We start from the raw sequence: 57671 nt of genomic DNA on the forward strand, positions 1-57671 counted from the left end.
AGAATACACCATAAATCCCTTGTTAGTCAAGCCAAATATGAAAACCGGGAGCAGCTAAATCCGCTCCCGGTTAAGTTTACGATCTGTATTCAGTTGGAATGATCGATTATGCCTGCGGGCCAGCAGCAACGAGTGCTTTACCAGCAGCATTTCCTTCATATTTAACAAAGTTCTTAACAAATCTTGCAGCAAGATCTTTAGCCTTTGTCTCCCACTCTGCAGCGTCTGCATATGTGTCACGTGGGTCAAGGATTGCAGGATCTACGCCTGGAAGCTCTGTCGGAACCTCGAAGTTGAAGAATGGGATCTTCTTTGTCGGAGCTTTAAGAATAGATCCGTCAAGGATAGCATCGATGATACCACGAGTATCTTTGATGGAGATACGTTTTCCAGTTCCGTTCCATCCTGTGTTAACGAGGTATGCTTTCGCACCGCTCTTCTCCATTTTCTTAACGAGCTCCTTAGCATATTTTGTCGGGTGAAGCTCAAGAAATGCCTGTCCGAAGCAAGCGGAGAATGTAGGAGTAGGCTCTGTGATTCCACGCTCTGTACCAGCAAGTTTAGCTGTGAATCCGGAAAGGAAGTAGTACTGTGTCTGCTCCGGTGTCAGGATAGATACTGGAGGAAGTACGCCGAATGCATCTGCGGACAGGAAGATAACTTCTTTAGCTGCCGGTGCAGAAGATACCGGGCGAACGATGTTCTCGATGTGGTTGATCGGGTAGGAAACACGTGTGTTCTCTGTTACGCTCTTGTCAGCAAAGTCGATCTTTCCATCTTTATCAAGTGTTACGTTCTCAAGAAGAGCGTTTCTCTTGATCGCATTGTAGATGTCCGGCTCAGACTCTTTGTCAAGGTTGATAACCTTAGCGTAGCATCCACCCTCGAAGTTGAATACTCCGTTGTCATCCCAGCCGTGCTCGTCATCACCGATCAGGAGACGCTTAGGATCTGTGGAAAGTGTTGTTTTACCTGTTCCGGAAAGACCGAAGAAGATTGCTGTGTTCTCTCCGTTAAGGTCTGTATTTGCAGAGCAGTGCATGGAAGCGATGCCCTTAAGCGGCAGATAGTAGTTCATCATAGAGAACATACCTTTCTTCATCTCTCCGCCGTACCATGTATTTACGATAACCTGCTCACGGCTTGTAATGTTGAACATTACAGCTGTCTCAGAGTTAAGACCCAGCTCTTTGTAGTTCTCAACTTTAGCCTTGGATGCGTTGTAAACAACGAAATCTGGCTCAAAGTTCTCAAGCTCCTCAGCTGTTGGCTGAATGAACATGTTTGTTACGAAGTGTGCCTGCCAAGCAACCTCAACGATGAAACGGATAGCCATACGTGTATCTTTGTTAGCTCCGCAGAATGCATCTACTACGAAAAGTCTCTTGTTGGAAAGCTCTTTCTTAGCAAGATCTTTAACTGCAGCCCATGCTTCCTGAGTTGCCGGATGGTTATCGTTTTTGTACTCATCGGATGTCCACCAAACTGTGCCTTTGGAGTTCTCATCCATAACGATATATTTGTCTTTAGGGGAACGTCCTGTGTAGATACCTGTCATTACGTTGACAGCACCAAGCTCGCTGACCTGACCTTTCTCAAATCCCTCAAGCTCCGGTTTGGTCTCTTCCTCGAATAATGTCTCGTAAGAAGGATTGTACACGATCTCAGTTGTTCCGGTAATACCATACTTTGTTAAATCGATTTTTGCCATCTTAACATTTACCTCTCTTCTTTAATAGTAATTATGATAGCCACCTACTTTTGCAGGTTTTTGTCATCCTGCCATAGGAATTGGTCATTCCAACATCCCTATCCACAATTATACATAAATTGTACGTAAAAGCAACCAAAAAAATTCATTTTCCGCAAAAAAATGATAAATCTTTAACAGTATATGCCTCATATCCGACGTATCTTCTCTGTTATCCCTGTTTTTCAATAAACATCAGAACAAAACTGATCAGAAGAAGCACACTGGAGACCCAGATTGCCTGAAACCCCAGATGCAGGGAAAGATTTCCTCCACACCCTGCTCCAAGGGCAAAAAACAGAATGATCCCAAAGTAATAAAGAGCCTGTTTCAGCTGCTCCGGTTTCCGGTCGCGAAGATAAACAGACAATGCCGCCGTACCGCTTCGTAAATTTCCGATACACATGGTGCTTGCGTAGGAATAGCCTCCTACCTTCCGGAAGGTCTGTACCTGCATGGCGCAGGAAAAAGATACCAGTGCGGTTGCCAGCATATCCAGTTTTCCCGGCATAAATCCCACCCCAAAAAGGATCAGGATCTCGATCAGCAGGATCATCTGCCTCCAGTGAAGTTTTTTTGCATATTTAAAAGTACTCTGGATCCGCTCCGCAGCTACCACGCCGATGGCAAAAGCAAGGATCGGAAACAGATATCTTAATCCTTCTCCCCACTGTCCTGTCATAAAATTCTGGCTCATCAGCACCACGTTACCGGTCTGGGCGTTGGAAAACACCTCATCTCTTGTAAAATATGTGTAGGCATCCTGAAATCCGCCGGACATTGCCAGAAATACACTTGTAATGAAAGCTTCTGACATCTGTCGGTCTGCGTTCTGCAGCTTTCTGCCTCCTGAAACCACTCCAAATCACTCCCGTCATTGATTTTTTTCCTCGGGTGTATTATAGTTTGCTCAGAAGCAAATGTAAAAAGTATTATTAATATCGTAAACATATTAAAATCATATCACAGGATGGAGACTATACATGATCACTTACGACTACTACCGGATCTTTTATTATGTAGCCCAGTATAAGAGTTTTACCAAGGCAGCACGGGCTCTTCATAACAACCAGCCAAATATCACCCGCTGTATGAACAACCTGGAACAGGAGCTGAAATGCACTCTTTTTCTCCGCTCCAACAAGGGAATTGCCCTTACACCGGAAGGCCGCCAGCTCTACGAACACGTTGCCCTGGCTTTTGAACAGCTGAGTATTGGGGAAGAGGAGATACGACAGAACGGGGAGCTGGAGCATGGCCTGGTTTCCATCGGTGCCAGTGAAAATGCCCTGCGTCTGATCCTTCTGGAAAAACTGGAGCTGTTCCGCGAACAATATCCTCATGTGCGCCTGCGCCTTTTCAACCATTCTACTCCCCAGGCTGTACAGGCACTGAAAAATTATGCGGTGGATTTCGCCATTGTCACTACTCCGATCTCCATCCGCAAGCCTTTACAGAAAAAAAGCCTCCTGCGTTACCGGGAGATTCTTGTGTGCGGAAGCAAATATAAGGATCTGACCACTGCTCCTATCAGCATCCATGAACTTCAGGATCTGCCTTTTGTAGGTCTTGCGGAAGGGACCAGCACCAGAGAAATGTATATGAATTACTTTATGGAAAACCGTGTCTCTTTTCATCCGGATATTGAGGCTGCAACTACAGACCAGGTCCTTCCCATGATCGTCCACAATCTGGGAATCGGTTTTTATCCGGAACCTCTTGCCCAGGAAGTGATCGATGACGGGAAGGTTTTTGCCCTTCAGCTTAAGGAGCCCCTTCCACAAAGAGAAGTCTGCTTAGTCACAAACAGCAGTACTACCATGAGTACTGCTGTCAAAAAAGCTATTGAATTTATTGCGTAAATAGTTTACTGCTCCACGGTTCGCTCGATATGCATGGCAAGATATCCGATCTCGATGGGATCCAGCTTTTTGCCAAGACTTTTCCCCAAGCTCTCGCAGACATCTTCTGCGATCCTGTAGGATTCCGGATATTTTTCTTCTATATAATCATTCATATCCAGTTTCAGTGTCTCCCCTGTGGAGACACGGGCTACCATATATTTGATGTGATTCATCATACGGTTGTAGGACAGGGAGATGACGTCAATCTTTTTTCCTGTGGCCATCTCGATCATGGCGATACATTCCCGGACAGTTCTTGCTGTCTGCATGGCAACGGACACCTTCTCATCTCCAAGTGCGGAGTGAATGTGAAGGGCAACATATCCCACCTCGTGATCATCGATCTCAATATCCATCCGCTCTTTCAGGATTTTCTTCAGAACTTCCGCCACCTTGAATTCGCTGTAAAAAAGCACCTTGATGTCGTCCGTCAGGGGATTGCTGATCTGCTCATGGTTCCGGATACGCCCCACTGCAAAAGAAATATGGTCTGCAAGTGGAAACAGGATTCCCTTATCTATGGTGTCCCCGAAAGTTTTTTCCGCTTCTCTTAAGATCTCATCTGCGATCTCAAGGAACTCCGGCGCCACACTTTTTGCCAGCTCTTTTGCCGAACCGCGTTCTGTCTCCTGAGCCAGTCTGTAAAGGGTGCAGCCGGAAGGCATCTCAAAACGCTGGCTGACCTTTTTTCCGAATCCCACACCTTTTCCCAGAAGCACATATTCCTGGTTTTCTTCCATATTTATGGCAATGACGCCGTTATTGTTCAATACCTTGCTCACTCTGTACATCTTTTTTCCCCACCATCTTTATATATCCTGCTGCTTTTCCACATTCTACCTTATTTTTTTCACCATCTGCCCCGGATATTCTGTCAGCATTTCTGTCTGCAGCTGTCGATTTTCTTTATCGTAACAGAATCTGTCTTTCGTGTAAAGCTCTTCTGACGGACAGTTGTTTTCTTTGCCACAGAAAAAGCGCGCCCGGGCATTAGGCGCGCTTTTCACAAAACCAATCCTCTATATTATTGCTGAAAAATTTCCTATTCTTCCACAGTCTCCACTGCGAACAGCGGCTCTCCCGCCTTGATCTCTCCGTTTGCCAGAAGGCGTACTCTCTGGTTGTCTTCGATCTCTGTGCAGAGGATCGGGGAACATAAGGACGGAGCATTTTCTGTGAGATACGGGATATCGATCTTCATCAGTGGTTCGCCTTTTTTCACATGCTGTCCCTGCTCTACCAGGATCTCGAAACCTTTTCCTTCCAGTTTCACGGTGTCGATTCCGATATGGAGAAGCATCGGAAGATCTGTATCTGTCTGGAATCCGATAGCATGTTTTGTGTCAAAAATAAACTCTACCTCGCCGTCTTCCGGAGCACAGATCACCGGATCCTTCGGTGTGACTACGGCACCTTCTCCCATCATTCCTTCCGCAAAGCCTTCATCCGGCGCTGTGGAAAGATCTGCAGCGATACCGGTTACCGGGCTGTAGATGATGGCAGTTTTGAGGACTTTTTTCTCTGGCTGAGTGCTGGATGCGGATGGCTGAACATCTGCTGTAGACTCTGCATCAGACTGACTCTGGTTTCCCGCATTGTCTGTCTCTGCATTCTTAGCACCTTCAAAATACTCATTGGGCGCAGTCTCCAGATAATCCTCCAGTTTGGATTTGATCACAGTTACCTGCGGACCATAGATGATCTGGACACCCTGGCCTTTTTTCACGATTCCTCTGGAACCTGTTGTTTTCAGAATGTCGTCGTTGACTCTTGAAGAATCATGGACAGTGATACGAAGTCGTGTTGCACAGCAATCCACATCACTGATATTTTTCTTTCCGCCAAGACCATCTGTGATGGCTTCACTTACCAGATCTGCGGATGCGCTTCCTGCTGCTCCACTGTCTTTTCCAGCTTCTTTTCTTGCGTTTACATCTGCTTTTGTGTAGAGCTTTGTTTCCACATCGTCATCTTCACGTCCCGGAGTCTTGAAGTCGAACTTTTTGATCAGGAAAGTGAAGATCACATAGTAAAGAATGAAGTAAATAATACCAACCGGGATGATTCTCAGCCAGCTTGTCTTTGCATTTCCCTGAAGGATTCCGAACAGGAACAGATCCAGGAAACCGCCGGAGAAAGTAAGTCCTACTGCAATGTTCAGCATATGCGCGATCATATAAGCCGCGCCTGCAAGAACAACCTGTACTGCGAACAGTGCCGGGGCTACGAACAGGAAGGAGAACTCCAGCGGCTCTGTAATTCCTGTGAGCATACATGCCAGTGCTGCGGAAAGAAGAAGTCCACCTGCTGCTTTTTTCTTCTCAGGCTTCGCACAGCGGTACATGGCAAGGGCTGCTCCCGGAAGACCGAAGATCATGAAAATGAACTCTCCGGAAAAATATCTTGTTGCATCTGCGCTGAAATGCGCTACATTTGCAGAATCTGCAAGCTGGGCGAAGAAGATGTTCTGTCCGCCCTGTACCATCTGGCCTGCAACTTCCATAGTTCCGCCTACAGCTGTCTGCCAGAATGGCATATAAAATACGTGGTGAAGTCCGAATGGGATCAGCGCACGCTTGATAATACCAAAGATCAAAGTTCCGATATAACCGCTGCCTGTTACAAGGCCGCCCAGAGCATAAATACCATTCTGAACTACCGGCCATACAAAATACATCAGGATTCCCACAAACATATATACAATGGTGGAAATGATCGGCACGAATCTGGAACCGCCGAAGAAAGAAAGTGCGTTTGGAAGCACGATCTTATGAAAACGGTTGTGCAGTGCCGCGACACCAAGACCAACGATAATACCGCCGAACACACCCATCTGTAAGGACTGGATGCCGCAGACAGAAGTTACGGTACCTTCCAGAACGCTTTTTGCGATCTGTCCGTCTGCTGTGATCTTGTCATTTACTACCAGCATACCATTGATGGCTACGTTCATAACGAAGTAAGCGATCAGTGCGGAAAGAGCTGCTACCTCTTTCTCTTTTTTTGCCATACCGATGGCAACTCCTACTGCAAAGATCAGGGGCAGGTTATCAAATACCGCACTTCCGACTTTGTTCATGATGATCAGGAGTGCATTTAAGATGGTTCCGTCTCCCAGGATCTTCTGAAGTCCATAGGTTGCAATGGTCGTCTCATTTGTGAAGGAACTGCCGAATCCAAGAAGCAGGCCTGCCACAGGAAGGATTGCGATGGGGAGCATAAAGGAACGTCCCACACGCTGCAAAACTCCGAAAATCTTGTCTTTCATGTTTTCTCTCTCCTTTTCTTTCGACGTTCTGGAGAGGAATCTTTTAAGTGGGCAACAAAAAAAGACACCAACCCCCATAAACGTCAAATAAAAAATAATAACATTTATGACTGGTTAATGCCTGCTTATCAGTTACACACCAAATCTGAAATACACTATACGGGTTTTACTCTTCTGTGTCAAGGAGTAAATTGCATTTTCCTGAAATTTCCTTATCTTGACTTTATTCTTTCTTATGTTAAGATAAACATAGACTGTCTGACAGCAATGTTTTCGACGCAGTCAGACCACACATTTCATAAAAAACGGAGGTACTTTTTCGATGAATACCATCAAGAAATTCATCCACTACTATGGCCCGTACAAAGCGGTCTTTTTTATTGACCTGATCTGTGCGGCCGTTATCAGTCTGGTGGATCTTGCCTATCCCCAGATCCTTCGTACGATGACAAAAACACTCTTTACACAGGATAAGGTTATGATTCTTCATGCCCTCCCTGTGATCGCAGTTTCTCTTTTTGTTATGTACATTGTGCAGAGTCTCTGCAAATATTATGTCACCTATCAGGGACATATGATGGGCGCAAACATGGAGCGTGATATGCGCCGGGAGCTTTTTGACCATTATCAGGAGCTTTCTTTTTCCTATTACAGCCGGAATAATTCCGGCCAGATGATGAGCAAGCTGGTCAGTGACCTTTTTGATATTTCCGAGTTTGCACATCACGGACCTGAGAATCTTTTTATCTCTCTGGTAAAAATTGTCGGTGCTTTTATCTTCCTGTTCTTTATCAACAAGAAGCTGGCACTGCCGCTGATCATCCTGGTGATCGTGATGTTTGTTTTTTCTTTCCGCCAGAATGCAAAAATGCAGGAAACCTTCATGGAAAACCGCCGTAAGATCGGTGATGTGAACGCAAGTCTTCAGGATACACTTTCCGGTATCCGTGTGGTGCAGTCTTTTGCAAATGAGGACATTGAGCGGGAGAAATTTAAAAAAAGCAATGAAGCGTTCCTTGTTTCCAAAAGGGATAATTACCACTGCATGGGCGGTTTCATGAGTTCCAACCTGTTTTTCCAGGGGATGATGTATCTTGTGACTCTGGTTTACGGCGGTTATCTGATCGCCCAGGGCGAGATGCAGGCTGCGGATCTTGCCATGTATGCCCTGTATATCGGAATCTTTATCAGTCCGATCCAGATCCTGGTGGAACTTGTGGAAATGATGCAGAAAGGTCTTTCCGGTTTCCGTCGTTTCCTGGATGTGATGGAAACGGAATCGGAGATCAAAGATGCCGATGATGCTGTGGAACTTAAGGATGTGAAGGGTCATGTATGTTACGATCATGTTTCTTTCCATTACAGCGATGATGAGACTCCTGTACTTTCCGATATTTCTATCGATATCCCGGCTGGAAGATCCATTGCCCTGGTGGGACCTTCCGGAAGCGGAAAAACCACGATCTGCTCTCTTCTGCCAAGATTTTATGATGTGACCGGCGGTTCCATTACTGTAGATGGAAAGGATATCCGTGGGCTGACTCTGAAAAGCCTTCGAAGCCAGATCGGTATGGTGCAGCAGGATGTTTATCTTTTTGATGGAACCATTAAAGATAATATTGCCTATGGAAAACCAGGTGCTACTGACGGTGAGATCATCAAAGCCGCCAAATGTGCAAGCATCCATGATTTTATCATGGAACTGCCGGATGGATATGACACTTATGTAGGCGAACGAGGCACCAGACTTTCCGGCGGACAGAAGCAGAGGATTTCTATTGCAAGGGTATTCCTTAAAAATCCTCCGATCCTGATCCTGGATGAAGCTACCAGCGCACTGGATAACGAAAGTGAACGCTGGATCCAGAAGAGCCTGGAGGCGCTTTCGAAAAACCGCACCACGATTACGATTGCTCACAGACTCTCTACTATTCGCGATGCGGATGAGATCATTGTGATCACGGAGGATGGTATCGCTGAAAGAGGCACTCATGCTGAGCTGCTTGCTCAGAATGGGGTGTATGCTGCATATTACAATATGTAAAAAGATACGAGGGAGGCGCTTCGCTGTCCCACTGAGATTATTATGGAATAAAAATAAAAACTGCTGTATATCTTATCAATAATGATGTAGATATATAGCAGTTTTTTATTTGTCACTTATTTTTTCAAAAATCCGATCCGCTATTACAGCAGATAAACCGGAAGTTCATCCTTGATTCCTACCGGCTGGTTGTTATCCGGCTCGTCTTTTTTGGGGGTGAGGAATTTGGCCTGGAGTTCGTCGGCGTTTTCTCCGGCGATGACATTCTGGGCTACGGTTCCTGTTGTGGATTCTGCGGCGGCTGTTTTCTTTGTGGCTGTTTTACGTGTTGTTGTTTTTCTTGTGGTGGTTTTCTTCGCTGTTGTTTTTGTTGTGGCAGTTTTTTTCGCCGGGGACTTGGCTGCTGTTTTCTTTGCAGTTGTTTTTTCTGCTGCTTTTTCGGTTGCTTCTGCCTTAACCTCAGCCTCTTTTACCTCTGTAACTTTCTCTTCTGTCTTTGCTGTTTTCTCTGCATTTACTGCTCTTGCGATGCTTGCTTTACCTACTGACACGATTCATTACCTCCTCTGCCAATGCTATGTATTCTTTTGCGCTGCGGCTGCTTTTTTTGAATTCCACAACCGGTTCACTGCTGTCCTGAGACCATTCGATGGAGCTGTCCACACGGATAAAAGATTCGAAAAGGTAGATCCCTTCCATCTCTTTCAGAGTCTCCATGGTCTGCTTGAAATAATTCTTTCTGGCATCCGCCTTGGTCACCACAATCCCCAGAACCTGAAGCGCCGGAGCGATCTCTCGGACTTCGTTGAGGAAATCAAACATATTTGCAAGACCAAACATGCCCCACGGACTTGCCTCCACCGGAACCAGAACGTAATCCGATGCACATAAGATGTTCATCACCCAGCCACCAAGAGTCGGCGGCGCATCGATGAGAATATAATCATAAACACCGGAATCCTTCACCTTCTGCAGACACTTCCGAAGGATAAACTCCCTCTGCCACTTTGTAAAAAGCTCATACTCCACAGAACTCATCAAAGTGGAAGACGGCACCAGATCCAGATTCTCATACTTCGTATGCACGATAAAATCACTGAGATCCGACTGATGCCCGATGGCATAGTAGAGATTCTTTTCCCCAGCTGCCATCTTCAGAACTTCCTCTTCATCAAAAAAAGAAAGGGAAAGATTCAGCTGCATATCGCCATCCACAAGAAGAACCTTCTTCCCCATACCGGCCAGTGCCGCACCTACATTGGAACAGCTGGTAGACTTCCCGCTGCCGCCCTTATTATTCGCAAAACAAATCGTCACTGTATTTCCCATCACAGCCTCCCGACAACACAAAATCGTAAATCACTAACTTTCCCTTATTATAATATAACGCTCCCCCAAAAACAAGCATATCCCCCATAAAACCACAAAATCTGGCAAAAAACTCTCACATAAAACAACAGCAAAAAAAGAATCTTGTTGCAGAATAATTTCCTACACAAAAAGCAGCAGGCTTCAAATCTTTCCGAAAGCCTGCTGCTAAACTTCATTCATTTTTATTATTTTACGATAAAGGATTTTCTCTTACTTACAACATCAAAGATAACGGCTGCAAGAAGAACCATACCTTTGACAACCTTCTGGATATTCTGGTCAATACCCATGATACTCATACCAAGGTTCAGAACACCCATAAGGAGGGCACCGATGATAACACCGGGAACTGTACCGGTGCCACCATAAGCAGAAGCACCACCGATGAAGCATGCACCGATCGCATCCATCTCGAAGTTTGTACCTGCCTGTGGGTTGGATGAGTTCAGTCTGGCCATTGTTACCATACCTGCAATACCTGCCAGAAGGCCCATGTTCAGGTAAGCAAGGAAATAAACCTTGTTTGTATCAATACCGGAAAGCTTTGTTGCCTTCTCATTGCCGCCAACTGCGTAAAAATAACGACCTGTTGTAGTCTTGGAAGCAATGTATGTATAGATTGCGATGATCACTGCAACCCAGAGAAGGGAATTCGGGATACCTTTGTACTGAGCAAGTCTGAACATAAATGCAAGAACAACTGCACAGATCAGAACCATCTTCACTGCAACACCACCGAAAGCCTCAACACTGTAGCCTTTCTTTGCACGGTCTGCACGGTTTTTCATAACAAGTGCAACATAGACGATGCAGACAATAATGCCAACTACGAAACATGTTCTGTTAAATCCTTCACCTCCACCAAGGAAGTCCGGAATATAGTTATTGAACAGAGCCAGATAAGCATTCGGCATCGGAGCCAGGGTCTGTCCTTCCAGAACTACGTTGGAAAGGCCACGAAAAGCAAGCATACCTGCCAGAGTAACAATAAATGGAGGAATTCGTACATAAGCGATCCAGAATCCCTGCCATGCACCGATGGCAATACCTACAAGAAGCATCACGATCATAGTGAGATACGGATTCATACTGTTGAGAACCATCATCTTACCACCGACAGCAGCAACAAAGCATACAACAGAACCAACTGACAGATCGATGTTACCACCTGTTAAAATACAGAACAGCATACCGGTTGCAAGAATAAATACATATGCATTCTGGGCTACCAGGTTATTTACATTCTGCGGAAGAAGCATAACGCCCTTTGTGTTCACAGAAAACATGATCACAACAAATACCAGAACAATGATCATGGTATATTTTTTTAATATTTCTGAAAAACTAATCTTTTTCTCCATCTTCTTACTCTCCTTTACCTGACTTCACGATCCTGGACATGATCAGCTCAGATGTAGCTTCCTCACCGCTTACCTCGCCTACGAATCTGCCCTCGTTCATGATATAGATTCTGTCTGACATTCCAAGCACTTCCGGAAGCTCAGAAGAGATCATGATCACAGATTTTCCTGCTGCGACCAGGTCATTGATGATACAGTAGATCTCATATTTGGCACCTACGTCGATACCTCTTGTAGGTTCATCCAGGATCAGAATATCCGGCTCTGCAAACATCCATTTTGCAAGAAGGACCTTCTGCTGATTGCCACCGCTCAGGTTTCCGACATTCTGCTCAACTGTCGGACATTTGGTTTTCAGTTTCTTCCTGTATTCCTCAGCAACTGCATATTCTTTGTCCGTATCGATCACTTTTCTGTTACTGATGCCCGACATGTTTGCAAGTGTAGTGTTCATCTTTATGGACTTGGAAAGGATCAGTCCGTTTCCTTTTCGATCCTCTGTAACATAGGCGAGCTTGTTGTCAATAGCCTCCTGAACTGTATTCAGCTTCACTTCTTTTCCATTCATGAACACCTGTCCGGAAATCTTAGTTCCATAGCTCTTGCCAAAAATACTCATGGCCAGTTCTGTACGTCCTGCTCCCATCAGTCCTGAAATACCGACAACCTCGCCTTTATGTACTTTAAAGGATACGTTATTTACCACCTTACGTTCTGTATACAGCGGATGATAAACATTCCAGTTTTTAACCTCCATGGAAACATCGCCGATCTTTACATTTGGACGTTTCGGGAAACGGTCTGTCATCTCACGCCCAACCATTCCCTGAATGATCCTCTGCTCAGAAAAATCGTCTTTCTTTTTATCCAGTGTTTCAATGGTAGATCCATCTCGGATAACTGTGATCTTATCTGCCACATAGGAGATCTCATTTAATTTATGGGAAATGATGATAGACGTCATTCCCTGCTTCTTGAATTTCAGAAGAAGATCCAGAAGAGCTTTGGAGTCATCTTCATTCAGTGATGCGGTAGGCTCATCCAGAATGAGCAGCTTTGCATTCTTTGCAAGTGCCTTTGCGATCTCAACCAGCTGCTGTTTACCTACGCCAATATCCTTGATCAAAGTTCTGGAGGATTCCTCCAGTCCCACAATTTTCAAATATTTGTCTGCTTCTCCATAAGTTTCGTTCCAGTTAATGGAAAAGCTTTTGCCTTTTTCATTACCCAGGTACATATTCTCACCGATGGTCATATACGGGATCAGAGCAAGTTCCTGGTGGATAATTACAATTCCTTTATGTTCACTGTCCTTGATGGTATTGAACTTACAGATCTCACCATCGTAAATAATATTTCCTTCATACGAGCCGTACGGATATATACCACTTAATACATTCATTAATGTAGATTTACCGGCACCGTTCTCACCTACCAGTGCGTGGATCTCGCCTTCCTCAACCTGGAGATTAACATTGTCCAGTGCCTTTACACCTGGGAAAGTTTTGGTGATATTTTTCATTTCCAGAAGTATCTTAGCCAACTTAATTTCCCTCCCTTTCCACTGTTCATGCAGGCGGTTATGATCCCCGCCTGCATATGATAAAGTTCTGTTCTTAAAAATCCACTTATTTGATCTGATCCTCTGTGTAGTATCCGGAATCGATCAGGACCTCTTTGTAGTTATCTGTTGTAACAACAACCGGGTCGCAAAGGTATGTCGGGATGACACCTGTTCCGTTGTCATAGGATTTTGTATCGTTTACTTCCGGCTCCTCACCTTTCATGATGGAGTCAACCATTTTTACTACTGCAGATGCAAGAGCTCTTGTATCTTTGAATACGGACATTGCCTGTTTTCCTGCTACAAGGTTCTTAACGTTTGGTGTGTCACAGTCCTGACCGGTGATGATCGGATATTCTCCTGTGTAGGAAGCTGCCAGTGCATTCTCAACACCAAGTGCCGTGGAATCATTGGAGCAGAGAACTGCGTCAAGATTTGTTCCGTCAGAGTAGTTACCAGCGATGATGGTATCCATTCTGTCCTGTGCTTTTGCACTGTCCCAGTTAGCTGTGGCAACCTGCTCGAACTCTGTCTGACCGGATTTTACTACCAGCTTTCCGTCATCAATGTATTTCTTGAGAACATCCATTGCACCACCGAAGAAGAAGTTACAGTTGTTATCACCAGGATCTCCTGTGAACAGCTCGATGTTGAATGGTCCGTCCTGATTGTCAAGATCCAGTGCATCTACCAGGTACTCGCCCTGTTTCTGACCTACTTTGTAGTTATCAAATGTTGCATAATAGGTTACTGCGTCGGAATTCATAAGAAGACGGTCATAGGAGATAACCGGAATTCCTTTTTCTTTGGCCTGTTTCAGTGGCTCGCCAAGGCTGCTTCCATCGATGGATGCCACAACCAGAAGGTCGCATCCGTTTGCTACCTGGTTCTCAAGCTGGGAAACCTGTGTGCTTACGTCGTTGGATGCGTACTGAAGGTCTACTTCATATCCTGCTGCCTCCAGCTCTTTCTTCATGTTCTCGCCATCCTGGTTCCATCTCTGGAGATCCTTAGTCGGCATGGTAACACCGATCAGTTTCTTGTCTGCTGCCTGTGTTGTTGCTGCCGGAACTACTACCATACCAGCTACCATTGTTGCGCAAAGAAGTGCAGATACCATTTTCCTTTTCATTGTAAAATCCTCCGTTTCATTATTTGTTTTTGGAATCACGTTTCCTTTGATGATGTTACTATAGCACAGGACAATCTGGACATAGTTGGCAATGACAGAGACATTTTTTTGCAAAAGAAAAATGCCTTGCACGAAGCAAGACATTTTTGCGCCAAAAATCTGCTATTGATTTTTGTCATAATTGTATGTTATTGCACATATGGATTCCTGTTATTCTGTATCATAATCCGTATTGAGATACACCTCATCTCTTCTGTGGAACCCTCCGTCTATGATCACCTCATCAATATTATCCCTGGTAACTGCTACCGGCTCCAGCACCTTCGCCGGGACATCATAGCTTCCATCATTTACCGTATCTGTCACATCAGAAGAAACTTTTCCCTCTTCTGCCATCTTCACTGCATACCTCGCTGCCTGGCGGGCCAGATCCTCAATGGACTTAAATGCGGTCATATACTGGGTCCCCTCCACAATACGCTGACAGGCTGCCAGATCTCCGTCCTGTCCTACCACGATCACCTGCCCCGCAAGCTGGTTCTCCGCAAGAACCTGGATCACCTGGCTGGCAATATCATCATTTCCGCACATGATCCCTTTTACATCCGGATACTCCTCCAGCGCCTCTTCCACATAATCCACGGCCAGTTCCGCTGTCCATCCTTCACAGTTGGCTTCATATACTACCTGAAGATTGCTGCCTTGTAGTGTATCCTCAAACCCTTCTTTTACCATTGCGACATTGTTATCTGTGGCGGATCCCTGGATCATAAAGATCTTTCCGCCGTCCGGAATGGCTTCCTCCATAGACTGTGCCATGATCTCTCCCACCATACGGTTGTCAAAGGAGATGTACATATCCGTATTGGCGTCATTCACCATACGGTCATAGGAGATCACCCGGATCCCCGCGCTGTGTGCACGTTCCACAGCCTCCGAAAGCGCACCGCAGTCCCTTGCGATGATCACAATCACATCCATATGTTTCTTGATAAAGTAATCGATCTGACTGATCTGCTCCTGGGCGTCGGCTCCTGCATCCTGTACATTTACCTCTGCCCCAAGATCCCTTGCTGTTGCCACAAATACATCTCTGTCGCGGATCCACCGTTCAATAACAAAAGAATCCACGGTAAGCCCGATCTGGATCTTCTTTTCTCCGTTTTCTTCCTTTCCGTCTGTCTCCTGCTGTGCCGCTTCCTCCGTTTTTGCAGAAGTGCAGCCAGTCAGCATCAATGCTGCCAGACATAGAAAAATCAAAAATTTCCTGTATATTTTTCCCCCGCTCATGATGTCTTACCTCAACCTCTCCCTGAATTCACTTGGTGTCACACCTTCATATTTTTTGAATATCCTGCTGAAATAATTTGGATCACTGTATCCGGATTCCGCGCAGATCTCCTTGATGGAAAGCCCGGAATCCTTGAGAAGTTCCCTTGCATTCCGAAGCCGGATCTCTGTAAGGTACTCAATAAAGTTTCCTCCTGTCTCCTGCTTGAAGAGCTTGCTGAAATAATAGGGACTGATATCCACTTCCCGCGATACTTCATCCAGCGAGATATCTTTTTTGTAATTGTCCCGGATATAGGACTTTGCTTTTTCGATGATGGATACTGCCTCTTTTTCCCTTGCACTTTCCATGTTACTGCAGATCTCCGAGGTTTTGTCCAAAAACCATTTTTTCATGCCTTCCATATCTGTACACGCCTGAAGTTCATGAATATAATTTCTGCGGTAGCTGATGGCATATTTCACGGTTCCGGCAAAAAAGGCCTTTTTTTCCACTCCCATCACAAGTTCCAGCACCTTGATCTGCATATCCTCCATACTGACTCCCGGCTGGTTCTCCATCCACCGGAAAAATTCTTCCGCGCAGTTTAAGGCTCCTGCCACATCCTTGTCGATCACTCGGTTTTCATAGCGGCGCTCCAGGTCTCTTGGATACTCCCCGTCGTATTTCCGCGCTGCCGGAACATCCTCGATATGGATCACATGGCTGGTACTTTCCCGAAGTGCGATCATCGCCTCCTTGAAAGATTCTTTCATGGTGCTTCCCAGTTCCTTCACCCGGCCGATACCACAGCGGAATTTGCTGTCAATCCTGCTTTCCAGCTTATGTACCATGTTTCTGGTCCTTATTACCACTTCCACGCGCTCCTCATAGGACTCCCTGGGATTCCGGCACGGAACAAGGATCACAATACGGTTTCCCATGATGGGACCTACCAGACATTCGAAAAATCCCTGGGCGATCTCCCTGAATGTGGAATAAAATTTATTGGCTTTCACACTGGCTCCCACTGCATTTGTGAGCACTCCATTTTCTGTGGAATCCCCGAATTCTGCCACGATCATATATCCGTATTCTTCCCGGATATCCAGAAGCTCCCTGTAATTATCCTGATATGTCTGAAAATCATCCTGCAAAAGAATATTATTGATATATCCGCTCTCGATCATAGGCACAACCGTCTCCAGCTTTTCACGGATACGGAGATCGTCGCTTCGCTTCTGTCTTGTGGAATCTACCTTTTCCATAGCTTTGGAGCATGTTTCCAGAATCAGCTTTTTGTTTACCGGCTTGGTAAGAAATTCCATAACTCCAAGATTTACCGCTTCCTTGGCATAATTAAATTTATCATAGGCTGTAATGATCACAAAGACCACAGACCTGTTAAATTTCTGAATTTCCCGGATTGCCTGGATTCCACTTAAGCCCGGCATCTGAATGTCCATAAAGCAGATATCCGGCGGATATTTCTCCGCCTCCTCCACAACCACACGGCCTGTCTTGGCTGTATGGATCTCACATTCATTTCCATAGTTGGAACTTATGATACTTTTCAGGGATTCCAGCATGATCCCTTCATCATCAGCAATCAGGATTCTGTACATTTTTTTCGCTCCTCTCCAGAGGAATGTTGATCACTACCTCTGTTCCCATTCCTTCACCTTCACTGTATATTTCCATTAATCCGTCCCGCTCATAATACAGTTCCAGACGGCTGATCACATTATTCATTCCGATTCCCGTGGAATCACCCTCACCTGAACTGCTGTGGACTTTTTTTGACAGTACTCTTTCTATCTGTTCTCCGGTCATGCCCAGTCCGTTATCCCGAACACTGATCTCAATATGGTCGTTCCATCTCTCCACACTGAGATCAATATGTCCTTCCCAATCTATATTCCTGATTCCATGATTGACTGCGTTTTCCACAACAGGCTGCAGGATCATACTGGGAACACGTACATTTTCCACATCACATTCCACTTTTTTTGAAAAATGGATGTCCCCGGCAAACCGTACATTCAGAATATAAATGTAATTGTCCACAGCCTCCAGTTCTTCCTCCAGTGTGGCATCTTCCTCACCCTTCTTTACATTGTAGCGAAAAAAATCTGCCATCTTTTCCACAAAGATGCTGGTTTTTTCTGCATCCTCCATCATTGCAAGCTGTACTCCTGCATTCAAGGAATTAAAAAGAAAATGCGGGTTGATCTGAGACTGGAGATACTTAAGCTGTGCCTCCTTGAGATGTGTTTCCATCAAAAGTTCCCGCTCTATCATCTGCTGTTCTTTTTCCATGCCGGCCTTTGTCCTGGCAATGTAAAGGCCAAGATTATCCACCATGGTATTAAAGGCTCTTGTTACCGTTCCAAGCTCATCCCTGGAATCTGCAGGGGGCATCTTTACATTAAAATTCCCCTGACCTACCAGCTGTGCAGTTTCGGCCATATTGGTCAGCGGCAGGAACATCTCCCTTGTTGCTATAATCAGAAGGACCATTCCACAGATCACCACCATAAGCATGATCACCATATTACTGATCTCCAGATATCTCATAACCGCCCGGAGAGCTGCATAGGTCTGGGAATTTTCTTTAAAAAGCTGCTTGTTCAGCTCATCCATAGAACTCTGGATATAACTGTAAAGCTCCAGGCTTTTATCATATTCCTGCTTATATTTCTCCACATTCCTGCCTCTCTTGGCAGCTACAGTTCCTGCGGTACAGGAAAGATATGATTCCGACATCTTACGTATCTTCTTCTCCAGAAGTTTCACGGAATCATCAATATTCCGTTCATTTAACTTCTCCAGCTCCTGCCTGTATTTCGCCTCATTCTGATAATAATCCATCAGTGCCTGGGAGCTTTTTACCTTCAGATACTGGTACATACTGTCCTGCACATCGTCAAAAACCTGCCCAAGCTCTGTGATCTGGGCATTGCTGGCATACACGTCATCCATCTCCTGCATGGAGTTGTTGATCCGCGCATAAAACAGCATGTTGATGCTGAACAGTAAAACCGCCAGCACGCCAACCTCGATCATGATCTTGCTTACAAGAGAAAGGTCACTCCAACGGATCTTTTTCATCTGTGACTGCCTCCCTCCTCATCTTCTCCACTGCTGTTCTGTCAAGAAAATTAATGTCTACGTTATAGAAAGAATTGGTTCTTCCATCTTTTATATAGCTGGTAACTGCCTCCACACTGTACTGTCCCAGCTGGGTCGTGTCCACATCACAGGTAACTGAGATAACACCTTTTTCAACTGCCGCCAGAATATCCTCAGATGTATAATAACCAATGATCTTCACTTTTCCTGCAAGGTTGAAATCCAGAATCGCCTGTCTTGCACACTCCGTTGTCTCCTCATCCATACACACAAGGATATCCGGAATATTCCGCTTCTGCTGAAAAATATCAGTAACTGCCTCCTCTGTTTCAAAGGTTCCTGTTGACAGAAGATTCCTTCCCTTGATCTCAATATCCTCAGAACCTGCTGCCACCTTCACTGCATTGCTGATCTGCGTGTATATCTGACTTTCGTTCATATCATCAATATCCCGTTTCTGCAGGATCAGGATCTTCTTCGTATTTTCGTCCACATATCTAGCAACAATTTCTCCGTAGGCCATACCAAACTGATAATCACTGACTCCCACAAAGCTCTGGCGGCGGCTGTGCACCGCATCACTCATGACTGTAACCACCGGTATCCCATTGCTCACTGCAGTATTGATCGCTTCTTCCAGGCCGGCTTCTCCGTTATACTGCAGGATGATGCCATCCGCTTTAGCCGCAATGCTCATATTCATATAATCAAGTTTATCATAGGCTGTTTCTCTGTCCGGTCCCATGATCTCAAGCAGTACATTATTCTGAGCTGCCGTTTTCTTCGCACTGTCGTATACAGCCTGCCAGAACTGGGAAGCCGGGCTGTCCACGATCATATCATACTGATATTTATATATTTTCTCTTCTTCTCTGTCTAACCCTGCTTTTTCACTGACACTTCTGTAATAAGATTCTCCTGTCATATAAGTAAGTATTATCACAGCAGCAAATACCAGCAGAATACACGCTGATTTCTTTTTCATAATGCACTCCATTCTGTCCGTAAAGCATTTTCGGGTCTAGTTTATCATATTTTCACAGAAAAGTCACTGTTGTGCATGGATTATCTGTGCATTTTCATGTTATATTAATAACCATAAACTCACCAAAGGAGACACTGCTTATGACAAATGCAACCAAACTTGCCCTGGAAGAATCCCTGAAGCATCTGCTTCTTAAGAAGCCTTTAAATAAGATCACCATCAACGACCTGACTACAGACTGCGGGATCAGCCGCATGACTTTTTACTATCATTTCAAGGATATCTATGATCTTGTGGAGTGGTGCTGTCTGGAAGATGCCAGAATTGCCCTTCAGGGCAAAAAAACCTCTTCCACCTGGCATGAAGGGCTTCTGCAGATCTTTGATGCCGTGATGGAAAACAAGCCGTTTATCTTAAATGTATACCGCTGTGTGGGACGGGAACAGATCGAAAATTATCTGTTCCAGCTTACCTACGATCTTCTTATGGGCGTGGTAACAGAAAAATCAAAAGACATCCCCATCTCGGATGAACAGAAAATTTTTATCGCAGATCTGTATAAATACAGCTTTGTAGGGATCATGCTGGACTGGATCAAAAATGGCATGCGTGAAGATTATCGCGGGATCGCGGATGATACCGCAACTGCACTATACGGAAGCATCGACAACGCCATCCACAATTTTGCCGCCAGAAACAAAACAGCAGAAATGCATACAGAATAAAAACTTATCAAAACAGACATAATGATAAAAAACTGAACACTTTCGGTGTTTTGTAAATAGAATCTTTTTTCCGGATGGGCTATCATAGCCTCAACAGCAACACAGAACAATTGATCCGATACAAACAGGTATCTCATTTACGAAAGGTGGATGTCATATGTCAGATAAAAAAGGATTCATGGGACTTGCAGCACTTGCGGCAGCCGGAGCCGGCGCAGCCATGCTGATGAAAAAAACAAAAGAGATCAATGAAGAGGAAACTTTACATGTAAAGGAAGCTACCGAAAATTACCGCAACACAGAACGTGGAAAGCATGACAAAAACAGCAAAGGGATCTATTATTCCAACGGTAACTACGAAGCCTTTGCCCGTCCGGAAAAGCCGGAGGGTGTGGACGACAAGCATGCCTACATCGTAGGAAGCGGTCTTGCTTCCCTGGCTGCTGCATGCTTCCTGGTAAGAGACGCACAGATGCCTGGGGATCATATCCATATCCTGGAAGCCATGGATATTGCCGGCGGTGCCTGCGATGGAATTTTTGATCCGTCCAGAGGTTATATCATGCGTGGCGGCCGTGAGATGGAAAATCATTTCGAATGTCTCTGGGATCTTTTCCACAGCATTCCTTCCCTCGAAAAACCAGGCGCTTCTGTTCTGGATGAATTTTACTGGCTGAATAAACATGACCCCAATTATTCTCTGTGCCGTGCAACCGTTAACCGTGGGCAGGACGCTCATACCGACGGAAAATTTAACTTAAGCCAGAAGGGCTGCATGGAAATCATGAAGCTGTTTATGACAAAGGATGAGGATCTTTACGACAAAACTATCGAGGATGTTTTCGATGATGAAGTGTTTGATTCCACTTTCTGGCTGTACTGGAGGACCATGTTCGCATTTGAGAACTGGCACAGTGCTCTGGAGATGAAGCTTTACTTCCAGCGTTTCATCCATCACATTGCAGGACTTCCGGATTTCAGTGCCCTGAAGTTCACCAAGTACAATCAGTATGAATCCCTGATCCTTCCTATGAAAAAATATCTGGAGGATGCAGGTGTTGACTTCCAGTTTAATACCGAGGTCACAAACGTGATCTTTGATTTCAAGGATGGCAAAAAGATCGCCTCCGCCATTGAATGTAAGGTAAAAGGTGTGGAACAGGGCATTCTTCTTACTGAAAATGATTATGTTTTTGTCACAAACGGAAGCTGTACAGAAGGCACCATCTATGGCGACCAGAATCATGCTCCAAACGGTGACGCAGAAGTCCGCACCAGCGGCGTATGGTCCCTGTGGAAAAATATCGCAGCCCAGGATCCGTCCTTCGGACATCCGGAAAAATTCTGCTCTGATATTTCCAAAACAAACTGGGAATCTGCTACCATCACGACTCTGGATGACCGCATCATCCCGTATATCACCAATATCTGCCAGCGTGACCCGCGTTCTGGCAAGGTTGTTACCGGCGGTATCGTAAGCTGCCAGGATTCCAAATGGCTCTTAAGCTGGACCATCAACCGTCAGGGACAGTTCAAGGAGCAGGATCCGAAGAAAGTCTGCGTATGGGTATACGGACTGTTCACCGATGTTCCCGGTGATTATATCAAAAAACCGATGAAAGATTGTACCGGTAAGGAAATCACCGCTGAGTGGCTGTACCACCTGGGTGTTCCGGTAGATCAGATCGACGATATGGCCGAAAACAGCGCTGTCTGTGTTCCGACCATGATGCCGTATATCACCGCATTCTTCATGCCCCGTACCAAAGGTGACCGACCGGATGTTATCCCGGATGGATGCGTAAACTTCGCATTCCTGGGCCAGTTTGCAGAGACTCCACGTGATACCATATTCACAACAGAGTATTCCGTACGTACCGCAATGGAAGCTGTATATGGACTTTTTGGTGTAGATCGTGGTGTTCCGGAAGTGTGGGGAAGCGTTTATGATATCCGTGAGCTTCTGGACAGCAGTGTCAGGCTGATGGATGGCAAATCCCCGCTGGAGATCCAGCTGCCCGGACCGCTGAATGCGCTGAAGAAACCTCTTCTCAATGTTGTAAAGGGTACTGTAGTTGAGAAAGTGCTGCGGGATCATAATGTACTGAAGGATTATATGTAAGATAAATCATGAGATAATAAGCTCCGGAGAGCCAGATAGCTGCTATGTTCAGCGTCTGGTTCTCCGGAGCTTTTCTTTTATTGTTATATATTCCTGCCGGAATTTTTTCTTCTCTGGACATGCTCCGAACATACTAATAAATTTCATAGTAACTTGTTATGTACAAGTATCTTCTGTATAATCTGATATTGAAAATTTCTCTTTCTATTTCTACATAAAAAGGAGCTGACTATATATGTATAAACCAAAACTGGAAAAAGACATCCGCTGTCCCCTGGAATACGGGCTGGATGTTTTCGGTGGAAAATGGAAATCCCGTATCATCTGTGTGCTTGCAGATAAGGAATTCCTCCGCTACAGTATGATCCGAAAAGAAATGTGCAACATCACAGACGCTGTACTTGCCACAACTCTGAAAGAACTGATCCGGGACGGGATCGTAAACCGGAAGCAGTACGATGAGATTCCTCCCAGAGTGGAATATTCTCTTACTGAAAAGGGAAAATCCGTCGTTCCTATTCTCCAGAGCATCTGCCAGTGGTCCGGAATCTATTACAAAGAACCGTCAGAAAATCAGATGTCCCAATGCCAGAAATGTGATTATCATAACTGATAAAAAAGGAGAAATTCATGCTGAAATTTACAGAAGACAAAATCTTTACCAAAGAACAGGTACAGGAACTGTTTCTTTCCGTCAACTGGATTTCCGGACAATACCCGGACCAGCTGTACAAAGCACTTATGCACTCTTCCACAGTTCTTACTGCCTGGGATGACACTCGTCTGGTTGGCCTGATCCGGGTTCTGGATGACACGGAAATGCTGGCTCAGATCCATTACGTTCTGGTCCATCCAAACTATCAGGGACAGGGCATCGCCGGAAAAATGCTGGAGCTGATCAAAGAAAAATATAAAGATTTCTTTTACCTGGAAGTCATGCCAGCAGAAAGTAAAAATGCTCCATTTTATGAAAGACATGGATTCCACGTTATGGAGGATGGCGTTCCCATGCAGATCGTACAAAAAAAGTAACCTTTTTTCGAGGTTACTTTTTTGTACTGTTATAAAACCGATGTTTGCATTCACTTAGTGATTTCCCGCACAGCCATGTTTGTCTTCCCCGCAGGTGTGTCCGCCGCAAGAATGCTCATGCTCATGTTTTGTGCACTGTACATCCGGATTGTAAACGATTTTTCCTGCAATAAAAGCCTCCACAACTTTATCTGCTTCTCCGCTTACACCACCGAATAATTTAATTCTGGCTTCTGCAAGTGCTGTTTTTGCTCCACCGCCAATTCCACCGCAGATCAGTATATCCACTCCCGCCTGTGTCAGAAACGCTGCCAGTGCTCCATGACCCTGACCATTGGTATCCACGATCTGTGTCTCTCTGATCTCTCCGTTCTCCACATCATAAATCTTAAACTGCTCTGTGTGTCCAAAGTGTTGAAAAACTATTCCGTTCTCGTATGTGACTCCGATTCTCATATCATTTTCTCCTTTTCTCTGAATCTCTGTTGTCCCGACGGCAGGAGTACCTTTTTTACACTTTTTACCACAGCAGAACATTTCCGTACCATCACAGATCTGATATCTTCCGCCGGAAATACACAGGATCTTTCCATTTATCAGGCTGTCGGCAAGTTTATACCTGGCGGATTCGTAGATCTCTGTGACCGTTGTTCTGGAAATTCCCATCTGTCTGGAACACTGCTCATGGGTACATTTTTCCAGATCGATCAGACGTATTGCCTCATATTCATCCAACGTCATGTTAATCTTTTCTCCTGTCAGTATTCCTTCCGGCCGGAAGCTGTCGTAATCCGGTTCCATACAGATTCTTCTGCACCTTCTTGGTCGTGCCATCTTTTCCTCCATTTATTTCCGTCATATGTCGATAATTATTGTATCTCCACATGAATTTTTCTTCAAGTAACTACTAAATTTATGAGTGACTCATAAAATGGTTTATATCTTCCACCTTTTAAGTTTTCTGCCTATAATAAGCCTCAGTTCACGAAAATGAACGCCTTACATATTACCTGTCTCTTCTGGATGGAGCAGCTGACCGTTACTTCCCTTGCTGCTCCATCTCAGGAGAGTCAGTATCGCGGCAATCCTGTAATCCCATAATTTATTCGCCGCGAACCATTCACAAAGGAGGAATTTATCATGGCTATTACAGAAAACGTAGCAAAAGTTTTAAAAAACAGCATGTGGGATCTTGCCACATGTGCAGACAATGACCCAAACGTCGTACCGGTTGCATTTAAAGATATTACGGATGACGGCAAGCTTGTTGTGGGGGACGTATTTCTTGACACAACTCTCAAAAATATCGCTGCAAATGGCGGAAAAATTGCCATTTCCGCATATAACGCAGAGTCTCTGGAAGGCTATCAGGTCAAAGGAACTGCCGAATATATCACCGGCGGCACCATCGTTGATACATTCAAAACTATGGTAGAAACCATGTTCAAAGGAGCTACAACAGCCAAAGGAGCACTTGTGATCACTCCGGAAAGAGTGATCGTAGCAACTCCCGGCGCTGATAATAAGAAAGAGCTGTAAACATACTCGAACATTATTTTCCCAGTGTCTCATTCATACTTCCGGAGCGGAAGCCCTGAAGATCCAGGGTTACATAGGAGAAGCCCAGGGCTCGGAATTTCTCTGTGATCTTTGTTCTTGTTTCATTGTCTGCGATTTTCAGGATATCTTCGGCAGGAACCTCGATCCTGGCCATGGTACCGTGGATGCGGACGCGGAACTGATGGAAGCCCAGATCCATGAGAAACTGCTCGGCCTGGTCTACCATATGAAGTTTTTCTTCCGTGATGGTCTCGCCATATACAAATCTGGAAGCAAGGCAGGCAAAGGATGGCTTGTTCCAGGTCGGAAGGTTCATATCCTTTGACAGCTCACGGATCTCTTCTTTATAGAGACCGGATTCCTGGAGAGGACTGCGGACCCCAAGCTCCTGGATGGCTCTTTTTCCCGGGCGGTAATCACCAAGGTCATCCATGTTGGAACCTTCCACGATCATGTTCATATGATGCGCTTTTGCTGCTTCCCAGAGTTTGGTGAAGATGGCTTTTTTGCAGATATAACAACGATCCGGAGGGTTCTGGCGGAAGCCTGGAATGTCGAATTCGTTGATCTTACAGATCTCCTGTCGGATATGATTTTCCTGGCAAAAATCCTCTGTTTCTTTCAGCTCTCTGTCAGTAAAGGAGCAGGGACATGCGGTAATGGCCATGGCCTTGTCGCCAAGTGTTTCCTGGGCAGCTTTCAGAAGAAAGGTAGAATCTACGCCGCCGGAAAATGCTACGGCTACGCTTCCCAGAGAGCGGAGGATTTCCTGGAGTTTTCTGTATTTTTCTTCAAGTGTGATGTTGTCTGTTGCTGGCATATTTTTCACCTCGTAATTTGTAAAATATTATTTGTGTCAGATCTGGGTCTATAATTTTCAAATCTGGTCTGATCAGCATGATCTCTCAATACTATGTGTGTATTATTGTAAACGATACCTTTTTGCCATACAAGCATTTTCTTTCTGATGGATATACTATAAAATTGGAACATTTCAAAATAATTTTTTATGATATAAAATAAGACCGGAAACGCAGCATACGCCCCGCTTCCGGTCCTTCTTTTTCACAGTTATCACATCTCGATCACATCAAGATCATCCGGAATAAACAGATTTCCGTGATAATACTCTCTGCCTTCTGCTCCGTAGAGCTCTTTACGTTTCTTGATGTTCTTGTCCTCTGTGTGGTACAGAACAAGATTTTTAACACCAAGATTCTCAGCCAGCTCACTGGCATCCTTGACTGTAGAGTGATGTTTCTCATATGGATTGAAAATATCACGCTGGCCGTACAGACAGAATGCTTCGTGGAACATCCAGTCGCTGCCCTTCGCATATTTCTCCTCGCACTCGTTGTATGGCTCGTCGCCACAGCAGGTAAGTACCTTTCCACCATCGTAGATCATCTGGAAACCGAACTGTTTTGCCTTGGTGGAGCCGATATCAAAGAAAGTTACTTTCTTATTGAGGATGGTTTTCTCCTCACCATCTTTTACTTCGATCAGGTGAAGTCTGTCGCCGATGTACTGTGTCTCTTTCTTATTCAGAAGCTTAAATGCCATGTCTTTCAGAAGTCCGATCACTTCATCGTGAGCATAGATATTCGCCTCTCCCTGATAAGTACCTTTTTTCATGTTCTGGCAGATGATACGGATCACCCACACGATTCCCATAATATGGTCTACGTGCTTATGTGTAACAAAGATCTCATGGACGTCCATCAGATCAACACCTGCTTTCTTCAGCTGGGAAAGCACAGTATTTCCGCCGCCTCCGTCAACCAGAAAATGACCGTACTCATCGCTGAGCACGAAACATGTATTGTAGCACTCTGTTACCAGTGCGTTACCTGTTCCAAGCATGGTTAATTTCATTGTTTTTCTCCTCCTGTATATCACAGCGAATTTCTGCAGTTAGCCACCTGCTGCTCTTTCACTGTCCGACTGGCTGTAACCTGTTGCAGAGCATATATACTCGCTCGACAGTCTGATTTTTCTGTATTTTTCTGTGTTTTTCGGTCTCATGATACCATTAAGGAGAAATATTTTCAATAAATTTTTCGCTGATCACATCAGGAACCGAAGGACTGACAATGACGGATTCCCTCTTCTGTTATCACTTCCGTTCCACGATACATTTTCCTGTCTTCGCCAACAGGACAGATATTGGCGCAGACACCACAGGGCCAGTGATGTTCATCCCGGATCTTTACATGATATTTCGTGCAGGCCACTTTATCCATATCATATACACCGCTTTCACTTTCCTTGAAACAATGGGATGGACAATTTTTCAGGCATTTCCTGCAGTGAATGCAGAGATCTTTTTCCAGCATGGGATCTGCAGGGAGTGGGGCATCTGTAAGAACGGAGACGATACGCAGTCTCGGGCCAAATTCCTTTGTGATCAGATTATGGCTGTCACCGATAGTTCCCATTCCTGCATAATATCCTGCCATCACATGAGAAAATGCTGCATTAGGATTATCTACCAGCACATCAATGTTATAATAACAATCCCTTGGGAAAAAGATGGCCTTATATCCCAGCCTGTTCACAATATAATTCGTCAGACGATATGCCATATCATCCAGCACCCGGTTGCTGGTATCGTAAAGCTCCTGATAGACCATGGATGGCGTGGTACTCATCATGGGTGAATATAACGGAATTCCAAGCACGATCACATTTTTTACCCAGGGCCAGATATTCTGTGGCCAGAATTCCGGCTCCTGGATCGGAATTTCCTCCCATTTCGTCACAGAGCAGGATCTCACCAGATTGATTCCAAGGTCAAACGCCTTCTCCCGTATCTTGTCTTTCAGTTCTTCCCCTTCCATGATAACATCTCCTTTTTTATTATTGGAAATATTATATAAAAGATGGGTACGAGATACAAGTTACTATGAATTTTAATAGCTGCTATAGCATTTCCGTAAATTTATTTCTTCTCCAGCCATTTCTGAATGGTTTCCGGAGATACTTTTTCAACACAAAACAGGAGCAGTTACATGTCTTCCATGTGCTCCTGTTTTCTGTATAAAATATAATTATTTCCGTATCACCATTCTGGCATTTTCCAGTTGTTTCTTTTCTACCAGAATTTCGTACTGCTTGAACTGATCTGGTGAATTGCCGATGCTTCCAAAGTTTCCACGAACAGTACCCTTTCCCATCCACAGGCCTAACTGATCGCTTACTTTATACTTATAGCAAATTCCTTCCCTGTCCAGAATGTCCCGAATTTCATTGAATTTTTTCAGATCTGTGCCTATCCAGAGACTTTCGGTGTTAAATAATGTAAACATCTTTTCCCCCTGTAAGTATATCAACCGCCAAGAAAATTTATCATTTAATCTTTTTCAGCTCATACTCTCTTGTTCCCAGGCCGATCTTTTCTGCCTGGTCCAGAGTTGCTTTCCATTCTACATTCGGGTTGGAGTCTTTGAAATGGTCGTGATGGCAGTGCCATCCTGGTTCTGCCAGATGCTCTCCAAGCTGGCTGTTTTCGATCGGCGTTGCCTTGAGACAGGCATCTGCACATGCCTGATCCAGAGCTACCGGGTCAAAGCTTGCGAACATTCCGATATCCGGAAGGATCGGCGCATCGTTCTCCCCGTGGCAGTCGCAGTTCGGGCTGATATCCTGTACCAGTGCAATATGAAAATGTGGACGGCCATGACAGACAGCCTGTGCATACTCAGCCATCTTACGGTCAAGCATTTCATTAGCACTGCTATTCGGATTGTAAACAGCATCAAAACTGCAGGCTCCGATACAGCGGCCACAGCCCTTGCATTTATCATAATCAATAACTGCTTTTTTGTTTACATAAGTAATGGCATCACTTCCACATTCTTTCGCGCAGCGTTTGCATCCACGACAGACTTCTTCGTTGATGGCAGGTTTACCGCTGGCATGCTGCTGCATCTTTCCTGCACGGCTTCCGCAGCCCATACCGATGTTCTTCAGTGCACCGCCGAATCCTGTTGACTCATGCCCTTTAAAGTGACTGAGACTGATAAAAATATCCGCATCCATGATCGCATGTCCGATCAGCGCAGTTTTGCAGTATTCTCCGTTTACTACCGGAACCTCTATCTCATCTGTTCCTCGAAGTCCATCTCCAATAATGATCTGGCAGCCTGTAGTAATTGTATTAAAACCATTGAGGTTTGCACAGTCCAGATGCTCCAGCGCATTCTTTCTGCTTCCCGGATAAAGAGTGTTGCAGTCTGTCAGGAATGGCAGCCCGCCCTGTTCTTTGCAGAGATCTGCCACAATTTTTGCATAGTTCGGGCGAAGAAATGCCAGGTTTCCCAGCTCACCGAAATGCATCTTAATGGCTACAAATTTTCCGTCCATGTCAATGTCTCTGATTCCGGCAGCAACACAGAGTTTTTTCAGCTTATCAAGCTGGCTGGTTCCTACAGGACAACGAAAATCTGTAAAATAAACTGTTGATTTTTCCATTGTGATGTTTTCTCCTTATTTAATGTCACTTGCTGCCTTTTATTCAATCATCTCTATCTCTGTCTTAAAATACTGTTCCTGAAAGCTTACCTGAGCCATGATTTCCTTTGCCGTCATAGTCATGTTTTCCGGTACTGCCACCCATTTATCTTCCACATCATTAAGACGGTGGATAACAGCGATGATTTTACCTGTAAATTCCTTTATCGGGTAATCCACGCCCAGAACATATACATCCTGTTCCTCGCCATCCGGAGCAATGATCCCTTCTATGTATCCATAATTTACCGGATAGAAAAGATCCTTGTGCTCCGGATGGTAAGTATTCATCGGACGATCGATCACGACATGTACGATCTGGCCTGGAGCAGGTCTCTTCTCATGATCTGTCTGTTTCATTTACATTCCTCTGATTTCATTTTTCATTATTCCTGTAAATCAAAGATTTATATTTCAATCCGTTCTGCTCTTTACCAGATCCTGGATTCTACAGCCGCACGCTCAATGCCAAGGCCTTTCATATACCGGTCCATAAACGCATCAAATCCCTTCACACCTTCTGCTTCCGGTGCCAGTGTGCTGCCTTCGTTTCCTTTGAAGACATTTTCATCCAGGAAATCCGCAAGGTCTTCGCCGTCTTTTTTGTTGATCATATAAGAAGCCAGAAGTGCGATTCCCCAGGCTCCGCCTTCTCCTGCTGTGGACATTACGGATACCGGCGCATTTACCGCATCTGCAAGGATCTGCTGGCCAACACCCTTTGTCTTAAAGAGGCCGCCGTGTCCCAGAAGCTTATCAATCTTTACATGCTCCTGATTGAGAAGGATATCCAGACCTACACGCATGGCACCAAGGCAGGTGTAAAGATTGTTTCTCATAAAGTTTGCCAATGTAAATTTGCTCTCAGGAGAACGTACAAACAGTGGACGTCCCTCTTCAAAACCAGTCATATGCTCACCGGAGAAATAGCAGTAGGAAAGAAGTCCGCCACAGTCCGAATCGCCTTCCAGGGCTTTGTTATAAAGAGTTCCGAACAGTTTGTTCATATCCACTTCCATACCCATAGCTTCTGCAAATTCCTTAAACACATTTACCCATGCGTTCAGATCAGAAGTACAGTTGTTGGAATGTGCCATGGCAACCGGATCTCCTGCCGGAGTGGTGACCATATCAATCTCTTTGTACGGTTTGGAAAGAGCCTTTTCCAGGACAATCATGGCAAATACGGATGTTCCTGCAGAAACATTTCCGGTACGCTGACGGACACTGTTTGTGGCAACCATACCGGTTCCTGCGTCTCCCTCAGGCGGACACATCGGAATTCCGGCTTTCAGCTTTCCGCTTACATCCAGAAGTTTTGCGCCTTCCTCAGTAAGAACTCCGGCATCCTGACCTGCAACCATGACTTCCGGCATAATGTTACGGAGTTTCCATGGGAATCCATAAGATGCAACCAGCTCATCAAACTTCTGCACCATCTCTTCGTTATAGTCCTTTGTCTCGCTGTCGATCGGGAACATACCTGCCGCATCGCCGATACCAAGAACTCTTTTTCCGGTGAGTTTCCAGTGCACATAGGCTTCCAGAGTGGTGATGTAATCGATGTCTTTTACATGCTCCTCACCGTTAAGAATTGCCTGATACAAGTGTGCGATGCTCCATCTCTGAGGAATATTATAATGGAAAAGTTCTCCAAGTTTCTCAGATGCCTCACCTGTGATATTGTTTCTCCAGGTGCGGAAAGGAACCATCAGTTCTCCCGCTTTGTTAAACGGCATATATCCATGCATCATGGCGCTGACGCCAAATGCACCTACACTTGTGAGCTCCACGCCATATTTCTCCTGGACATCTTTTGCCATATCCTGATAGCTGCCCTGGAGACCTTTCCAGATCTCCTCCAGGCTGTATGTCCAGATACCATCTACATACTGGTTTTCCCATTCATAGGCACCGGATGCGATGGGCTGATTTTTATCGTCTACCAGAACTGCCTTGATCCTTGTGGAACCAAACTCAATACCAAGAGCTGTACGGTTCTCAAGAATGGCTGTTTTTGCCTCATTAACTCCCATTGTAAAAAACCTCCCGTATTATTTGCTGAAATACATTCATGGACTGCTATATGCTGCTTAAATCCCTCAGGGTCACGTCCATCCAGAATCATTTCATACTTATTATAATATTCTTCTACCAGAACATCAATATCTCCCTTTCTTACATCCTGAACATATTCTGCGATCTCATTAACCGGATAAGCATCTCTCATCCGAATTTCATCTGAGCCGCAACCTTATTGTCCTCTGTTACGGCTACGTTTCTCATGTTATCGCAACATGTCATACACGGATATGGCTGCTTTCCATAATACCAACTATCCAAAAAGGCCTGAACACCTTCCCCATTTTGGTGTTCAGGCCTTTATATGCTGCCTTGCATATTTATTTCAAAATTTTTGCTACCTTCCGATCATTTCCTGCCTTAGCGGTACATCTTCATATAATCCCCATGTGCCTCGATCAGCTCATCGCACATAGCCTGGATGTCTTTGATGTTCAACTCTGCACCTGTATGTGGGTCCATCATGGCTGCCTGATAGATCTTCTGGCGATCTTTGGTCACTGCTGCCTCAATAGCAAGGAGCTGCGGGCTGATGTTGGATGAGTTCATAGCTGCCAGCTGTGTAGGAAGCTTGCCGACTTTTACTGGATGTACACCAGTTCCGTCGATATAGCATGGAACCTCTACGCAGGCATCCGGCGGAAGATTGTCGATGTAACCGTTGTTAAGAACATTTCCACCGATCTTGTATGGTGTGTTTGTAACAACAGCCTCCATGATGTAGGAAGCATACTCTTTGCTTCTCTCATGGCCGATCTTGCCATCTTTCAGAATATCCTCGCGCTCTTTTTCCCAGCCCTCGATCTGTTTGATACATCTTCTCGGATATTCGTCAAGCGGAATATTGAACTCCTCGATCATCTCCGGATATCTGGATTTAATGAAAAACGGATTGTACTCTGCATTGTGCTCACTGGACTCTGTGCAGTAGTATCCAAGATGACGGATGTACTCGTAACGTACCATATCCTCATGCTTCTCGCCGGAGGTATTCTTCTCCTCGGCGATTCTGCGGATCTCCGGGTACAGGTCGTTTCCGTCTTTGTCATGGATTTCAAGAAGCCATGCCATGTGGTTGATACCTGCGATCAGCTCGGTACGTCCCTCAAGCTTGTCTTCCATTCCCATTCCCTCAAGAAGTTTCTGGGAGCAGACTTGAACGCTGTGGCAGAGACCTACGGTGCGGATCTTTGTGAAACGCTGCATATAGCCGGTAAGCATTGCCATAGGGTTGGAATAGTTCAGGAACAGAGTGTTCGGGCAGACCTCTTCCATGTCGCGGGCAAACTCTTCCAGAACCGGAATGGTACGAAGTGCACGCATGATTCCGCCGATTCCCAGAGTATCTGCGATGGTCTGTTTGATGCCATATTTCTTCGGGATCTCAAAGTCTGTTACTGTACATGGCTCATAACCGCCTACCTGAATGGCGTTAACTACGAAATCTGCGTCACGAAGTGCATCTTTACGGTTCTCGGCACCAAGATAGGTTTTGATCACTGCGCGGTCCTCGTTTACGTTGTGGTTGATGGCACTTAAAATAATCCTGGAATCCTCCAGTCTCTTCTCGTCGATATCATAAAGTGCGATCTCGCTCTCGCGAAGTGCCGGTGTGCACATACAGTCGCCAAGTACATTTCTTGCGAAAACCGTGCTTCCAGCTCCCATGAATGTAATTTTGATCATGTTCGTTCCTCCTGTTTCCTTTATTGGATCTCTTATCCGGAATTCTTATATTTTTCTTTGAAATTCCTGATTTTCTGCTATTTCTGCGGTGCAGTCCCGCTTCGTTTTCTTTGTGATCTTATCATACTACCGGAAACTTGTTTAAAATATGTACTTTGATGTTAATAATTGTTGTTTTGTTGCATGGAATATGTTTTCAGAATATCGTATAGTAATTTTCCATAATGCAAAAAACTCCCTGTCCAGCACCAGGATCATACATCCTGAGTCGGACAGAGAGCTGTTATTTTTTTATTGCAAAGAGCAGCGGGTAACAAAAGGTACTGACACGGATCAGGACTCAGATTCCGTATAATCGCCCTTCTTCCTCTTCACTACAAGTCTTCTCTTTTCTTCCTTGTATTCTCTCGGACTTCTTCCTGTTCTTGCCTTGAATACCTTTGAAAAAGCCAGCGGATCTCCATACCCTACTCTTGCAGCTACTTCACTGACCTGAATATCTCCGTTTTTCAGAAGAGTTTTCGCCTTCTCGATACGGAGATTCATAAGATATTCCTGCGGCGAACATCCGAGGCTTTTTTTAAACGAGCTGGTAAGATAGCTCCGGTTGACTCCAATACGGTCTGCCAGCTCATTGATCTTTAGCCTCTTGTCAAAGTTGGCTGCAATGTAATCTACTGCATGCTCCACATAAACGGAATTGGGATATCTGTGGGACGGAAGAAGCTTGCCTTCTCTCAGACATGCATCCCGGTTATCTACGATCAGATCAGACAAAAGGAGCATCAGAAGTCCGTTCCGTTTCAGCTCATTTTCAAAAACAAGCTTGTTGGTCTGGACCATTGCATCAATATACTTCGCAGCATTTTCCATGCAGTGGATCCTTCGGACCGGATTTTCCCGGCTGAAACCGCTTGCATGGATCACTTCCTCTGCTGTCATTCCCTCAAATCCTACCCAGCGGTACGTCCAGGGATTATCCATGTCTGCCTCATACCAGGCCTCCACACTGGATGGGATCAGAAATGCCTCCCCGCCGGTCAGATGATACTGCTGTCCATCCATCTCAAAAACCCCGGTTCCGGATTCCACGATATGAAGCACATGGGAAATCCTTTTATTTGGTCCAAAACGATGTCCCGGATCGCACCTTTCCCACCCACAGTAGGTAAGACAGAGATCCACCGCACCTTTCTTTAAATTCTCCAGACATTTATATCTGTCTGAATTTGTAAAACCAACTGTATGAAGCAACTTGTCACCTCCCTGATGTCATATATTATGTTTCCGCCTGTGAGCTGCTTCGCTACCCAATAACAGGCCGCCATATCCGGCGGCCTGTTATATTTCTGGTCAGGCGGATGTCTTTCTGCAGACAGTTTTTATTCTATCATTTACAGAAATCAGCCCTCTGCTTCAATTGTATACAATACAGAATGGAAATCACCGTTTGTCTTGTTACAGTAGTCACGGTCAACCGGGATTCCTGCATACATCAGCTCATTTCCGTAAGCTTTCAGGCACTTATCTTCCCATTTTACTTTGTAAAGCTGATCCTCGTCAAGACCTTTGAAGCGCAGACGCATCCAGGAAGCATTGACCTTGTTCAGTCTCTCATAGTATCCGGCAACTGCCTGTTTTTTGTCTCTGGAAACAACCATCCATGCGGTATCATTTCCTTCGAACGGGCTTAAGATACGGTAGAAATCGCCATCAACCTGGATCAGGTCACGGTGTTCCTTCATGAATTCCACCTGTGCCTTTACCTCTTCGATCTCTTCCGCACTTAAAAGATTCAGATCCAGTTCATAGCCAAAGGTTCCAAAATATGCCACATTTGCTCTTGTGGAAAGCGGTGTGGTACGGTGCAGCTGATGATTCGGTACTGCTGATACATGAGATCCCATGCTGACGATCGGATAAACAAAGGAGGTACCGTACTGGATCTTTTCTCTCTCTGCTGCATCGGTATCATCACTGGTCCATGTCTGCGGTGCAAAATACATCATTCCAGGATCAAATCTTGCTCCGCCGCTTGCGCAGGATTCAAAGAGGATGTCAGGGAATCTCTCTGTCAGTCTTGTATACAGCTCATAAACACCAAGGATATATTTATGCATGGTCTTGCCCTGATCTGCTGCGGATGCGCCGCGGCTGAAAGGCTCGGACATGTAACGGTTCATATCCCATTTAATGTAGGAAATGGAAGATTCCTCAATAACCTTGGAGATGGAATCATAAATGAAATCCACAACCTCAGGTCTGGAAAAATCAAGAACGTGCTGATGTCTTGAGTGAGACTCAAAACGGTCCGGTGCTCCGATGAGCCAGTCCGGATGTGCTCTGTAGCAGTCACTGTTCTTGTTTACCATCTCAAGCTCTACCCAGAGACCGAATTTCAGGCCCATCTCCTCGATCTTATGGGAAAGTCCGGAAATTCCGTTCGGAAGCTTATTCTTATTTACGAACCAGTCGCCAAGCCCCTGGTAATCATCGTTTCTGGTTCCGAACCATCCGTCATCCAGAACGAAAAGCTCTACCCCAACCTCTTTGGCTTTTTTTGCAATATTGAGGATTTTTTCCTCATCAAAATCAAAATAGGTTGCTTCCCAGTTATTGAGGAGGATCGGGCGTGCATGATTTCTCCATTTTCCACGCATCAGACGGTCACGGTACAGTCTGTGGTAAGCCTGGCTCATTCCGTTTAAGCCCTTATCACTGTATACCATAACAACCTCCGGAGTCTGGAATTCCTCATCTCTGGAAAGCTCCCAGGAAAATCCCTGTGGATTGATTCCCATCATAACTCGTGTCATCTCGTAGGTGGAAACCTCGACCTGTGCAAGGAAGTTGCCGCTGTACACAAAGCTGAAGCCGAAAACCTCGCCTGTGTCTTCTGTTGTATGAGGACGCTTCAGTGCGATAAACGGATTCTGCTCAGAGCTGGAACCGGTTCCTGCAAGACTCTGTACAGCCTGTGTACCCATCTCAAGTTTACGTGTTTTTACATAGCGCTCACGTGCCCACGCACCGGAAAGATGGATCATCTCATAATCCATATCCGGGAACTCCACTGCTGCACTCATCACGTTCTCAAGGCGGATCTTCTGATCCCCTTTCTGAACAAGGCGTGCGCTTCTGGTGATCACCGGGTAATCCTCATATACGGAATATGTAAGAACAAGGTCTGTGTCCATCACAGGATCATGAAGTGTAATGTCCAGAGATGTCGCCTCTTCCTCGTTCTCTGTGTATGTTGCCGGAAGTCCGGCAAGCTTCTTCTTGCCACCATAGATCTCATGAGAAACATATTTGAAATCTACGATCTCGCTTCCGTTCTCCTGACGAACAGTAAGGGCAGGGTTTCTGTAATCACCGGTTCCGTAAACAGGATACTCCTGTTTGGTATACTGCATGGAAAGAAGTCCTGGCTCCGGAACGCATACAGCCATCAGGGAACGCATGATCTCTTCATGAAGATAACTGAAATCCTCTTTATCGCGGATGGCTTTTCCATAGTACAGATTCTCCATCTGGCCATTTTCCATGATACAGGTGATGTAGCTTAAATGTTTGTTATAAATGTGGAATGTCTTTGATCCCTCGTGAAATTTGATCGGCATAATTTTCTCCTTTTTTCGTTTACTGCGGATAAAAATATCCGCCTCTTTCCTTAAGAATCATCAAATAGCTGTGCATTTTTGCATTTGCTTCGATAAAAATACCGCTGACAACCTTAATAACCAAATCCTCAGTTATATACATTGTCAGCGGTCTTGTATTACCTTATGTAATATTTGTGATTACAGTTTTCCACCGCTGGTAGCAATACCTTCGATAAACTGTTTCTGGAAGATCATGTAGATCACGATCATCGGAATGCAGGCGATCAGAGATGCAGCCATCAGTTCCGGGAATTTGGATACGTACTGGCCCTGCATCTTTGCAAGTGCGGAAGAAAGTACCAGCATATCCTTATCTGTATTAACGATCATCGGCCACATCAGGTCTTTGAATGCGAATACAGCTGTGAAAATTCCAAGTGCGACCATACTGGATCTTGTAAGTGGTGCCATGATGTAAAGGAAGGTCTGACCGATGTTACATCCGTCAAGTCTGGCAGCCTCCTCCAGATCCTTCGGCAGTCCCATATATCCCTGTCTCAGAAGGAAAGTACCGAATGCAGTAACAATACCTGGGAATACAAGGGCAAAGATTGTATTCAGCATACCCATCTTGCTGACCATCAGGTACTGCGGGATGATGAAGATCTGTACCGGAACCATCATCTGGAACAGTACAAGACTGAAGCAGAGATCACGGCCCTTGAAGTTCAGTCGTCCAAATGCATAGCCTGCCATAGTTGCTGTAAGAACCGCACACACTACTCGGAAGAAGATCAGAAGCAGTGTATTCTTGTACAGAAGCAGGAAGTTCATGTTATTGATAACAGAAATAAATGCGTCTTTTCTCCATATTTTCGGGAAAATGGTGAAAGGATCTACAGATGTTGCTTCAGTTACAGATTTAAAAGCTGTCAGGATCATCCAGATAAATGGCACAAGCATCGTAATGGACACAATGATCAGTATGACATGTATTAAAATAGTGGTTAATTTCTTTTTTGTTTCCATACTATCCATGGTTAATCCCCCTTTTTAGTTGTAGAATACCCATTTCTTCTGACCGATCATCTGGAATACTGTCAGGATCATGGTGATGATAAGAAGTACTACTACGATCGTAGCGCCGTATCCCATGTTCTTATTGATAAATGCATATTTATAGAACAGGTAAACCAGTGACTGAGTCTTGGTAAGTGCCGGGTTTGACTTGTCAATAACCATATAGATCAGGTCGAATACCTGAAGGGATCCGATCACACGGGTAACAAGTACGAAGAAAATGGTTGGTGAAAGAAGCGGGACCGTGATGTTAAAGAATGCATTCACGCCTGTTGCACCGTCAATGGATGCTGCTTCATAATAATCTCTCGGGATCTCCTGAAGTCCTGACAGGAAAAGAACCATATTGTAACCGATGATAGACCATACACCGATGATCGCAACTGCAAATACTGCAATTTTCGGATTAGAAACCCAGTTTACATGAACATGGAAAACGTTATTGATAAGACCATAATCAGAGTTGAACAGCCATCTCCATACCATGGCTACCGCTGCCGGAGCTGCTACCATCGGAAGGAAGATGATGGTTCTGTAAATAGAACGGCCCTTCATCTTTCTGTTAAGAAGTACTGCAAGAACAAGTGCGATGACAATGGAAAAAGGAACCTCCACGATCGCATATTTGAATGTGTTGATCAGTGCCTGCCAGATCTCTTTATCTGCAAAAACCTTCTGATAGTTCTGTAAACCGATAAAGATATTTCCTTTACCAAAATCTCCTGTTTTGAAAAAGCTCTGGTAAATAGTCTGGAAGATCGGAATGATGTTCAATACGATCAGTCCGATGGTTGTTGGGAGAATAAACAGCCAGCCCCAGAGGAACTCACTGCGCTCTCTCTTTGTCCGTGCCTGTGACTTGGTAGTTTTAGCCATAAGAATCACTCCTTCTATTCCTTCTATGTATGAGGCCGCTGCACCTGAGTGCGGCGGCCCCTCTCATTACTGCACTTAATTATCGGTGTTTCTTAATGCTTACTCCTCAGCCAGCTTCTCGTTCATCTGATCAGCCATCTGCTTGCAAGCCTCTTCCATTGTGATGTCGCCTGTGTATACGCCCTTAAGGATCTCGTTGTCCTCGTTCTCCCATGTTACAGTAGATTTGGAGTATGGACGGATCTCCATGTCATCCATCATGTTCAGATAAGCCTGAAGGTTGAAGTCTGCGGATTTAGCCCATGCATCAGATGTTCCTGTGTATGCACTCATTGTAACACCAAGCTCAGCCTGTTTCTCCTGAGCCTCTTTGGATCCGAGGTACTCGATCAGCTGCCAAGCTTCCTCTGTGTGCTCACCGGAAGCAGATGCTGCCCATCCAAGTCCGTTATATGAGGAAGCTCTTCTGCCTGTCTCAGCGTTTTTAGGAAGCTCTACACAATCACAGTTAGCTGCTGTGTACTCGTTCTCTTTAAATGCTGCAAGCATCCAGGAGCCCTGGCATGTCATAGCGATCTTGCCAGCCTCGAAAAGTACGTCCTCGTTGTTCTCGGACATTGTCTCAAGAGACGGGATCACGCCATCCTTGATCCATCCTTCCAGTGTCTGCATAGCTGCGATCGTCTTCTCATCATCCCAGCCGGATTTTGTCTTGTCATCGCTGATGACGTATCCGCCGTTATCATAGATCAGGTTGTAGTATCCGGCCTGGTTGTTATCATTTCTCATTGCGAGACCGTACTGGGAACCATCATCCTTAGTAAGCTTCTTAGCTGCCTCTGTAACATCATCCCATGTCCAGTCAGCTGTCGGATAATCAAGTCCTGCCTCGTCAAATAATGTCTTGTTGTACCAGAGAGCGATTGTATCTATATCCTTCGGTACTGCATAATATTTATCATCGTATGTATACAGTCCCCAGATATCCTCCGGATAGTTCTCCGGATCGATCAGATCGCTGTCTTTGATCTTATCGGTCAGATCAAGAAGCATATCGTTGGACATGTATCTCTCACTCTCATTGGAGTGCATCCAGAATACGTCCGGAAGGGAACCACCCTGTGCACCGGCCTCGAGCATTGTCCAGTACTCATCCCATTTAACAACGGAAATCTCTGTCTTGATTCCTGTCTTCTCTGTGAAGTCTGCAAGAATTTCTTTGATTCCCGACTCCTGGTTGGTGTCCCAGATGGATACGGAAAGTGTAACATCGTCACCTTTTGCATATACAGGAACTGCTGTCATTACCATGGCACCTGCTAACAATAATGCTGCTACTCTTTTAAAATTCATAACTTCTTCCTCCTTTTAAATCTTTCTTATTTTCCCTCTTTCTTTGGTCAGTTTTTATATTTTTCCACGTCTCTGACCGTTGATATTATTATAATTGCACATGGAAAAATGATAAATGGATTATTGTAATTTCAATATGGAAAAATGTTGCTTTTTATTCATTTTATCCATTTTTCATTCATACTTTGTTAATTATTCGTCATTTTTTCGGATTCTTTTACGTTTTTTTCATATATCCTCACAGTTTTTACTATTTTTGAGTATGTTTTGGCACTCATTTATTCATTTGTAGCAGAACTAACATTTTTACATGTCTGTTTTTGTATGTTTTTACTAATTCAAAACATGTACAAATGTCATTTGCCGAAAAATCCACTTTTCCTTTACTAACATAATTCCATGCGTGCCATCATTTCTACATGCGCACGCAAAATTCCATGTTTTTTATCCAGTCCCATAAACCGTTCTGTATCCTGCGTTCAGTGGGATATCTGCGTTCCCTCTCTTTACACACAGTCAAAAACTGTGCTAAGATTACCTGTATCGGACTTTTCCCATATGATCCGTTTTTCATTTCTATATTTCTATATAAGGAGGTATTTCGTTATGAATCTTTTAAATGAAGATAATGTCGTTCATGTATTCCTCAACAAACTGGGTGACATCGTGATCGCCAATCTTCTTTTTATTCTCTGCTGCATCCCCGTGATCACCATCGGGCCGTCACTGACCGCCCTTTATCACTGCATGATGCGTACCGTAAAGGGGAATAACAACGGCACAACGAAAACATTTTTCAGAGCTTTTAAGGAAAACTTCAAACAGTCACTGATCATATGGCTGCTGATCCTTGCTGCCGGAGCCGTGATCATCCTGAATATCCGCTTTCTGCTCCATGCAGAAGGAAGCGCTGCACATATGCTGTTTTATCTTTCTGTGGGAGTTCTGACTCTGCTGATAATTTTTACTTTATACATATTCCCGGTGATCGCAACCTTTGCCAATACACTGGGAGCACTTTGCAGAAATGCATTTCTTCTGGCATTTATGCATTTCCCCACAACGATCGCCATTGCAGTGATCACGATCTTTCCATTATATATGACCTATCTTGATGCAAAGCTGCAGCCACTTTACGTATGCTGCTGGTTTTTCTTTGGATTTGGACTTGTAGCTTTTATAAATTCGATGCTGTTGTATCGATTTTTTAAGAAGCTGCTTCCTCCGGAGGAGGATATTTCGCTTTTGTGATAAAAGCGTAGGGAAAATTGTTTTTAATTTTTGATAATAAAGTTTTTGGCTTTTCAAAGCTGAGGAAATGCGAGGGGGAAAGCACTCGGAGTTAGCGAAGCCCGTTTTTCCCCCTCGCGCTCCCCCTTTCCGGGCACGCAGTTGTTGTGCGTTGTGGAAATGTGAATATATACTGGTGGGGCGATGGATTCTACGGTGCTGGCAATGTAACGTTACGCCGATTTACACCCAAGTCGAAAGCGCAGCACCTCGACTCGACATTTCCCGTCAGACCACAGGGAAACTCAGCCTTTCGTCCCGGTCATCCATCCGCACCATCCTACCTGATTCCCCTTCCGTACAGCCACATCTCCCTTCCGGTTGGAAATACCAGCCAGCAAGACGTGTGCTGGCTGGCGCGGCTCTGCAGGAGAGGTGCTGATTCTTGGCTGGCGGGAATCTGCGTTGTTTTTCAAAAGTTCGCTGTCTGAGCGTAAGCGAGTTCGGACTTTTGGAAAACGCTTTTAGCAGATTTTCGGCGGCCTAGAAGACAGCCCCCGACGAAGCCCCGCGCCGGACAGCACACGCCTTGATGGCGTCCGCATATCCATCCACTCCCTCCATCTCACCTTTCTGTCCTGAAAAAACAGCCCGCGAGGCGTCCCTTTTCACCTACTCTCTTCTCAAAACAACCAGTCCCTCATTCTCACCAAGAACCACATCCTGTCCACCATTCAGCACATCACCCTCAGTCTCCCCAAGGCCGACACACCTCCACTGCCCCTCAGGCAGTTTCACACATCTGGAAACCTCCCCCTGCTTCCACACAGGAGCCACCAAAAGCTCCTCACCGATCATAAACTGATCCATCACCCTCTCCATACCCTGTCCAGGGAAAACAAACTCCATAGAACGGGCAATCGGCTCACCGGTACTCTTTGCACACTCTACAGCAGCCAGGATATCCGGCAGACACTTTTCTCTAAGAGCCAGCGCATCCTTCACCCTCTGAAGATCCGCCTCAGGCAGTACCCTCCAGGGAGACGCGGAAAACTGCATCACCGGCATCAGAGCCGCAATCTGTGCATACCGCACAAACATCTCCGGCGTACATGCATTCTCATTTCCATTCAGAAAACAGGTATACTCACCCCCGCCGATCATATCCGGACTGCCAAAAGGATGCCCCGTCAGTCCTTGGATCAATGTATCCGGGATCAGCCCCGCAATACCAGTCTCGTCCCACTTCGTCTGCTTATCGCAAAGCCTCTGCATCAGCGAATAACCCCCTGCACGGAAACACACACGCAACTCATTAAACGCAAACTGCTCTCCAAATTCCGCCCAAAGCCTGGACAACTCATCCCCGGAAGCATCCCGGAACATCTTATCCCCGGCATGATAATAACAGGGATCACCCGCATCCAGCTTAAAACCATCCACGCCCATATCCATAAGCACATCCAGCTGATCCTTCAGCCACTTCATAGCATCCGGATTTGTCAGATCCAGCGCAGCAGAATAACCATTCCACCACTCCAGGATCCGCGGTTTCCCCTCAGGAGTCTCGATCAGAAAATGCTTATCCCTTGCTTCCCGGAACTCCACAGTATCCGGAGTAATAAAAGGACAGATCCACAACATCACAGAAAAGCCCATCTCATGCAGTTCCCTGATCATTCCCTTCGGATCACGGAAGTTATCCCCACGGAACTGCCACTTTCCATAATAAGGAGACCAGCCATCATCGATCATCAATACCCCTGCCGGAAAACCATTTTCCAGAATACCTTTTGCGTATTTCAGAATATTATCCTGGGTCTGATAATAAGTCAGCTCGATCCAGGAATTATATACCGGAGTCTGGAAAAACCTGTCTGAAAGTTTGATCTCATGAAATGGAAAATGAGATTTCATAGCTGCCAGATATGCACCTCGCAGATCCTGAAAGCCATCTTCCAGAACGATAGGTTCCGGACCCTCCGCCAGGATCTCTCCTTTTCTAAAAGAAATGCGGAAACCTGCATTGCTCCAGATGTAACGTCCTTTCGAGGAAAGGAATAAAGGCATGATCTGATTATGAGTTGGGTTCTCGCGGAAATCCCAGTCCACAATATCTTCTGCACTTACAGGCTGGCGGTAGCCTTCGTAGACTGCACCGCCGTACCAGAATTCGTTTTTTAACATGGTTGTTTTCATGTTGAAGCTCCTTTCTACATGTAGATTTATAATTTTTGTTTAAATGTTGATGTTATTTTTTTTTTATTAAATTAATTTTTTCGCTTTTCAAAGCGGAGGAATGCGAGGGGGAAAGCACTCGGAGTTAGCGAAGCCCGCTTTTCCCCCTCGCGCTCCCCCTTTCCGGGCACGCAGTTGTTGTATGTTGTGGAAATGTGAATATGTACTGGTGGAGCGATGGATTCTACGGTGCTGGCAATGTAACGTTACGCCGATTTACACCCAAGTCGAAAGCGCAGCACCTCGACCCAACATCTCCCGTCAGACCACAGGGAAACTCAGCCTTTCGTCCCGGTCATCCAGCGCAGCGCTGATGACTCATCCAACTTACGGGAAACCACTCTACATCTCACCCTGAACCAGATTTCCACTCCAGCCATCCATACATCTTCCTTCCGGTTGGAAATACCAGCCAGCAAGACGTGTGCTGGCTGGCGCGGCTCTGCAGGAGGGGTGCTGCTTCTTGGCTGGCGGGAATCTGCGTTGTTTTTCAAAAGTTCGCTGTCTGAGCGCAGCGAGTTCGGGCTTTTGGAAAACGCTTTTAGCAGATTTTCGGCAGCCTAGAAGACAGCCCCCGACGAAGCCCCGCGCCGGACAGCACACGTCTTGATGGCGTCCATATCTCCATATGCATCCCCCATCCTTGCCCTTCCCACCCCAATATTGTATAATCACCTCAAACAACATCCCACCCCATTTTGTGACCCAAAATTGCGTTTTTGTTGTATAACCCAAGAAACCAGGAGGCACACCCCAAATGAAAAACACACACCAGGAACCCCAAACCCAACACACCCTCTCCGTCTACTTCTGCGGCCAGGAAGACTGCGGCCCAGGCCACTCCTTTGGCCCGGCCATGCGCCCGCACTACCTCCTCCACGTAATCTCCCGCGGCAAAGGCATCTACCAGTGCGGAGGCCACACCTACCATCTAAAAGCCGGCGACGCCTTCCTCATCCGCCCCATGGATTCCATCTACTACCGCGCCGACAACACCGAACCCTGGAGCTACGCCTGGGCAGGCTTTGACGGCTCCGCCTGTAAAGAAATCCTGGAGCAGACCATATTTTCCGACACCCTCATCTTCACCCCGGAAACACCAGCCCGGCAAAATAACCTCCTCACCCACATGACAAACCTCCTTAACACCTTCTCCGAAAACAACGGAAACGACCTCGCCACCGCCGGAAACCTCCTCCTGATGCTATCCTCCATGCAAAAAAAGCCCTCCGAAAGCAGAACCGACATCGCAACCCTCTACTTTCAGAAAGCCTCTGAATACATCAAAAACAATTACGCCTACCCCATCCAGATCTCAGACGTGGCACGCTACGTAGGAATCGACCGTTCCTACCTCTACCGGATCTTCATGGAACACGAAAATATCTCTCCAAAACAATATCTCCTGAAACACCGCCTCCAGATGGCAACCCAGCTCCTCTGTTCCTCAACCTGCACCATCACAGAAGCAGCCCTTTCCTGCGGGTTCCGGGACGCCCCATCCTTCTGCAACTACTTCCGCCAGGGCACCGGCTACACCCCGAAAGAATTCCGAAAAAACTACAGCGGAACCATTAACGCATAACCAGACAATACTCCACCATTTCTCAACTGCCCACCAGAAGAATCCACCCCAAAAAATCCGCATCCAAACATCCGGAACATCTCTTCCGGAAACAAAAAAGACGGCCGCTCAACCTGCATCCGTACCCAATGCAAATGATCTCCGTCTTTCACTTTCTGGAAAAGAAATGCTTAAGAAAAACATACAAAACAATAATAAACGCAAACACATACCCAAAGGCACCCAAGGCCGGAATCCCCCACAACTTCGGTTTCATATCCGTAGTACAGATGATACTGGAACTGATCAGAAGCGCCATCACCCACAGCCCCATCACAATGTTGCGCACCAGCCGCCGCAAAAGCCACGCCAGGTCATCTGAAGCATGAAGATCCAGATTGATCTTCGTCTGCCCTTTCATGCAGCCCTGAAGGAAATCCGCTGCCAGAGACGGAATATCAATGGCACGCCGAAGGGACCAGACAAGATTTTTACCACCTTTTTTGATCTCATGCTTCCAGTTCCCATTACTGAAAAACTGCTCCTTGATCCTTGCCGCGGCAATCTGTGTCATATTGATATCCGGACAGATCTCAGCAAGAACACCTTCCACATGAGTCAGTCCCCTTGCGAGCATAGTCAATCCATGCGGCATCATGATCTTGTTTTCCTTCATGACCTCCATCAGATCCACCATGACTTCCGCCACATCAATATTTCCCATATCCGCAGTACCATATTTCTCCATCAGTCCCCGGATATCTTCATAAAGCTTACTGGAATCCGGTTTGCCCTTAAACTCACCAAGAGCCAGAACTGCATCCTGGATCTTTCCGATATTGTTCATGGCAACCCCTTCAATGGCTTCTCCGATCAGCTGACGGTCATGCTCTGTGAGCCGTCCCATCATTCCCATATCGATCCAGACAATCTTTCCTTCCTGAATCCGCACATTTCCCGGATGGGGATCTGCATGGAAAAATCCATCCTCCATGACCTGTTTGATGAAATTATCCACATATTTCGTTCCAATCTCATTAAGGTCATAGCCATTGGCCAGAAGATTGGCCTTGTCATTGATGGCAAAACCGTCAATATATTCCATCACCAGAATATGAGGAGAAATATACTCCCGGTAAAGAATCGGCACTTTAACAAAAGCCACATCTTTATTCTTCTTGGCAAATTCCGCCATGTTGGCAGCTTCTGTCAGAAAGTTCATCTCCTCCTGTGTTACTGTCCACAGCTCACTTAAAACCATGTTCAGGTCCACCATCCCCTTGATGCTTACCGGCGGCATCAGACGCACAGCCTTATGCATCAGGCCGATATCCCTTGCCATGGTTTCATAGATTCCCTTACGCTGAACCTTGATCACAACTTCTTCTCCGGTTTTCAGCGTGGCGCGGTGAACCTGAGCGATGGAGGCCGCACCCAGAGGTTTCTGCTCAATACACTGAAATTCCTCCTGCCACGGACACCCCATAGATTCCTCCAGAACCTCGATGACCTGGGAAAATGGCATGGGTGGCACATCCGAGCAGAGTTTCATCAGCTCATCACAGTATCTCTTGGGAAGAATATCAGAACGCAGGGACATAATCTGACCCAACTTAATATAAGTTGGGCCCAGATCTTCCAGTATGAGCCGGAGCTTCTCAGGCGAAACACCCCGGGTAATGGCATGCTTTTTCAGAACAGCTGTGATCTCTCTCAGCCGTTCTCCATATCCGCTGTTCTCTTTCTTCTCCTGTTCTTCTCCGCCCATAAACTTCTCCATTTACTGCTTTCTTTGTGATATTTCTTATTACTCTGCTGCCGGCTCTTCGCTCCCGGCTTCTTCTGTTACCGTTTCTGCCTCCACAGGAGCTTCCGGTGCAGCCTCCTCAACCGGTTCTTCTGCTGCCTCAGAAGCCTCTTCTTTCTCTTTTGCTGCCTCAGCCTGCATACTCTCGATCTGTGCTTTCACAGCTGCCAGCTGCTCCGGTGTCAGTTTGGAGATCGTTGCTTTCAGCTCTTCCTGATCGTTCTTTCTGGCTGCAGATTCTTTTACAGAATCAGCGGCTGTCTTAACTGTTGATTTGATGTTGTGTTTCAGTTCCTGATTAAGAACCTTACCCTGCTCAACAGTAAGCTCGCCTTTTTTAACCAGCTCGTCCAGGATCTCCTTGGATTTCTCTGCTGTCACTGCTGCTGTACCAATTCCTACTAATAAGATTTTCTTCAGTCCTTCGCCTAATTCCATAATAATTCTCCTTTCCTAAAAACGGCCACTGCCGTTCCATGTACCTGATCGATTTCTACCATATTCCCAGAAAAACAAGCCCTTTCGGAACAAAAATGATCAGCCCGACAATCGCTGCCATGATCGCTGCGATCAGTACTGCTCCGGCTGCTGTGTCCTTGGCGATCTTTGCCAAAGGGTGACGTTCTTCTGTTACAAGATCTACCACAGCTTCCACTGCCGTATTTACCAGTTCCAGCGCCATCACCATTCCGAACAGTCCCAGGCAGATACACCACTCCGTCACGGAAATTCCAAGGATCAGCCCTGCGATCACCACAAGAACTGCCACCGTACAGTGGATCTTCATATTTCTTTCCTGGCGGATACAGGTAAAAATTCCCTGAAACGCATAACCGAAACTTTTATATAACGGGTCCTTTTTTTTGCCTGCCATGTTCCTCACCTGATTTCCTGTGTGAATGATCCCCACCATGGGGAATTATGGAATTATTATAACAAGTTTGCAGGAATATTTCCAGTATTTCAGAAAATTTATGAATATTTAAGGAGTATATGTGATTATTCACAGATAACTTTCAACCACATATACTCCTGATTTTCCCCCATATTATTCCACATTTTTCAGTGCTTCATCCATAGGCACGTGACGGATTCTCCGAAATTCCAGCACTGCTACCACTGCATAAGTCGCGATTCCGATTGCCATCATTTTCACATAGATCATCGGATCCACCCACATGGTGATCCAGCCTGAGATACTGGAAAGCATCATCTCTCGGAACAGCACTTCCATGATCTGCCGCTCAATGGGAAGACTTAAGAGCAGGCAGATCACCACTACAAGTGATGTGGACAGTATATAGAGCCGGCTGATCTCCCCATCTGTATAGCCCAGAATTTTGGTCATGGAAATGGCCTGGGCATTTTTTTCGATAATGACCTTGGAAAGCAGATAGATCACCACCAGAAAAATAATCACGGAGAATCCGTACATCATTCCCATCATATCTCCCATGGAGACATCCAGCTGCCTGGATATTTTTGTAAGAGATTCCAGATCAATCACAGATCCGATATATTTTGAATCGATATCTTTGATCTCCGTATCAGAAAAATATCCCCCAAAATAATCATCGCCCAGATCAAACACCTCATTCAGTTTATCCCGCTCCATAAATACACAGAGGCTTGCCGTATAATCATAAATCCCATCTACCTTAAAGGAATACTCGTCCTTCTCGTATTTTTCCTTCAAGGTTATAATATCGCCCTTTTTGATCCGGAATTTATCCGCATAGGCACTGGAAATATAAACACCGTCCCCCGAAAGATCTGCATGGATGTACTGGCTGTCCGGCTCCACACCGTAGAGCACGATCTCCTCGCTTTTATATTTGCCAGGCATGGTATTCAAAGAATACGCAGAAAATTTTTCCGCATCTTTATTGTCCGTTCTGGTATCCATATAATATTCCAGAAGAGAGAGCATGCCATCCAGCTTGTTTCCTGAAGAAACACTTGCCGGAACACTGAGCATATACTGATATTTTGCCAGCATGTTCCCCTGGATTTCCAGCTGATAGTGATCCAGGGCAGATGGCAGGAGCATTCCGAAAAACAGCAGCAGATTGGCAAAAATAACGCCCACAAACAACACCAGATAATTGCTGACATTCTGAAAGATCACACGAAGGCGGAATCTGGAAAAGATTCCTATCTTCGGACTTAAATACACTGCCCGTTTCTGTTTTTTTCCGGAAAAATCCCTTCGCAGGAATTTAAGGGGCGAAAGCTGCAGGCGATACCGGAGCACTGCATAGTTGATCAGTATCATAATGATGACCGGAACTACCGTTGTCAGAAGAAATGCCTCTGCATTCCATACAGTCACATACGTCGGCAAACTGTAACTTCCGTAATACATACCCGCGCACACGCCTTTAAAGACGGTATACCCAAGAATATTTCCGGCCAGGGCACCGGCCAGTGTTACCAGCACAGGAAGCGTCATATAGTGAAGGATCAGCTCCCGCCTGGTATAACCGGATGCACGAAGGGTACCGATCACGCCCGCTTCCTTACGGATAGTATTGCTGATGGTGATTCCAAACACAAAAGCCATGATTACGATCACGATATAAAGAAGCATGACAACCATAGCCTTATCTCCACCCATATCATCACCGGTAAAAATAATCGCCTGATTAAGATAACGTGGGACAAAAGCCTCCAAGGTCACAACGTTTCCAATATCCTCCATGAGATCCTCGGAAACCTTTTTCTCCTCTTTTTCGTCTTTTGGCTGCTGATTGTAGATCCAGGCATAATTGTACTGGAGTTTTTCCTGATCCAGAGTCTCAAATTCCTCCGGAGTTACGATTCCCACGCCGAATTTTACAGAATCAAACATGGAATCGTTATTATTCTGAAACAGGGCACTGTAATCCGAAAGTGCCACCAGACCTGTGATCTTCCAGAACTTTTTGCCCCTGGTGAGGGTATCCCCTACCTGAAGGCTGTTGTTATCCGCATACATACGGTCAATGGCGATCTCCCCCTGACCGGATGGCATTTCCCCCTTCATGAGGCAGACCTTGTTCACCTGCTCCCGGTTCTTAAAGAAACGCATGGTACTTCCGTTATCCAACGCTTCTTCTATATAATAGTTCTCGTAAAGTTTGACACCGGCTGCCTCAATGTCTTTCCACTGAGATCTGTAAACTTTTTCCGCAGTACGGAAATTTCCGTTTTCGATGTTATATTTGTCAAAACTTTCGTCATAGGCTTTCAGCATACTTCCGTCAGCCACCAGGAAGCCGGACACGAACCCGATAGTCAGGACCATCAGCAGAAAAACCACCAGATATTTTCCAAATTCCCCCTTCAGTTCCCTGGGGATACGTTTACGCAAAGGACTCTTCATGCCTGCCCCCTTACCATTCCAGATCTGCAGCCGGAATCTTCTGCTCATTCTGATAGTTTTTGCGGATCATACCGTCACGAAGCTTCACCACACGGTCCGCCATATCCTTGATGGCATCGTTGTGCGTAACCATAACTATGGTGTTTCCGTATTTATGGTTTACGGTTTCGATCAGCTTGAGGATTTCCTTTGATGTGTTGTAATCCAGTGCACCGGTCGGCTCATCACAGAGCAGGATGTCCGGATTCTTTACAATGGCGCGTCCGATGGCAGTTCTCTGCTGCTGGCCTCCGGAAAGCTGATTGGGAAGCTTTCTCTGGTGCTCATAAAGTCCCAGGGTATGAAGCAGCTCATCCACATCCAGCGGCCTGTCACTTAAATAGGCACCAACTTCAATATTTTCCCGCACAGTCAGATTTGGGATCAGATTATACATCTGGAAAATATAGCCCAGATGTTTTCGCCTGTATAAGGAGAGCTTTTTTTCTTTCATATCTTCCAGGCACTCCCCCTGAATGGTGATACTGCCTGCATCTGCTCCGTCAATGCCGCCGATGATATTTAACAGTGTGGATTTTCCGGAACCGGATGGCCCCAGCAACACACAGAATTCTCCTTTTTCTATTTCCAGATCAATCCCTTTCAGAACATCCACACGGCTTTCCCCTGCCCCGAAGGATTTTTTGATCCCTTTTATCTCCAGAAACATACAATTTCTCCTTCCATCCATTTGGAAATATACTTTTTTATAATAAAAGTACTGTCAATCATATGTTAGATGAGACTTACTATTTTGTCAAGAAGCTGTATTATTTTCGTATATTTTTTATAAGTCTGCCGGGAATTCCAAGAAGCACAGATAACAAAAGAGAAATTCCGAATATGCTTCCCATGATTGCCATCATATACAGGACCATTCCCGCTTTTCCCGGTAATCTTCCAAGAATCACCGCATTGAGCCAGTCCTGATATCCCATATGGCTGAGGAAATCACGAACTGCCATATGAAGCAGATAGATCATAAAAGTACAGGAGGCGATCTGACAGATCATCCGCTTTCCCCTGCTTTCTTTTTTCTCTCCCTGAAACAATGCCAGGCAAAAACATGCAACACAGACTGCACAGAAAAGGCCCATGGCACTGAACCAGAAGATCACGCAGGAAGGCTGTCCATCAATTCTGTACTGCCACCGCTGGATCACCGACCGGATCATATTCACAAATAAAAATCCCATGCCTGCAGCAGGAATCCATTTTTTTGTAAATTTTCCGCGGTTCCGGTAAAGGATATGTCCCCAGATCATCTCAATGGCCGCCGGAAAGGCTCCGTTTATGGAATGATGTGCAAATGCGCCAAGAGTATTTCCCGAAATATCATTCAGCACAAAAAATCCAAAGGTTGCTATCAGAAAAATCTGTGTTCTCTTCCGATCCTCATCCAGATAATCCACAAAACATTTCAGTACCGGAAAAAGCAGCATCAGGAATACATAAACATAAATATACCAGAGATGATCACTGTGAGGTACCGGGTTATTCCAGGAAAGCAGTGTTTTCAATGCTGTTTTATATTTTTCTGGTGAAAAGCAGATACTGACACTTAATTTTTCGCCATCAAGAAGCCATCCGAAAAACAGGAAACCAAATATGCTGTAAAGCACTACCGGTATTCCGAGATTTTTCCAGGTACGTTTCAGAATCCTCTCATAACTTCTGCTCTGGAACAGGAAAAAACCGGTGATCATAAAAAACACCGCTACTCCATCCGCAACAATACAGTTAAAAAAAACTCTGGAGAATATCCAGCTTCCATCTACCTGTGCATACAGTGCCGTATGAATCCCGATTACCATCAGACATGCCAGAATTCTCATAAACTCCACACCCGGGTCTCTCTTCATTTTTGTCTCTCCTTTCCCCCCATGTAAAAAATTCGTCATTTTTCCCTTATTGTAGCATAATATCAATACTTTTCCCACAGCTTTCCAGCCCTTGCCAAAAGCCCGAAAAACGTATATAATGTGGGAGTATCTATATATTTTTAACCAAATAAATCTTATTTTTTTAAAGGAGTGAATATTGAAAGTGGACCCCAGCGACACTTACCAGATAATCATATTACTTATTCTGCTGGCATTGTCAGCCTTTTTCTCATCTAACGAAACCGCGCTGATGTCGGTAAACCGGATCCGTCTCCGCTCTCTTGCAGACGAGGGCAACAAACGTGCATCCATGGCTCTTGACATTCTAGAAGATCAGATGCCAAAACTTCTCAGTGCGATTCTCATCGGAAACAACATTGTGAACATTTCGGCTTCTTCCCTTGCAACAACACTTGCATACAGTTTTGGCGGATATATGGTCAGCATCGTGACATTGATCCTTACTGTCCTGATCCTGATCTTCGGCGAGATCACCCCAAAGAACTACGCAACCATAAACGCGGAAAAGATCACTCTCCGTTATATCCCGATTTTTAAATTTCTCATGACTATTATGACGCCGGTGATTTTTATCATCAATCTCTTTTCCAGAGGTGTGATGCGCCTTATGCGTGTGGACCCGGATGCTGCCAGCAAGGCCATGACTGAGGAAGAGCTCCGTACCATCGTGGATGTGAGCCATGAGGACGGTGTCATTGAATCCGATGAGAAAGAAATGATCTACAATGTGTTTGATCTTGGAGATGCCACAGCCAAGGATATCATGGTGCCGAGAGTCCATGTTACTTTTGCAGACGTGGAATCCACCTATGATGAGCTGATCGAGATTTTCCGTGAAGACAAATTCACCCGTCTCCCGGTTTACAAAGACAGCCAGAATAATATCGTGGGAATTATCAATATGAAGGATCTTCTCCTCTATGACAAAAATGAAGAATTTGTCATTGACCGTTTCTTGCGGAAACCGCATTTCACTTATGAGACAAAAAGCATTTCCGATCTTCTTGTAGAAATGAAGGATTCCACCTTCAACATTGCTATTGTCCTGGATGAGTACGGTGATATGGCCGGACTTATTACACTGGAGGATATCCTGGAGGAAATCGTCGGCGAGATCCATGACGAGTACGACGAGAAAGAGGACGAACTTGTCCAGAAAATTTCCGACCGTGAATATATCATCGAGGGTTCCATGCACCTGGACGATGTGAACGATCACCTGAATACAGAACTGGATTCTGAGGATTACGATTCCCTTGGCGGATTTATCATCGAACACCTGGACCGCCTGCCTGTTGCCGGTGATGAAGTGATCACAGAGGAAGGCATCCGTCTGATCGTGGAAAAACTGGATAAGAACCGCATTGAGAAAGTGCATGTTTATCTTCCGGAAACGCTTCATGTAAGCGATCATGAATCCGAATAGAACCATTATCGGAACTGTCTATTTCTGATTGACAGTTCCGATATTTTATATTATAATAGTATAAAATTTTTATTCATATTTACTAAATGCAATGACAGGGAGTAGTACATAGTTTCCGGATGCACAGAGAGAAGATGGCCGGTGAGAATCTTCGTGACTGAACTGTGGAAGTAGCCCTCGAGCAGTGGACTGAACCATGGATCTTCATGCAGTAAGCTTCATCGTCATTCCCACGTTACAGGGAGGCAGTATAATTTTGTACTGGCAGAGAGCAGAGTTTTACCTCTGAAAACAGGTGGTACCGCGGAATCATCCGTCCTGAGCATATTTTATCCGATATGCCGGGACTTTTTTATTGGAAAAATTTCTCGCGGCAGCCCTTATCTGCTTAACTTTTCACATCATCAAAGGAGGGAACCAATTCATGAAACAGATTTCCGGAAACAAATTGCTTGTAAAAGCCTTAAAAGAAGAAGGCGTTGATGTTCTGTTCGGCTATCCTGGTGCCTGCACCATCGATATCAGCGATGAATTATATAAACAGAGCGGCATTGACATCATCCTGCCACGTCACGAACAGGCCCTTGTACACGAAGCAGATGCCTATGCCAGAACTACCGGAAAGGTTGGCGTATGTCTCGTTACCAGCGGTCCCGGAGCTACCAACCTTGTTACAGGTCTTGCAACTGCCAACTATGACAGTGTTCCGCTTGTATGCTTTACCGGACAGGTTGCCCGTCACCTCATCGGAAACGATGCATTCCAGGAAGTTGATATTGTAGGAATCACCAGAAGCATCACAAAATATGGCGTAACTGTCCGCAACCGTGAGGATCTTGGCCGTATTATTAAAGAAGCTTTCTATATTGCACGTACCGGACGCCCGGGTCCTGTTCTGATCGACCTTCCAAAGGACGTAATGGCCGAGCTTGGAAGTGCCGAATATCCGAAGAGTGTCAATATCCGTGGTTACAAACCGAATACCAGCGTTCACATCGGACAGCTGAAACGAGCTCTCAAAATGCTTCAGAAGGCAAAAAAACCTCTGTTTCTTGCCGGCGGCGGTGTGATTATTTCCCGCGCCCAGGAGATTTTTACCCAGGTTGTTGAGAAGACTCAGGTTCCGGTTGTCACAACCGTTATGGGACGTGGTGCCATCTCCACAAAGAACCCTCTGTTTATCGGAAATCTTGGTATGCATGGTGCTTATGCCGCAAATATGGCAGTGAATGAATGCGATCTTCTGTTTTCCATCGGAACCCGTTTTAACGACCGTATCACAGGCAAGCTCCATGAATTTGCCCCACATGCACAGATCGTCCACATCGATATTGACACCGCTTCCATTTCCAGAAATATCCATGTAGACATCCCCATCGTTGCCGATGCAAAAGAGGCAATAACAAAAATGAATGAATATGTACAGGACTGTAATACCGGCAAATGGCTGAAGCAGATCCAGGAATGGAAGGAAGAGCATCCTCTTACCATGAAAGATCGTGGTATTATGGGACCGCTGGATATCATCGGCGAGATCAACCGCCAGTTTGACAAGGCCATTCTTGTTACCGATGTAGGTCAGCATCAGATGCTAGTGAGCCAGTATGCAGACATCACTGAGAACCGTCAGCTGATCATGTCCGGCGGACTTGGAACCATGGGTTACGGCCTTCCGGGTGCCATCGGTGCCAAGATCGGCAATCCGGACACACCGGTCATCTCCGTTTCCGGTGACGGCGGCATGCAGATGAACATTCAGGAGCTGGCTACCGCAGTTCTGGAGGAACTTCCGATCATCTGCTGTATCTTTAATAATGAATATCTTGGAATGGTCCGCCAGTGGCAGAAGCTTTTCTACGGAAAACGCTACGCCATGACAAACTTAAAAGCCGGTGCACTCTCCCGCCGTACAGACGGACAGGAATATCCGGAATACACACCGGATTTCATCCGTCTCGCAGAGAGCTATGGGGCAAAAGGTATCCGCGTAACTGAAAAGGATCAGATCGCGGCTGCTTTCGAAGAGGCTAAGAAGAATACAAAAACTCCTACGATCATCGAATTTATCATTGATCCGGAGGAAATGGTTTACCCGATGGTTAAGCCGGGCGGTACTCTGGCTGATCTGATCATGGATTGTTAGGAGGAATGAATGATGGATAAAGGAATGAAAAAAAGATGGATCTCTCTCTACGTTGAAAACCAGGTCGGTGTTCTTTCCAAGATTTCCGGTCTTTTCTCCGGAAAGTCCTATAACCTGGACAGTCTTACGGTTGGAACCACCGAGGACCCCACAGTTTCCAGAATGACCATCGCCACAGTCAGCGATGATGAGACTTTTGAGCAGATCAAAAAACAGCTGAACCGTATGATCGAAGTTATCAAGGTCATTGATTTTACAGATGTATTTGTTCGAATGAAGGAGATCCTTTACATCAAGGTAAAGGGCTGCTCCCCGGAAGATAAAGTAGAACTTTTCCAGATTGCTGAGACTTTCAAGGCACGTGTCATCGACTATGGAAAAGACAGCCTCCTTCTGGAATTCGTCCAGACCGCAACCAAAAATGACGCGGTCATCAAGCTTATCAAAGAAGAGTTCAAGCATATCGAAGTTGTCCGCGGCGGAAGTGTCGGAATTGAGTCCATCAGTATGATGGAAAGATAAAAGCGGAATAATACTCCGACAGAAAAACACGGGGCTGATGCTTTAACGATTAATAAATCGTGATTTTTACAGCCCCGAGTTTGTTCATATACATTCATTATTTCTGCATAAATTCAAGCACTGCCTCTTTCGTCGGAATCGCAGGGATTCCGCCTCTCTTTTGCACACACAATCCAGCAACTGCATTTCCCAAAACAGCACACTTTTTGATTTCTTCCCATTCCATTTTTTCAACATTCTTATTCATAGAAAGGATACTGCATAATACGCCTCCCCAGAATGAATCACCTGCCCCAGTCGTGTCGACCGCATGTGTCTGAAATGCTTTGATGATTTCTTTTCTGCTTTTTGTTGTCATAAGAACGCCCTGTTCTCCCAATGTAATGGCAACCAGCTTTGGTCCCATGGCAAGGAGTTGATCTGCAGCCTGCTCATAACTTTTCGCCTCTGTCAACAGAATACTCTCTTCATCCGATACCTTCATGACATCTACCAATTCTATGACAGATCTCATTTTTTTCACTGCATACTCTTTGCTCTTCCAAAGAGACGAGCGATAATTTGGATCATAGGAAATAAGTACACCCGCTGCTTTTGCCATTTTTACCGCTTCGATCGTTGTACTTTCTGCCGGTTCATCTGTCAACGATAATGATCCAAAATGAAAAACTCTACAACCTGAAATTAATGTCTGATCCAGTTCTTCTTTTTTTAACTGTGTATCTGCACCCGGTTTTCTTGCAAAAGAAAAATTCCGTTCTCCATTTTCACCAATTTCCACAAATGCCAACGTTGTAAAATAACCCGGATCTTCAACAATAGCATCTGTATTGATTCCTTCCTTTTGCAGTGTCTTCTTTAAAAATTTACCATGCATATCGTTTCCAACTTTTCCAATAAAAGATGTGCGATACCCAAAGTGGCTTGCAACGGTTAGAAGATTTGCCGGAGCACCGCCGGGATTCTGTTCGAACAATTTCCTCCCATCCTGACTATATCCTGCTTCCGTAAAATCAATCA

General features: G+C 45.4%; 47 protein-coding genes, 1 pseudogene and 1 other annotated feature (1 of these 49 cut by a window edge). Of the genes and pseudogenes, 12 read left to right on the top strand and 36 right to left on the bottom strand.

Annotation, left to right across the window (positions count from 1 at the left end; translation table 11 throughout):
* Positions 1–106 precede the first annotated feature (106 nt).
* Complete coding sequence (gene pckA / locus KQI39_RS04870) at positions 107–1711, bottom strand: phosphoenolpyruvate carboxykinase (ATP) (RefSeq protein WP_216416944.1); 1605 nt, start codon at positions 1709–1711, stop codon at positions 107–109.
* A 211-nt stretch (positions 1712–1922) separates the two neighbouring features.
* Complete coding sequence (locus KQI39_RS04875; RefSeq protein WP_216417035.1) at positions 1923–2567, bottom strand: YoaK family protein; 645 nt, start codon at positions 2565–2567, stop codon at positions 1923–1925.
* A gap of 166 nt (positions 2568–2733) precedes the next feature.
* On the opposite strand from KQI39_RS04875, the gene KQI39_RS04880 reads away from it, so the two are divergent.
* On the top strand, positions 2734–3612 hold the full coding sequence (locus tag KQI39_RS04880; RefSeq protein ID WP_216416946.1) for a LysR family transcriptional regulator: 879 nt from the start codon (positions 2734–2736) through the stop codon (positions 3610–3612).
* A gap of 5 nt (positions 3613–3617) precedes the next feature.
* Here KQI39_RS04880 and KQI39_RS04885 read toward each other — a convergent pair whose 3' ends face one another.
* Both KQI39_RS04885 and KQI39_RS04890 read right to left on the bottom strand, forming a co-directional pair.
* Positions 3618–4445, bottom strand: a complete 828-nt coding sequence (locus KQI39_RS04885) for a PRD domain-containing protein (protein ID WP_118070691.1) — start codon at positions 4443–4445, stop codon at positions 3618–3620.
* Positions 4446–4696: 251 nt separating this feature from the next.
* Complete coding sequence (locus KQI39_RS04890) at positions 4697–6922, bottom strand: PTS transporter subunit IIABC (protein ID WP_216416949.1); 2226 nt, start codon at positions 6920–6922, stop codon at positions 4697–4699.
* Between the two features lie 322 nt (positions 6923–7244).
* Between KQI39_RS04890 and KQI39_RS04895 the strand changes: the two genes are divergently transcribed.
* The gene (locus KQI39_RS04895; RefSeq protein ID WP_216416951.1) at positions 7245–8966 is read left to right on the top strand and encodes an ABC transporter ATP-binding protein; all 1722 of its coding nucleotides are present in this window, start codon (positions 7245–7247) and stop codon (positions 8964–8966) included.
* 143 nt (positions 8967–9109) lie between these two features.
* On the opposite strand, the gene KQI39_RS04900 is transcribed toward KQI39_RS04895, so the two are convergent.
* The 9 genes from KQI39_RS04900 to KQI39_RS04940 all read right to left on the bottom strand — a co-directional run bounded on the left by KQI39_RS04900 (position 9110) and on the right by KQI39_RS04940 (position 19781).
* Positions 9110–9517: a hypothetical protein gene (locus KQI39_RS04900; RefSeq protein WP_216416953.1), complete on the bottom strand. Its 408-nt coding sequence runs from the start codon at positions 9515–9517 to the stop codon at positions 9110–9112.
* Positions 9504–10295 carry a ParA family protein gene (locus KQI39_RS04905; protein WP_118169788.1) on the bottom strand — a complete coding sequence of 264 codons (792 nt, stop codon included), beginning with the start codon at positions 10293–10295 and terminating at the stop codon, positions 9504–9506. Before KQI39_RS04905 ends, KQI39_RS04900 begins: the two co-directional genes overlap by 14 nt.
* A 227-nt stretch (positions 10296–10522) precedes the next feature.
* Positions 10523–11698 carry a multiple monosaccharide ABC transporter permease gene (gene mmsB, locus KQI39_RS04910; protein ID WP_216416955.1) on the bottom strand — a complete coding sequence of 392 codons (1176 nt, stop codon included), beginning with the start codon at positions 11696–11698 and terminating at the stop codon, positions 10523–10525.
* A 4-nt stretch (positions 11699–11702) separates the two neighbouring features.
* Positions 11703–13241, bottom strand: coding sequence for a multiple monosaccharide ABC transporter ATP-binding protein (mmsA, locus tag KQI39_RS04915; protein ID WP_216416957.1), 1539 nt, complete (start codon positions 13239–13241; stop codon positions 11703–11705).
* An 85-nt stretch (positions 13242–13326) separates the two neighbouring features.
* Positions 13327–14355: a multiple monosaccharide ABC transporter substrate-binding protein gene (gene chvE / locus KQI39_RS04920; protein ID WP_253293076.1), complete on the bottom strand. Its 1029-nt coding sequence runs from the start codon at positions 14353–14355 to the stop codon at positions 13327–13329.
* A 249-nt stretch (positions 14356–14604) separates the two neighbouring features.
* Positions 14605–15684, bottom strand: coding sequence for a sugar ABC transporter substrate-binding protein (locus KQI39_RS04925; RefSeq protein WP_216416961.1), 1080 nt, complete (start codon positions 15682–15684; stop codon positions 14605–14607).
* 6 nt (positions 15685–15690) lie between these two features.
* Positions 15691–17289: a response regulator transcription factor gene (locus tag KQI39_RS04930; protein WP_216416963.1), complete on the bottom strand. Its 1599-nt coding sequence runs from the start codon at positions 17287–17289 to the stop codon at positions 15691–15693.
* Complete coding sequence (locus tag KQI39_RS04935) at positions 17267–18775, bottom strand: sensor histidine kinase (protein ID WP_216416964.1); 1509 nt, start codon at positions 18773–18775, stop codon at positions 17267–17269. The genes KQI39_RS04930 and KQI39_RS04935 overlap by 23 nt, the downstream gene beginning before the upstream one ends.
* Positions 18753–19781 (bottom strand): sugar ABC transporter substrate-binding protein, encoded by a 1029-nt coding sequence (locus KQI39_RS04940; protein WP_216416966.1) that lies wholly within the window; start codon positions 19779–19781, stop codon positions 18753–18755. Before KQI39_RS04940 ends, KQI39_RS04935 begins: the two co-directional genes overlap by 23 nt.
* 140 nt (positions 19782–19921) lie before the next feature.
* Between KQI39_RS04940 and KQI39_RS04945 the strand changes: the two genes are divergently transcribed.
* The 4 genes from KQI39_RS04945 (at position 19922) to KQI39_RS04960 (ending at position 23660) form a co-directional block, all read left to right on the top strand.
* Positions 19922–20506, top strand: coding sequence for a TetR/AcrR family transcriptional regulator (locus tag KQI39_RS04945; RefSeq protein WP_216416968.1), 585 nt, complete (start codon positions 19922–19924; stop codon positions 20504–20506).
* Positions 20507–20663: 157 nt separating this feature from the next.
* Positions 20664–22628 carry an oleate hydratase gene (locus KQI39_RS04950; protein WP_216416970.1) on the top strand — a complete coding sequence of 655 codons (1965 nt, stop codon included), beginning with the start codon at positions 20664–20666 and terminating at the stop codon, positions 22626–22628.
* A 235-nt stretch (positions 22629–22863) separates the two neighbouring features.
* The gene (locus KQI39_RS04955) at positions 22864–23241 is read left to right on the top strand and encodes a winged helix-turn-helix transcriptional regulator (RefSeq protein WP_216416973.1); all 378 of its coding nucleotides are present in this window, start codon (positions 22864–22866) and stop codon (positions 23239–23241) included.
* Positions 23242–23258: 17 nt separating this feature from the next.
* On the top strand, positions 23259–23660 hold the full coding sequence (locus tag KQI39_RS04960; RefSeq protein WP_216416975.1) for a GNAT family N-acetyltransferase: 402 nt from the start codon (positions 23259–23261) through the stop codon (positions 23658–23660).
* Positions 23661–23714: 54 nt separating this feature from the next.
* On the opposite strand, the gene KQI39_RS04965 is transcribed toward KQI39_RS04960, so the two are convergent.
* The gene (locus KQI39_RS04965; protein ID WP_216416976.1) at positions 23715–24494 is read right to left on the bottom strand and encodes a DUF134 domain-containing protein; all 780 of its coding nucleotides are present in this window, start codon (positions 24492–24494) and stop codon (positions 23715–23717) included.
* Positions 24495–24800: 306 nt separating this feature from the next.
* Here KQI39_RS04965 and KQI39_RS04970 point away from each other — a divergent pair, with 306 nt between their 5' ends.
* The gene (locus KQI39_RS04970) at positions 24801–25199 is read left to right on the top strand and encodes a pyridoxamine 5'-phosphate oxidase family protein (RefSeq protein ID WP_253293072.1); all 399 of its coding nucleotides are present in this window, start codon (positions 24801–24803) and stop codon (positions 25197–25199) included.
* 13 nt (positions 25200–25212) lie between these two features.
* On the opposite strand, the gene larE is transcribed toward KQI39_RS04970, so the two are convergent.
* From larE to KQI39_RS05040, 14 genes and pseudogenes are all read right to left on the bottom strand, one after another.
* Complete coding sequence (larE, locus tag KQI39_RS04975) at positions 25213–26040, bottom strand: ATP-dependent sacrificial sulfur transferase LarE (protein WP_216416978.1); 828 nt, start codon at positions 26038–26040, stop codon at positions 25213–25215.
* 254 nt (positions 26041–26294) lie between these two features.
* Positions 26295–27095, bottom strand: a complete 801-nt coding sequence (locus KQI39_RS04980) for an MBL fold metallo-hydrolase (RefSeq protein ID WP_216416981.1) — start codon at positions 27093–27095, stop codon at positions 26295–26297.
* Between the two features lie 197 nt (positions 27096–27292).
* Positions 27293–28060 (bottom strand): epoxyqueuosine reductase, encoded by a 768-nt coding sequence (locus KQI39_RS04985; protein ID WP_216416983.1) that lies wholly within the window; start codon positions 28058–28060, stop codon positions 27293–27295.
* A 210-nt stretch (positions 28061–28270) separates the two neighbouring features.
* On the bottom strand, positions 28271–28528 hold the full coding sequence (locus KQI39_RS04990; protein WP_021976655.1) for a hypothetical protein: 258 nt from the start codon (positions 28526–28528) through the stop codon (positions 28271–28273).
* Between the two features lie 40 nt (positions 28529–28568).
* Positions 28569–29693 (bottom strand): DUF362 domain-containing protein, encoded by a 1125-nt coding sequence (locus tag KQI39_RS04995; protein ID WP_216416985.1) that lies wholly within the window; start codon positions 29691–29693, stop codon positions 28569–28571.
* Between the two features lie 39 nt (positions 29694–29732).
* Positions 29733–30092, bottom strand: a complete 360-nt coding sequence (locus tag KQI39_RS05000; protein WP_253293073.1) for an inorganic diphosphatase — start codon at positions 30090–30092, stop codon at positions 29733–29735.
* A 71-nt stretch (positions 30093–30163) separates the two neighbouring features.
* Positions 30164–31768, bottom strand: a complete 1605-nt coding sequence (locus KQI39_RS05005; protein ID WP_216416987.1) for a xylulokinase — start codon at positions 31766–31768, stop codon at positions 30164–30166.
* A gap of 29 nt (positions 31769–31797) precedes the next feature.
* A pseudogene (locus KQI39_RS17845) lies at positions 31798–32068 on the bottom strand (L-arabinose isomerase family protein); the annotation flags it as partial.
* Positions 32069–32174: 106 nt separating this feature from the next.
* A complete protein-coding gene (locus KQI39_RS05015; protein WP_216416989.1) occupies positions 32175–33500 on the bottom strand; it encodes an alpha-glucosidase/alpha-galactosidase in 1326 nt (441 codons plus the stop codon).
* Between the two features lie 333 nt (positions 33501–33833).
* The gene (locus tag KQI39_RS05020; RefSeq protein WP_216416991.1) at positions 33834–34754 is read right to left on the bottom strand and encodes an AraC family transcriptional regulator; all 921 of its coding nucleotides are present in this window, start codon (positions 34752–34754) and stop codon (positions 33834–33836) included.
* 149 nt (positions 34755–34903) lie between these two features.
* On the bottom strand, positions 34904–37123 hold the full coding sequence (locus tag KQI39_RS05025) for an alpha-galactosidase (protein WP_216416993.1): 2220 nt from the start codon (positions 37121–37123) through the stop codon (positions 34904–34906).
* Positions 37124–37303: 180 nt separating this feature from the next.
* Positions 37304–38143, bottom strand: coding sequence for a carbohydrate ABC transporter permease (locus tag KQI39_RS05030; RefSeq protein ID WP_092070262.1), 840 nt, complete (start codon positions 38141–38143; stop codon positions 37304–37306).
* 15 nt (positions 38144–38158) lie between these two features.
* Complete coding sequence (locus tag KQI39_RS05035; RefSeq protein WP_021650445.1) at positions 38159–39061, bottom strand: carbohydrate ABC transporter permease; 903 nt, start codon at positions 39059–39061, stop codon at positions 38159–38161.
* A 99-nt stretch (positions 39062–39160) separates the two neighbouring features.
* Positions 39161–40414: an ABC transporter substrate-binding protein gene (locus KQI39_RS05040; protein WP_216416995.1), complete on the bottom strand. Its 1254-nt coding sequence runs from the start codon at positions 40412–40414 to the stop codon at positions 39161–39163.
* 606 nt (positions 40415–41020) lie between these two features.
* On the opposite strand from KQI39_RS05040, the gene KQI39_RS05045 reads away from it, so the two are divergent.
* A complete protein-coding gene (locus KQI39_RS05045; RefSeq protein WP_118623465.1) occupies positions 41021–41665 on the top strand; it encodes a YesL family protein in 645 nt (214 codons plus the stop codon).
* Positions 41666–42316: 651 nt separating this feature from the next.
* On the opposite strand, the gene KQI39_RS05050 is transcribed toward KQI39_RS05045, so the two are convergent.
* Entirely contained in the window at positions 42317–43843 is a 1527-nt protein-coding gene (locus KQI39_RS05050; RefSeq protein ID WP_216416997.1) for a glycoside hydrolase family 31 protein, read from the bottom strand.
* Positions 43844–44639: 796 nt separating this feature from the next.
* On the opposite strand from KQI39_RS05050, the gene KQI39_RS05055 reads away from it, so the two are divergent.
* Positions 44640–45467, top strand: a complete 828-nt coding sequence (locus tag KQI39_RS05055; protein WP_216416999.1) for an AraC family transcriptional regulator — start codon at positions 44640–44642, stop codon at positions 45465–45467.
* Positions 45468–45615: 148 nt separating this feature from the next.
* On the opposite strand, the gene KQI39_RS05060 is transcribed toward KQI39_RS05055, so the two are convergent.
* The 6 genes from KQI39_RS05060 to KQI39_RS05085 all read right to left on the bottom strand — a co-directional run bounded on the left by KQI39_RS05060 (position 45616) and on the right by KQI39_RS05085 (position 52518).
* Positions 45616–47214, bottom strand: coding sequence for an ABC1 kinase family protein (locus KQI39_RS05060; RefSeq protein ID WP_216417000.1), 1599 nt, complete (start codon positions 47212–47214; stop codon positions 45616–45618).
* 39 nt (positions 47215–47253) lie between these two features.
* Complete coding sequence (locus KQI39_RS05065; protein WP_180214433.1) at positions 47254–47691, bottom strand: hypothetical protein; 438 nt, start codon at positions 47689–47691, stop codon at positions 47254–47256.
* A gap of 55 nt (positions 47692–47746) precedes the next feature.
* Positions 47747–48127 carry a diacylglycerol kinase family protein gene (locus KQI39_RS05070; protein ID WP_174095927.1) on the bottom strand — a complete coding sequence of 127 codons (381 nt, stop codon included), beginning with the start codon at positions 48125–48127 and terminating at the stop codon, positions 47747–47749.
* Positions 48128–48301: 174 nt separating this feature from the next.
* Entirely contained in the window at positions 48302–50617 is a 2316-nt protein-coding gene (locus tag KQI39_RS05075; protein WP_216417002.1) for an ABC transporter permease, read from the bottom strand.
* Between the two features lie 10 nt (positions 50618–50627).
* A complete protein-coding gene (locus tag KQI39_RS05080) occupies positions 50628–51326 on the bottom strand; it encodes an ABC transporter ATP-binding protein (protein WP_216417003.1) in 699 nt (232 codons plus the stop codon).
* A 100-nt stretch (positions 51327–51426) separates the two neighbouring features.
* Positions 51427–52518, bottom strand: coding sequence for an acyltransferase (locus KQI39_RS05085; RefSeq protein WP_173771813.1), 1092 nt, complete (start codon positions 52516–52518; stop codon positions 51427–51429).
* 184 nt (positions 52519–52702) lie between these two features.
* Here KQI39_RS05085 and KQI39_RS05090 point away from each other — a divergent pair, with 184 nt between their 5' ends.
* The 3 genes from KQI39_RS05090 (at position 52703) to ilvN (ending at position 56651) form a co-directional block, all read left to right on the top strand.
* Entirely contained in the window at positions 52703–53986 is a 1284-nt protein-coding gene (locus KQI39_RS05090; RefSeq protein ID WP_119248332.1) for an HlyC/CorC family transporter, read from the top strand.
* Positions 53987–54068: 82 nt separating this feature from the next.
* Positions 54069–54310, top strand: a binding site (T-box leader).
* Positions 54311–54410: 100 nt separating this feature from the next.
* A complete protein-coding gene (gene ilvB, locus KQI39_RS05095) occupies positions 54411–56129 on the top strand; it encodes a biosynthetic-type acetolactate synthase large subunit (RefSeq protein ID WP_216417004.1) in 1719 nt (572 codons plus the stop codon).
* A gap of 12 nt (positions 56130–56141) precedes the next feature.
* Positions 56142–56651 (top strand): acetolactate synthase small subunit, encoded by a 510-nt coding sequence (ilvN, locus tag KQI39_RS05100; RefSeq protein WP_015526065.1) that lies wholly within the window; start codon positions 56142–56144, stop codon positions 56649–56651.
* Between the two features lie 97 nt (positions 56652–56748).
* Here ilvN and KQI39_RS05105 read toward each other — a convergent pair whose 3' ends face one another.
* Positions 56749–57671: the 3' portion of a carbohydrate kinase family protein gene (locus tag KQI39_RS05105; RefSeq protein ID WP_216417006.1), read on the bottom strand. It continues 40 nt past the right edge of the window; 923 of the gene's 963 nt are visible here — the last part of the coding sequence; the start codon falls outside the window, past its right edge; its stop codon occupies positions 56749–56751.

This window comes from Blautia sp. MSJ-36, from assembly GCF_018917985.1.
In the GTDB taxonomy this organism is placed as follows: domain Bacteria; phylum Bacillota; class Clostridia; order Lachnospirales; family Lachnospiraceae; genus Blautia_A.

Excerpts from the sequence above, each read along its gene's own strand:
- KQI39_RS04875 (WP_216417035.1), bottom strand. The coding sequence starts at position 2,567 with ATGTCAGAAGCTTTCATTACAAGTGTATTTCTGGCAATGTCCGGCGGA.
- KQI39_RS04890 (WP_216416949.1), bottom strand. The coding sequence starts at position 6,922 with ATGAAAGACAAGATTTTCGGAGTTTTGCAGCGTGTGGGACGTTCCTTT.
- KQI39_RS05040 (WP_216416995.1), bottom strand. The coding sequence starts at position 40,414 with ATGAATTTTAAAAGAGTAGCAGCATTATTGTTAGCAGGTGCCATGGTA.
- KQI39_RS05035 (WP_021650445.1), bottom strand. The coding sequence starts at position 39,061 with ATGGCTAAAACTACCAAGTCACAGGCACGGACAAAGAGAGAGCGCAGT.
- KQI39_RS04950 (WP_216416970.1), top strand. The coding sequence starts at position 20,664 with ATGTCAGATAAAAAAGGATTCATGGGACTTGCAGCACTTGCGGCAGCC.
- KQI39_RS04990 (WP_021976655.1), bottom strand. The coding sequence starts at position 28,528 with ATGTTTACATTATTTAACACCGAAAGTCTCTGGATAGGCACAGATCTG.
- KQI39_RS04880 (WP_216416946.1), top strand. The coding sequence starts at position 2,734 with ATGATCACTTACGACTACTACCGGATCTTTTATTATGTAGCCCAGTAT.
- KQI39_RS04905 (WP_118169788.1), bottom strand. The coding sequence starts at position 10,295 with ATGGGAAATACAGTGACGATTTGTTTTGCGAATAATAAGGGCGGCAGC.
- KQI39_RS05065 (WP_180214433.1), bottom strand. The coding sequence starts at position 47,691 with ATGGAATTAGGCGAAGGACTGAAGAAAATCTTATTAGTAGGAATTGGT.
- KQI39_RS04965 (WP_216416976.1), bottom strand. The coding sequence starts at position 24,494 with ATGGCACGACCAAGAAGGTGCAGAAGAATCTGTATGGAACCGGATTAC.
- KQI39_RS05080 (WP_216417003.1), bottom strand. The coding sequence starts at position 51,326 with ATGTTTCTGGAGATAAAAGGGATCAAAAAATCCTTCGGGGCAGGGGAA.
- KQI39_RS05075 (WP_216417002.1), bottom strand. The coding sequence starts at position 50,617 with ATGAAGAGTCCTTTGCGTAAACGTATCCCCAGGGAACTGAAGGGGGAA.
- KQI39_RS05070 (WP_174095927.1), bottom strand. The coding sequence starts at position 48,127 with ATGGCAGGCAAAAAAAAGGACCCGTTATATAAAAGTTTCGGTTATGCG.
- KQI39_RS04895 (WP_216416951.1), top strand. The coding sequence starts at position 7,245 with ATGAATACCATCAAGAAATTCATCCACTACTATGGCCCGTACAAAGCG.
- KQI39_RS05060 (WP_216417000.1), bottom strand. The coding sequence starts at position 47,214 with ATGGGCGGAGAAGAACAGGAGAAGAAAGAGAACAGCGGATATGGAGAA.
- KQI39_RS05005 (WP_216416987.1), bottom strand. The coding sequence starts at position 31,768 with ATGGGAGTTAATGAGGCAAAAACAGCCATTCTTGAGAACCGTACAGCT.
- ilvN (WP_015526065.1), top strand. The coding sequence starts at position 56,142 with ATGGATAAAGGAATGAAAAAAAGATGGATCTCTCTCTACGTTGAAAAC.
- chvE (WP_253293076.1), bottom strand. The coding sequence starts at position 14,355 with ATGGTAGCTGGTATGGTAGTAGTTCCGGCAGCAACAACACAGGCAGCA.
- mmsB (WP_216416955.1), bottom strand. The coding sequence starts at position 11,698 with ATGGAGAAAAAGATTAGTTTTTCAGAAATATTAAAAAAATATACCATG.
- KQI39_RS04945 (WP_216416968.1), top strand. The coding sequence starts at position 19,922 with ATGACAAATGCAACCAAACTTGCCCTGGAAGAATCCCTGAAGCATCTG.
- KQI39_RS04935 (WP_216416964.1), bottom strand. The coding sequence starts at position 18,775 with ATGAAAAAGATCCGTTGGAGTGACCTTTCTCTTGTAAGCAAGATCATG.
- KQI39_RS05000 (WP_253293073.1), bottom strand. The coding sequence starts at position 30,092 with ATGAAACAGACAGATCATGAGAAGAGACCTGCTCCAGGCCAGATCGTA.
- KQI39_RS04930 (WP_216416963.1), bottom strand. The coding sequence starts at position 17,289 with ATGTACAGAATCCTGATTGCTGATGATGAAGGGATCATGCTGGAATCC.
- pckA (WP_216416944.1), bottom strand. The coding sequence starts at position 1,711 with ATGGCAAAAATCGATTTAACAAAGTATGGTATTACCGGAACAACTGAG.
- KQI39_RS04960 (WP_216416975.1), top strand. The coding sequence starts at position 23,259 with ATGCTGAAATTTACAGAAGACAAAATCTTTACCAAAGAACAGGTACAG.
- KQI39_RS05030 (WP_092070262.1), bottom strand. The coding sequence starts at position 38,143 with ATGGATAGTATGGAAACAAAAAAGAAATTAACCACTATTTTAATACAT.
- ilvB (WP_216417004.1), top strand. The coding sequence starts at position 54,411 with ATGAAACAGATTTCCGGAAACAAATTGCTTGTAAAAGCCTTAAAAGAA.
- KQI39_RS05085 (WP_173771813.1), bottom strand. The coding sequence starts at position 52,518 with ATGAAGAGAGACCCGGGTGTGGAGTTTATGAGAATTCTGGCATGTCTG.
- KQI39_RS05015 (WP_216416989.1), bottom strand. The coding sequence starts at position 33,500 with ATGATCAAAATTACATTCATGGGAGCTGGAAGCACGGTTTTCGCAAGA.
- KQI39_RS05055 (WP_216416999.1), top strand. The coding sequence starts at position 44,640 with ATGAAAAACACACACCAGGAACCCCAAACCCAACACACCCTCTCCGTC.
- KQI39_RS04885 (WP_118070691.1), bottom strand. The coding sequence starts at position 4,445 with ATGTACAGAGTGAGCAAGGTATTGAACAATAACGGCGTCATTGCCATA.
- KQI39_RS04995 (WP_216416985.1), bottom strand. The coding sequence starts at position 29,693 with ATGGAAAAATCAACAGTTTATTTTACAGATTTTCGTTGTCCTGTAGGA.
- KQI39_RS05045 (WP_118623465.1), top strand. The coding sequence starts at position 41,021 with ATGAATCTTTTAAATGAAGATAATGTCGTTCATGTATTCCTCAACAAA.
- KQI39_RS04940 (WP_216416966.1), bottom strand. The coding sequence starts at position 19,781 with ATGAAAAAGAAATCAGCGTGTATTCTGCTGGTATTTGCTGCTGTGATA.
- KQI39_RS04955 (WP_216416973.1), top strand. The coding sequence starts at position 22,864 with ATGTATAAACCAAAACTGGAAAAAGACATCCGCTGTCCCCTGGAATAC.
- KQI39_RS04925 (WP_216416961.1), bottom strand. The coding sequence starts at position 15,684 with ATGAGCGGGGGAAAAATATACAGGAAATTTTTGATTTTTCTATGTCTG.
- KQI39_RS04980 (WP_216416981.1), bottom strand. The coding sequence starts at position 27,095 with ATGAAATTAACCATGCTTGGAACAGGTAACGCACTGGTAACAGAGTGC.
- KQI39_RS05050 (WP_216416997.1), bottom strand. The coding sequence starts at position 43,843 with ATGAAAACAACCATGTTAAAAAACGAATTCTGGTACGGCGGTGCAGTC.
- KQI39_RS04985 (WP_216416983.1), bottom strand. The coding sequence starts at position 28,060 with ATGGAAGGGGAAGAACTGAAAGACAAGATACGGGAGAAGGCGTTTGAC.
- larE (WP_216416978.1), bottom strand. The coding sequence starts at position 26,040 with ATGCCAGCAACAGACAACATCACACTTGAAGAAAAATACAGAAAACTC.
- KQI39_RS04970 (WP_253293072.1), top strand. The coding sequence starts at position 24,801 with ATGGCTATTACAGAAAACGTAGCAAAAGTTTTAAAAAACAGCATGTGG.
- KQI39_RS05025 (WP_216416993.1), bottom strand. The coding sequence starts at position 37,123 with ATGCCGATCAAATTTCACGAGGGATCAAAGACATTCCACATTTATAAC.